Origin of the sequence: Streptomyces sichuanensis (genome assembly GCF_020328095.1) — a bacterium.
GTDB classification, from domain to species: domain Bacteria; phylum Actinomycetota; class Actinomycetes; order Streptomycetales; family Streptomycetaceae; genus Streptomyces; species Streptomyces cinnamoneus.
In genome coordinates this window covers 1-57178 of record NZ_JAIXMK010000065.1, presented here as the reverse complement: position 1 = coordinate 57178, position 57178 = coordinate 1, and the positions used below count along the sequence as shown (strand labels likewise).

The 57178-nt window shown below is 71.1% G+C and carries 51 protein-coding genes, 1 tRNA gene and 1 pseudogene (1 of these 53 cut by a window edge); 11 read left to right on the top strand and 42 right to left on the bottom strand.

Annotation, left to right across the window (positions count from 1 at the left end; genetic code table 11):
* From LE181_RS19370 to LE181_RS19355, 4 genes are all read right to left on the bottom strand, one after another.
* Positions 1-124, bottom strand: partial view of a putative DNA-mimic protein gene (locus LE181_RS19370; protein WP_225662568.1) — the beginning only. The gene continues 527 nt to the left of window position 1, outside the view; the window shows 124 of its 651 coding nt (coding positions 1-124); its start codon is at positions 122-124; the stop codon falls past the left edge of the window.
* 149 nt (positions 125-273) lie between these two features.
* Positions 274-2757, bottom strand: coding sequence for a glycosyltransferase (locus LE181_RS19365; protein WP_225662567.1), 2484 nt, complete (start codon positions 2755-2757; stop codon positions 274-276).
* A gap of 106 nt (positions 2758-2863) precedes the next feature.
* The gene (locus tag LE181_RS19360) at positions 2864-3595 is read right to left on the bottom strand and encodes a GntR family transcriptional regulator (protein ID WP_225662566.1); all 732 of its coding nucleotides are present in this window, start codon (positions 3593-3595) and stop codon (positions 2864-2866) included.
* Between the two features lie 162 nt (positions 3596-3757).
* Positions 3758-5122: an aspartate aminotransferase family protein gene (locus tag LE181_RS19355; RefSeq protein ID WP_225662565.1), complete on the bottom strand. Its 1365-nt coding sequence runs from the start codon at positions 5120-5122 to the stop codon at positions 3758-3760.
* A gap of 306 nt (positions 5123-5428) precedes the next feature.
* Here LE181_RS19355 and LE181_RS19350 point away from each other — a divergent pair, with 306 nt between their 5' ends.
* Together LE181_RS19350 and LE181_RS19345 are read left to right on the top strand one after the other, a co-directional pair.
* On the top strand, positions 5429-5632 hold the full coding sequence (locus tag LE181_RS19350) for a cold-shock protein (RefSeq protein ID WP_190108294.1): 204 nt from the start codon (positions 5429-5431) through the stop codon (positions 5630-5632).
* A gap of 144 nt (positions 5633-5776) precedes the next feature.
* Complete coding sequence (locus tag LE181_RS19345; protein WP_225662564.1) at positions 5777-7513, top strand: serine/threonine-protein kinase; 1737 nt, start codon at positions 5777-5779, stop codon at positions 7511-7513.
* Between the two features lie 31 nt (positions 7514-7544).
* Here LE181_RS19345 and LE181_RS19340 read toward each other — a convergent pair whose 3' ends face one another.
* From LE181_RS19340 to LE181_RS19285, 12 genes are all read right to left on the bottom strand, one after another.
* Complete coding sequence (locus LE181_RS19340; protein ID WP_225662563.1) at positions 7545-8342, bottom strand: M48 family metallopeptidase; 798 nt, start codon at positions 8340-8342, stop codon at positions 7545-7547.
* A 4-nt stretch (positions 8343-8346) separates the two neighbouring features.
* On the bottom strand, positions 8347-12066 hold the full coding sequence (locus LE181_RS19335) for a type I restriction endonuclease subunit R (protein ID WP_225662562.1): 3720 nt from the start codon (positions 12064-12066) through the stop codon (positions 8347-8349).
* A 109-nt stretch (positions 12067-12175) separates the two neighbouring features.
* The gene (locus LE181_RS19330; protein ID WP_225662561.1) at positions 12176-12757 is read right to left on the bottom strand and encodes a Uma2 family endonuclease; all 582 of its coding nucleotides are present in this window, start codon (positions 12755-12757) and stop codon (positions 12176-12178) included.
* 138 nt (positions 12758-12895) lie between these two features.
* Positions 12896-13207, bottom strand: coding sequence for a hypothetical protein (locus tag LE181_RS19325; protein WP_225662560.1), 312 nt, complete (start codon positions 13205-13207; stop codon positions 12896-12898).
* The gene (locus tag LE181_RS19320; protein ID WP_225662559.1) at positions 13204-13623 is read right to left on the bottom strand and encodes a hypothetical protein; all 420 of its coding nucleotides are present in this window, start codon (positions 13621-13623) and stop codon (positions 13204-13206) included. The genes LE181_RS19325 and LE181_RS19320 overlap by 4 nt, the downstream gene beginning before the upstream one ends.
* Positions 13624-13812: 189 nt before the next feature.
* Positions 13813-14142, bottom strand: a complete 330-nt coding sequence (locus LE181_RS32485; protein WP_308103159.1) for a DUF397 domain-containing protein — start codon at positions 14140-14142, stop codon at positions 13813-13815.
* The gene (locus LE181_RS19310; RefSeq protein WP_225662557.1) at positions 14030-14890 is read right to left on the bottom strand and encodes a helix-turn-helix domain-containing protein; all 861 of its coding nucleotides are present in this window, start codon (positions 14888-14890) and stop codon (positions 14030-14032) included. The genes LE181_RS32485 and LE181_RS19310 overlap by 113 nt, the downstream gene beginning before the upstream one ends.
* An 83-nt stretch (positions 14891-14973) precedes the next feature.
* Positions 14974-16164: a restriction endonuclease subunit S gene (locus LE181_RS19305; RefSeq protein WP_225662556.1), complete on the bottom strand. Its 1191-nt coding sequence runs from the start codon at positions 16162-16164 to the stop codon at positions 14974-14976.
* 10 nt (positions 16165-16174) lie between these two features.
* Entirely contained in the window at positions 16175-18916 is a 2742-nt protein-coding gene (locus LE181_RS19300; protein WP_225662555.1) for a type I restriction-modification system subunit M, read from the bottom strand.
* Between the two features lie 87 nt (positions 18917-19003).
* Entirely contained in the window at positions 19004-19681 is a 678-nt protein-coding gene (locus tag LE181_RS19295) for an RloB family protein (protein ID WP_225662554.1), read from the bottom strand.
* Positions 19682-19743: 62 nt separating this feature from the next.
* Complete coding sequence (locus LE181_RS19290; RefSeq protein WP_225662553.1) at positions 19744-21009, bottom strand: AAA family ATPase; 1266 nt, start codon at positions 21007-21009, stop codon at positions 19744-19746.
* An 87-nt stretch (positions 21010-21096) separates the two neighbouring features.
* Positions 21097-22383, bottom strand: a complete 1287-nt coding sequence (locus LE181_RS19285) for an adenylosuccinate synthase (RefSeq protein WP_225662552.1) — start codon at positions 22381-22383, stop codon at positions 21097-21099.
* A 177-nt stretch (positions 22384-22560) separates the two neighbouring features.
* Between LE181_RS19285 and LE181_RS19280 the strand changes: the two genes are divergently transcribed.
* The gene (locus LE181_RS19280; RefSeq protein ID WP_225662551.1) at positions 22561-23445 is read left to right on the top strand and encodes a diacylglycerol kinase; all 885 of its coding nucleotides are present in this window, start codon (positions 22561-22563) and stop codon (positions 23443-23445) included.
* A gap of 26 nt (positions 23446-23471) precedes the next feature.
* On the opposite strand, the gene LE181_RS19275 is transcribed toward LE181_RS19280, so the two are convergent.
* From LE181_RS19275 to LE181_RS19220, 12 genes are all read right to left on the bottom strand, one after another.
* On the bottom strand, positions 23472-24131 hold the full coding sequence (locus tag LE181_RS19275) for a response regulator (protein WP_225662550.1): 660 nt from the start codon (positions 24129-24131) through the stop codon (positions 23472-23474).
* The gene (locus LE181_RS19270) at positions 24128-25390 is read right to left on the bottom strand and encodes a sensor histidine kinase (protein WP_225662576.1); all 1263 of its coding nucleotides are present in this window, start codon (positions 25388-25390) and stop codon (positions 24128-24130) included. Before LE181_RS19270 ends, LE181_RS19275 begins: the two co-directional genes overlap by 4 nt.
* A gap of 113 nt (positions 25391-25503) precedes the next feature.
* On the bottom strand, positions 25504-26214 hold the full coding sequence (locus LE181_RS19265) for an alpha/beta hydrolase (protein WP_225662549.1): 711 nt from the start codon (positions 26212-26214) through the stop codon (positions 25504-25506).
* On the bottom strand, positions 26211-27545 hold the full coding sequence (gene kynU, locus LE181_RS19260; protein ID WP_225662548.1) for a kynureninase: 1335 nt from the start codon (positions 27543-27545) through the stop codon (positions 26211-26213). The genes LE181_RS19265 and kynU overlap by 4 nt, the downstream gene beginning before the upstream one ends.
* A complete protein-coding gene (locus tag LE181_RS19255) occupies positions 27538-28380 on the bottom strand; it encodes a tryptophan 2,3-dioxygenase family protein (protein WP_225662547.1) in 843 nt (280 codons plus the stop codon). The genes kynU and LE181_RS19255 overlap by 8 nt, the downstream gene beginning before the upstream one ends.
* Positions 28381-28502: 122 nt before the next feature.
* Entirely contained in the window at positions 28503-28916 is a 414-nt protein-coding gene (locus tag LE181_RS19250; protein WP_225662546.1) for a DUF3151 domain-containing protein, read from the bottom strand.
* A gap of 33 nt (positions 28917-28949) precedes the next feature.
* On the bottom strand, positions 28950-30437 hold the full coding sequence (locus LE181_RS19245) for a DHA2 family efflux MFS transporter permease subunit (RefSeq protein ID WP_225662545.1): 1488 nt from the start codon (positions 30435-30437) through the stop codon (positions 28950-28952).
* Positions 30438-30535: 98 nt separating this feature from the next.
* A complete protein-coding gene (gene fbaA / locus LE181_RS19240) occupies positions 30536-31558 on the bottom strand; it encodes a class II fructose-bisphosphate aldolase (RefSeq protein WP_225662544.1) in 1023 nt (340 codons plus the stop codon).
* Between the two features lie 224 nt (positions 31559-31782).
* The gene (gene pyrE / locus LE181_RS19235; protein ID WP_190108283.1) at positions 31783-32328 is read right to left on the bottom strand and encodes an orotate phosphoribosyltransferase; all 546 of its coding nucleotides are present in this window, start codon (positions 32326-32328) and stop codon (positions 31783-31785) included.
* 4 nt (positions 32329-32332) lie between these two features.
* Positions 32333-33145 carry an aldose epimerase family protein gene (locus tag LE181_RS19230; RefSeq protein ID WP_225662543.1) on the bottom strand — a complete coding sequence of 271 codons (813 nt, stop codon included), beginning with the start codon at positions 33143-33145 and terminating at the stop codon, positions 32333-32335.
* Between the two features lie 57 nt (positions 33146-33202).
* Entirely contained in the window at positions 33203-33955 is a 753-nt protein-coding gene (locus LE181_RS19225) for an SRPBCC domain-containing protein (protein WP_225662542.1), read from the bottom strand.
* 78 nt (positions 33956-34033) lie between these two features.
* The gene (locus tag LE181_RS19220) at positions 34034-34684 is read right to left on the bottom strand and encodes an NAD(P)-dependent oxidoreductase (RefSeq protein ID WP_225662541.1); all 651 of its coding nucleotides are present in this window, start codon (positions 34682-34684) and stop codon (positions 34034-34036) included.
* A 97-nt stretch (positions 34685-34781) separates the two neighbouring features.
* Between LE181_RS19220 and LE181_RS19215 the strand changes: the two genes are divergently transcribed.
* Complete coding sequence (locus tag LE181_RS19215; protein WP_225662540.1) at positions 34782-35711, top strand: helix-turn-helix domain-containing protein; 930 nt, start codon at positions 34782-34784, stop codon at positions 35709-35711.
* Here LE181_RS19215 and LE181_RS19210 read toward each other — a convergent pair.
* The 3 genes from LE181_RS19210 to LE181_RS19200 form a co-directional block, all read right to left on the bottom strand.
* Positions 35699-37213: a polyamine aminopropyltransferase gene (locus LE181_RS19210; RefSeq protein ID WP_225662539.1), complete on the bottom strand. Its 1515-nt coding sequence runs from the start codon at positions 37211-37213 to the stop codon at positions 35699-35701. The genes LE181_RS19215 and LE181_RS19210 overlap by 13 nt on opposite strands.
* A gap of 87 nt (positions 37214-37300) precedes the next feature.
* Positions 37301-37819 carry a DUF2617 family protein gene (locus tag LE181_RS19205; protein WP_225662538.1) on the bottom strand — a complete coding sequence of 173 codons (519 nt, stop codon included), beginning with the start codon at positions 37817-37819 and terminating at the stop codon, positions 37301-37303.
* A gap of 341 nt (positions 37820-38160) precedes the next feature.
* Positions 38161-39363, bottom strand: a complete 1203-nt coding sequence (locus LE181_RS19200) for an aminotransferase class I/II-fold pyridoxal phosphate-dependent enzyme (RefSeq protein ID WP_372458412.1) — start codon at positions 39361-39363, stop codon at positions 38161-38163.
* A 275-nt stretch (positions 39364-39638) separates the two neighbouring features.
* On the opposite strand from LE181_RS19200, the gene LE181_RS19195 reads away from it, so the two are divergent.
* Positions 39639-40865, top strand: coding sequence for a hypothetical protein (locus LE181_RS19195; RefSeq protein ID WP_225662537.1), 1227 nt, complete (start codon positions 39639-39641; stop codon positions 40863-40865).
* 64 nt (positions 40866-40929) lie between these two features.
* Here the strand turns inward: LE181_RS19195 and LE181_RS19190 are convergent, their stop codons facing one another.
* Positions 40930-41466: a YbjN domain-containing protein gene (locus tag LE181_RS19190; protein WP_225662536.1), complete on the bottom strand. Its 537-nt coding sequence runs from the start codon at positions 41464-41466 to the stop codon at positions 40930-40932.
* A 78-nt stretch (positions 41467-41544) separates the two neighbouring features.
* A complete protein-coding gene (gene clpB, locus LE181_RS19185; RefSeq protein WP_225662535.1) occupies positions 41545-44217 on the bottom strand; it encodes an ATP-dependent chaperone ClpB in 2673 nt (890 codons plus the stop codon).
* A gap of 191 nt (positions 44218-44408) precedes the next feature.
* Between clpB and LE181_RS19180 the strand changes: the two genes are divergently transcribed.
* The gene (locus LE181_RS19180) at positions 44409-44813 is read left to right on the top strand and encodes a pyridoxamine 5'-phosphate oxidase family protein (protein WP_225662534.1); all 405 of its coding nucleotides are present in this window, start codon (positions 44409-44411) and stop codon (positions 44811-44813) included.
* Between the two features lie 4 nt (positions 44814-44817).
* Here the strand turns inward: LE181_RS19180 and LE181_RS19175 are convergent, their stop codons facing one another.
* The 5 genes from LE181_RS19175 to dnaK form a co-directional block, all read right to left on the bottom strand.
* A complete protein-coding gene (locus LE181_RS19175) occupies positions 44818-45753 on the bottom strand; it encodes a type IV toxin-antitoxin system AbiEi family antitoxin domain-containing protein (protein WP_225662533.1) in 936 nt (311 codons plus the stop codon).
* 133 nt (positions 45754-45886) lie between these two features.
* Complete coding sequence (locus tag LE181_RS19170) at positions 45887-46351, bottom strand: heat shock protein transcriptional repressor HspR (protein WP_225662532.1); 465 nt, start codon at positions 46349-46351, stop codon at positions 45887-45889.
* A 3-nt stretch (positions 46352-46354) separates the two neighbouring features.
* Positions 46355-47533 carry a molecular chaperone DnaJ gene (gene dnaJ / locus LE181_RS19165; RefSeq protein ID WP_225662531.1) on the bottom strand — a complete coding sequence of 393 codons (1179 nt, stop codon included), beginning with the start codon at positions 47531-47533 and terminating at the stop codon, positions 46355-46357.
* A gap of 33 nt (positions 47534-47566) precedes the next feature.
* Positions 47567-48223 carry a nucleotide exchange factor GrpE gene (gene grpE, locus LE181_RS19160; protein WP_225662530.1) on the bottom strand — a complete coding sequence of 219 codons (657 nt, stop codon included), beginning with the start codon at positions 48221-48223 and terminating at the stop codon, positions 47567-47569.
* Positions 48220-50076: a molecular chaperone DnaK gene (gene dnaK, locus LE181_RS19155; protein ID WP_225662529.1), complete on the bottom strand. Its 1857-nt coding sequence runs from the start codon at positions 50074-50076 to the stop codon at positions 48220-48222. The genes grpE and dnaK overlap by 4 nt, the downstream gene beginning before the upstream one ends.
* 286 nt (positions 50077-50362) lie before the next feature.
* Between dnaK and LE181_RS19150 the strand changes: the two genes are divergently transcribed.
* From LE181_RS19150 to LE181_RS19135, 4 genes are all read left to right on the top strand, one after another.
* Entirely contained in the window at positions 50363-52627 is a 2265-nt protein-coding gene (locus LE181_RS19150) for a (Fe-S)-binding protein (protein ID WP_225662528.1), read from the top strand.
* 123 nt (positions 52628-52750) lie between these two features.
* Positions 52751-53317, top strand: coding sequence for a Uma2 family endonuclease (locus tag LE181_RS19145; protein ID WP_225662527.1), 567 nt, complete (start codon positions 52751-52753; stop codon positions 53315-53317).
* 50 nt (positions 53318-53367) lie between these two features.
* Complete coding sequence (locus tag LE181_RS19140) at positions 53368-53856, top strand: MarR family winged helix-turn-helix transcriptional regulator (RefSeq protein WP_225662526.1); 489 nt, start codon at positions 53368-53370, stop codon at positions 53854-53856.
* A gap of 158 nt (positions 53857-54014) precedes the next feature.
* A complete protein-coding gene (locus tag LE181_RS19135) occupies positions 54015-54956 on the top strand; it encodes a Yip1 family protein (RefSeq protein WP_225662574.1) in 942 nt (313 codons plus the stop codon).
* 135 nt (positions 54957-55091) lie between these two features.
* Here LE181_RS19135 and LE181_RS19130 read toward each other — a convergent pair whose 3' ends face one another.
* The 3 genes from LE181_RS19130 to LE181_RS19120 form a co-directional block, all read right to left on the bottom strand.
* Positions 55092-55589, bottom strand: coding sequence for a phosphoribosyltransferase (locus tag LE181_RS19130; RefSeq protein ID WP_087927366.1), 498 nt, complete (start codon positions 55587-55589; stop codon positions 55092-55094).
* 29 nt (positions 55590-55618) lie between these two features.
* Entirely contained in the window at positions 55619-56194 is a 576-nt protein-coding gene (dcd, locus tag LE181_RS19125) for a dCTP deaminase (RefSeq protein WP_071962992.1), read from the bottom strand.
* A 101-nt stretch (positions 56195-56295) separates the two neighbouring features.
* Positions 56296-56460, bottom strand: coding sequence for a hypothetical protein (locus LE181_RS19120; RefSeq protein WP_225662525.1), 165 nt, complete (start codon positions 56458-56460; stop codon positions 56296-56298).
* 281 nt (positions 56461-56741) lie between these two features.
* Here LE181_RS19120 and LE181_RS19115 point away from each other — a divergent pair.
* Positions 56742-56815 (top strand) — tRNA-Gly (locus LE181_RS19115).
* Positions 56816-56881: 66 nt separating this feature from the next.
* Here LE181_RS19115 and LE181_RS19110 read toward each other — a convergent pair.
* Positions 56882-57178: pseudogene (locus LE181_RS19110) on the bottom strand (hypothetical protein); the annotation flags it as partial.

Genomic DNA, 57178 nt, shown 5'->3' with positions numbered 1-57178 from the left:
GCACCGGCGGGAGCCCGGCCTCGCCGAGAACCTTGTCGTAGGCGGAGATCTCCTCGGCGAAGGGGTTGTCGGGGCTGTGGCACAGCACGTCGACGAGGGGCACCAGCCAAAGGTCACAGGCCACGTGAGCTCACTCTCGTTCCCGGATTCATGCGATGGTCGGGGCATGCGATGGTCGGGCCAGAGTAGTGCCGCTCAGCCGGTTGTCACACAGGGGCGACGGAGATGGACGCCCGGATTCCCCTTGGTGTCCGGTGGTGTCCGGCCGACGGGTCAACCCCGGTCGCGTACGTCCCACACCCACGTGTCGCCGAGTTGCCGCGGCTGCCGTCCCGACAGCTTCGTGACCGCCTCGCGCAGAGCCGGTGCGTGGTCCCGGGGGGTGAGGACGAGCGCGTCCGCGCGCCAGAAGCCGAGGTCCCAGTCGAACTGCCGTCGCTGCTGCGGGCCGATGTCGGGCACCTTGCCGCTCTCGGCGACCTTGCCCAGCAGGTCGGAGGTGAAGCGCGGCTGGGGTCCGTAGATGCCGATGCGCTCCGGCCCCCAGGGCCCGTTGAAGTAGCCGCCCGGGAAGGCGAAGCCGAGGCCGGCGTCGATCTGCCAGCCGAGGGCGGCGGTGTCGGCCGGACTGGGCACCGGCACGGGCACCAGCGAGCGGCCGGGGCGCACGTACTGCTGCCAGGTGCCGTCGGCGATGAACGCGGGTACGGGGGCGCGCTGGACGGTCGGGTAGGGCGTCGGCAGGAGCGGCAGGAGCGCCACGGTCAGGGCCGTCCAGCCGAGCATGCGGCGGGAGGTCTCGCGCTCGCTGCGCAGCCGTCGCACGGCCAGCCGGTCGCAGCCGAGGGCGAGGAGGATGCCGAGGGCGGGCGCGCAGACCATGGCCGTGCGGGACTCGATGACCGACTCGAAGAGCGGCATGTCCGCGAGCAGCCGCCACGGGCCCGGCAGCGTCTTGTCCGTGCCGAGCAGGGGGATGTTCTGGCCGAGGGAGAGGACGGCGGCGGCCAGCGCGGTGAAGCCGAGGGCGCGCACGCGCGGCTGGTCGCGCAGGTGGACGACGAGGGCGACGGCGAGGACGACGAGCGGCCAGCCGAAGAAGGCGTTCTCCTCGGTCCGGTTGAGCGAGAGGGACGCCGCGACCTTCGCGTCGCCGGCCAGCGAGCGGGTGGCGAACTCCAGGAGCGCCATGGGGTGGTTGCCGACCTGCCCGTGCAGGACGCTCTGATAGCTCTGCGGGCCCTTGAACTGCCAGGCGAGGGGTAGGGCCACCAGCGGCAGGGACACCAGCGCGGCGACGCCGAGGCCGCGCAGCAGCGGCCGGGCGACGGCCTTGGCCACGTCCGGGGCGGCGAGGGCGTAGCCGAGGGCGAAGAGCGCGAGGCCGGTCACGGCCAGCAGCAGCGCCTCCTCGCCGAGGAAGATCTGGTAGGCCAGGAACAGGCCCAGGACGATGCCGTCGCGGCGGACGCGGCGGCCCTCGCACAGCCGCAGCAGCCGTTCGACGATCAGCGGCATCATGAACAGCACGACGAAGTTGGGGTGCGCGGTGCCGTGCGAGATCATCGGCGGCGCGAAGGCGCAGAAGCCGCCGCCGAGCGCGGCCGCCCAGCGCGAGCGCACGAAGCGCTTGGCGATCAGCCAGTACCAGGAGCAGGCGGTCGCGGCCAGCCCGCCGGTGAGGACGACGGCCCAGGTGACGTGGGCGCCGAGGGCGAGCGTGAGGGGCGCCAGGGGCACGGAGAGCCCCAGCATGGCGGTGTTCGCCATGAGGTTGACGCCGAGCGGGGCGTTCTGCAGGCCGGTGAAGAGCGGGTTGCGCAGGTGGGCGACGTTGTCCGCGGTGACGGCGAAGAACCACTCCCACTGCTGCTGGTCGGAGCCGGAGTCGGTGAGATAGCTGCCGCCGAGTCCGCTCCACAGCCCGCCGTAGAGGAAGAACGCGAGGAGGAGGAAGATCGCGGGGACGGCGAGCCGCACCGGGCGCACGGCGCGCAGGCGGATGCGCAGCAGGTCGGCGAGGACGGTGGGGTAGGCGAGCGGGCGGACCTTGGAACCGGGCTGATGGGCCCAGCGGACGGGCACTTCGGCGACCTCCCAGTCCTTCTGGTGGAAGAAGCGCAGGATCTCGACGTCGAAGCTCCAGCCGTCCAGCCGGGAGCCGGCGAAGGCGGTGCGGACCTTGTCGCCGTCGAAGAGCTTGAAGCCGCACTGGGTGTCCCGTATGCCGGGCACCGCGGCGGCGCGTATGAGGCGGGCGCCCAGGCGGCCCATGACCTCGCGCAGTGCGTTCTGGCGCACCGCGATCCGGGAGCCGGGCAGGGCGCGGGAGCCCACGGCCGCGGCGGCGCCGGCGTCCATCCGCTCCGCAAGGAGGCCGAGCTCCTCGATGGGGGTGGCCAGGTCGGCGTCGGTGACCAGGACCCGGCGGCCGCGCGAGGCGAGGACGCCGGTGCGCACCGCGTGGCCCTTGCCTCTGTTGGCGGGGGTGGTCAGCAGCCGGATGCGGGGTTCCTCGGCGGCGGCGGCGGTGGTGACGGCGGCGGTGCCGTCGGTGGAGCCGTCGTCGACGACGATCAGCTCCCACCGCAGGGGCGCGAGGGTGTCGAGGTGGGCCCGGACCGCGCGCAGCGTCGGGGCGAGCCGCTGCTCCTCGTTGTAGGCGGGGACGATCACCGTCAGGTCGACGGGGCTGGCTCCGGCGGGTATGTGGGGCTCCGGCGAGGAGGACCGGTCCGACGGCTGGGTCTGTGACATCACGTGACTGGGACGTCCTCAAAAGGTCGAAGGTTGCATATCCGACATCGGCGCCTTCTTCATTTCGAATCCCGTTCCGTTGGTCGACGACAGCGCGACGTCGACCCTATGCGGTCGGCCCTTGATCGGACCCGACCGTGTCCGACGGCTCCCGACCGGATGCGGCGTCGCCGCAGAGTCCGTCGATCAGCGCCAGCGAATGCTCGTTGTAGGCCACGACGATCTGCTGCGCCCGCTCCACGTCACGGCTCGCCACCGCCTCGACCAGGTCGGCGTGCCGGTCCCACAGCAGCCCCCGCAGATCTCCCAGCGCCCGCAGCAGCGGCACGGTGAAGATCCAGCTCTGTACGCGCACCCGGTCCAGGAAGTCGGATATGTAGGGATTGCCGACCAGGCCGGCCATCTCCCGCCAGAAGCGCAGGTCGTAGCCGATGAGGATGTCCAGGTCCCCCGCGACCGCGGCCCGCGACGCCTCCTCGGCCCGCCGCCGCACCGAGGCCAGGGCCTGCGGGGTGGCCGCCTGCAGCGCCCGCATGGCCGAGCGGCGGAACATGCCCTCGACGATCAGGGTGCGGGCCTCGATCATGTCCCGGAAGTCGGCGTACGAGAACTCCCGCACCCGGTAGCTCCGGTGCAGTTCCACGTCGAGCAGCCCCTGCGAGCACAGGTCGAGCAGCGCCTCGCGGACGGGCGTGGCCGAGACCCCGTACTGTTCGGCGATCTCCTTGACGGTGAACTGCCCGCCCGCCGGAAGCCGTCCCGCGATCACCTCGTCGCGCAGCGCGTCCGCGATCTGCGAGCGCAGCGTCGTGCGCTTGACCGCGTCGCTGCCGGGCATCTGGTCTCCGTCTCCCCTTCGTGACCGCGCGCCTGGCATGCGAACGGCCCTCGCACAAGATAAGCGAGGGCCGACGCGAAGCAGTATGACCGTACGCACGGGGAGACTGAACGCTACCGGATCGCCGCGGAGGCGGAATGAGCGGCTCCGCGCGAGGGCGGGTCAGGTCGCGTGGCGGTCCGCCACCGACAGCGCCTCGTCCAGGGCGGCCAGCCCCTCCTTCGCCTCCGCCTCGGTGATCGTGCACGGCGGGACGACGTGGGTGCGGTTCATGTTCACGAACGGCCACAGACCGGCCTTCTTGCAGGCGCCCGTGAAGGCCGCCATGGGCGCGTTGTCCTCGCCCGTCGCGTTGTACGGCACCAGCGGCTCGCGGGTGGTGCGGTCCCGGACGAGCTCCACCGCCCAGAACACGCCGAGGCCCCGCACCTCGCCCACCGAGGGGTGGCGGGCGGCGAGTTCGCGCAGGCCGGGGCCGATGACCTCCTCGCCGATGCGGGCGGCGTTCTCCACGATGCCCTCCTCGGCCATCGTGGTGATCGTCGCCACGGCGGCGGCGCAGGCGAGCGGGTGCCCGGAGTAGGTGAGCCCGCCGGGATAGGGGCGCCGGTCGAACGTGGCCGCGATCTCCGCGGAGATGGCGACGCCGCCGAGCGGTACGTAGCCGGAGTTGACGCCCTTGGCGAAGGTGAGCAGGTCGGGGACGACGCCGAAGCGGTCGGCCGCGAACCAGTGGCCCGTGCGCCCGAAGCCCGCCATGACCTCGTCGAGGACGAGGACGATGCCGTACCGGTCGCACAGCTCGCGCACGCCCGGGAGGTAGCCGGGCGGCGGGACCATGATCCCGGCGGTGCCGGGCACCGTCTCCAGGACGATCGCGGCGATGGTCGCCGGCCCCTCGAAGACGAGGGTGTCCTCCAGGTGGCGCAGGGCGCGCTCGCACTCCTGCTCCTCGCTCTCCGCGTGGAAGGGCGAGCGGTAGAGGAACGGCGCCCAGAAGCGGATTACGCCCGCCGAGCCGGTGTCGGAGGGCCAGCGGCGCGGGTCACCGGTCAGGTTGATCGCGGCGGCCGTCGCCCCGTGGTACGAGCGGTAGGCGCTGAGCACCTTGGGACGGCCGGTGTGCAGCCGGGCCATCCGGACGGCGTTCTCGACGGCCTCGGCCCCGCCGTTGGTGAAGAAGATCTTGTCGAGGTCGCCCGGGGTCCGCTCCGCGATGAGCCGCGCGGCCTCGGACCGCACGTCCACGGCGAAGCCCGGCGCCATCGTGCACAGCCGCCCGGCCTGCTCCCGGATCGCGGCGACCACCTTGGGGTGCTGGTGGCCGATGTTGGTGTTGACCAGCTGCGAGGAGAAGTCGAGGTAGCGGTTGCCGTCGTGGTCCCAGAAGTACGAACCGCCGGCGCCGGCCACGGCGAGCGGGTCGATGAGGCCCTGGGCGGACCAGGAGTGGAAGACGTGCGCGCGGTCGGCGGCCTTGACGGCGGCGCCCACCGCGGGATCGGGCTGCGGGCTGGCGGTGCTCACGGGGCATGACCTCGCATCGGGGGCTCGGTGGTCCGGCCCGCCCGAGCCTAGGCAGGACGGGCCCGCCCCGGTACCGGCACTGTGTCGGCCGCTCGGCGCGCCCGCCGACACAGTGCCGGGTCACGGAGACACACGGCGCCGGGCGGCAGGAAATACCAATTCGACGCCATTTGCCTGCTACGGTCATTTCCAGTTGCAGTTTTGGTACCCATTTGTCATGTGCGCCTGAAGGTCTGTGACCTCGGGCGCACTTGCGTTTTTCCTGGAGCACGGAATTCCGTCGTGCACCCGATTGAGGAGATCAGCTTGGCTACCGGCATCGTGAAGTGGTTCAACTCGGAAAAGGGCTTCGGCTTCATCCAGCAGGACGGCGGCGGCGCGGACGTGTTCGCCCATTACTCCAACATCGCGACACAGGGGTATCGCGAACTGCAGCAGGGCCAGAAGGTGACCTTCGACATCACCCAGGGCCAGAAGGGGCCGCAGGCGGAGAACATCCTGCCCGTCTGACGACCCGTCGGCGCACCCCCGCCGGCCGCCCCCGGGCGGCCGGCACGCCAGGGGCCGGGGACCGCACTTTTCGCCGTGCGGATACCCGGCCCTTTGCCGTGCCGCTATTCTCCGCGGAGAAACATGGGGGAAGGAGTGCCCGGCATGGAAGATCTGTCGCCGGAGGACCCGCGCACACTCGGCAAGTACCGGCTGCTCGGCAGGCTCGGCGCGGGCGGCATGGGCCGGGTCTATCTCGCCCGCTCCGACCGCGGCCGGACGGTGGCGGTCAAGCTGGTGCAGCCGGAGCTCGCGGGCCAGGAGGAGTTCAGGCGCCGGTTCCGGCAGGAGGTCACGGCCGCGCGCCGGGTCGGCGGGGAGTGGACCGCTCCCGTGCTCGACGCGGACACCGAGGCCACCGTGCCCTGGGTCGCCACGGGTTACATCGCCGGGCCCTCGCTGCGCCAGGTCGTCGGGCAGGACTACGGGCCGCTGCCCGAGCGGTCCGTGCGCATCCTGGCGGCCGGGCTCGCCCGCGCCCTGCAGGCCGTCCACGCCGCCGGCATCGTCCACCGCGACCTCAAGCCGTCCAACGTCCTCATCACCCTGGACGGCCCGCGCCTGATCGACTTCGGCATCGCGCGCGCCCTGGAGACCGTCACCGACGGCGGCCTCACCCGCACCGGCGCGGCCGTCGGGTCGCCCGGCTTCATGTCGCCGGAGCAGGTGCGCGGCGGCCGCATCACGCCCGCGAGCGACATCTTCTGCCTGGGCTCGGTCCTCGCCTACGCGGCCAGCGGCCGCATGCCCTTCGGCACCGCCGACAGCGGCGTGCACGCCCTGATGTTCCGCATCGCCGAGGAGGAGGCGGACCTCACCGGCGTGCCGGCCGAGCTGCACCCGCTGATCTCCGCGTTCCTCGCCAAGGACCCCGCCGCCCGGCCCACGCCCGAGCAGGCCCTGGAGCGCTCGGGCGCGGCGGACCTGCTGGCGGACCTGGGCTCGGCCGAACCCTGGCTGCCGGGCGGCCTCGTCGCCCAGCTCGGCCGGCACGCCGTGCGGCTCCTCGACGTGGAGAACCCCGCCCAGGCGGCCGGCATACCGCCGCACTCCATATCCGGGCCGCCCACGCAGGTCGACCCGCCGCAGGACGCACGGCCCGTCGACCCGCCCACGCTGACCGCGCCCGCCGCGGCCGCGCAGCCCCTGCCCCCGCCGGCCCCGCACGCCGCGTACGGCTACCCGCCGCCGGGCCCGTACGCGGGCAGCCCGTACCACCACCCGGCCCTCCAGGTCCCGGCCCCGCCGGCGCGCCGCTCGAAGACGCCGTACATCGTGGCCGCGATCGTGACCGCCGGGCTGCTCACGGGTGGCGGCACCGTCTATCTCCTCAACCGCGACACGAGCAACGCCGCGCACAACGGCCCGGGCCCGGCGCCGGCGCCCTCCGCCTCATCCCAGGGCCCGGCCCCGTCCACCGCGCCCGCGCCCCCCACGACCGGGCCGACGACCGGCGGCAACCCCACGCCGACGCCCACACCCACGCCCGAGGCCGGGCCGCGGGCGTTCCTGGGCACCTGGCAGTCGAGCTTCGGCAGCGGCTCGCGCGTCAACACCCGGACCATCACCATCTCCGGGAGCTCGGTCACCATCGACGGAAGCGGCGTCCTGGACGACGGCACCTCCTACGTCTGCACGTGGCAGGCGACCGCAACCGGCGGCGGCACCGACGGCAGCCCGATGCGCGTCGGCCCCTCCAGCGTCACCCGGGCCATGCCCACGTCGGCCTGCCAGCCGGGCTCCTCGTCCGAGCTGGTCCTGCTCCCGGACGGCAGGATGCGGCGCGACTTCTCCGACTCCGGCACGAAGGACGCGTCGCTCACCTACCGCAAGATCTACTAGGACAGAGGTGGGCCGGGGGGCGAGGCGACCATCAGCGGACTGCCACGTCCCCCATCCACACCCGCCGCCCCAACTCGTCCAGCTCCGCCTTCAGCTGTTGGCACTCCGGGAGCGCCCGGCCCAGCAGGCGCCAGTAATCGGAGCCATGGCCTGCAATTCGGATGTGTGCCAGCTCGTGGGCGATCACATAGTCGATGAGGTGAATCGGCAGCTGAAAGACGGCCCAGTGCAGAGCCATGCGACCGCTACCGTTCGCCCCCACCCGGTAGGTGCCCCACCGGTGCACCAGGTCGCGGACGTCCACCTCCGGCTCGGGTACGTCCATCCGCGCCGCCCAGGGCTGCAGACGGCCCTGCACCCAGCGGAGCCCCCTGCTGCTGTACCAGACGGCGAAGGCCCTGCGGGCCGCTCGGGGATCTGCCGCCACGGACCGGCCCAGGCGCATGCGGCCGGCGACCAGACGTAGCGAGGCTGTGGTTTCGTCCTCGTCGTCCACCACGAGCAGCCTGTAGTCCCGGCCGAGGTAGCGGTGGATCTCACCGTTGCGCAGCGACCGCACAGGATGCAGTTGCCGTCGCTCCTCGCTCAACCGCAGCTTGCTGTCGATCCAGTGCCTGCTCGCCTGTACGAAGTCCTCGGCCCGCCGGTGACCGCACTCCTGCGGAGCACGCAGGGTCAACGAGCCGTCGCGTTCGACGGTCAGCCCCAGCCGCTTGCGGCGAGGGCTGATGCGTACGGTCAGCGGCAGTCCGTCCACGATGAGAACCTGCCCCTCGGCGAGCGGATCTCCGCCGCACTGGGACACCTCGGGGCCGGACTGTATGGACATGCCCCTATTGTCGCCGCCCCTCAGCCCGGAATCCGTCAAGGTGGTCCACGGCATGACCCGCCAGCGACCCTGCCAGCCGTTCGAGCGCCTCACGGCCTCCGGCGACGGGGCGCAGCCCTGCTCGGCGCAGACGATTCCAGATGTGCGCCTCCAGCTCGGTGACGTGCGCGTCCTCGGCGCCGAACGAGGCACGGGTCACATGGCCGACGATCTCCTCCCGCACCTCGGCGGCGAGTCGCCGCAGGAAGTCCGGCTCGGGTGTCTCGAAGCCAGGGTCTTCCGTCAGCCTCTCCTGCAGCAGCACATAGAGCCGCTGCTCCATCGGCGACAGGTCCGCCAGCCGCGGGTCCGCCTGCTCAGCCCTCCGGGCGCGCTCCACCAGCGGCCCCACGTGCGCCTTGATGTCCTCCCAGCGCCCTGCGAACTCTTCCAGGACCTTCTCCAGCTCTGCGGCGAGCTGCCGGTACACCGGCCGGTCCTCGCGTTCCTGCCGCTCCTCCAGGTGATAGCGGAGGGCCTGTACCTGTTCCGCCGCGGCTTCCCGTACGGGAAGCCGGTCCACGATCTGATCAAAGTCGGGAGCGAGGAGCGACACGGGCGCGATGGCCTGCTCTATCTCCTGGACGGCAAGGTGATCGGCGATCAGTGCCCGCACCTTCCGCCCGTAGCCCCGTATCGAGAAACCGCCGCCCGGACCGTCCCGGTAATGCCGGCGCACCCGCATCTGCAGCACGCTCCAGCGACGGACGTCGGGAATCCACTCCAGCGCCCCCTCGTGCGGCAACACCCGGTCCACCGCGCCGAGGAACTCGCCGAGCAGCCTGTCGAGCTCGGCACGCTGCCGGGAATCGCCCAGGGCGAGCATCGCGCGGGCGATGCCGGCGCGAGTACCGAGGCCCTCGCGGTCGATGCCGACGGCGGAGAGGAACGCTTCGACCTCCTCGGCCGCCTTCTTCATCCTGGGGATCTCCGCGTCCATACTGCGCAGTGACTCAAGGACGGGCGGATCGTTCCGGTAGGCGGCGAGCGTGACACCGAGGTTGTTCAGCACCCCGTAGTAGTCGACGACCAGGCCCTCCGTCTTCTCCGGAGCGGGCCGGTTGACCCGGGCGATGGCCTGGAGCAGCTCGGCGTCCCGGATCGGCCGGTCCAGGTACAGCACCTGCTCGATCGGCGCGTCGAAGCCGGTGAGCAGCATGGACTTCACGATGAGGAAGGCGATCGGCTCCGGCTCCTCCTCCGTCTCCCGGTGCGGGGCCAGGTCACTCCACGGGTTCATCCCGCCGACGCGGCCGATGGTGGGTGGCAGGTCGATCGCGGTCCACTCCTTGCCCGGTGGGTATTCGGGGAACGGATCCAGGAACCTGTCGACGTGCTCGCGCTGCTTCGACTCGTCGGTCCACTCCCGCCACACGCCGCTCTTGTGCTCCCGGCCGGCCGAGATGACCGGCACGAAGTCCATCCGGCGCAGCACCTCCCGGTGTCGCCAGGCCCAGAAGAGCAGGAGCTCGTCGTCGCTGTACGTCTCGGGCTTCCGCAGGCGCAGGGCCTCGCGGGCTCCGCTCTCGTCGAATTCCCGCACCCGCTCCAGCAGTTCCGTCCGCACGTCCCGGAACGCGTTCCGGTAGTACACGGCCGCACGCCTGCTGACCACAGCCACCTGTGCCTTGAACCCCTTGGTGAGCGGGCCGGTCACATAGTGCGCCAGCATGTCGGCGGCCTTCGCCCGGATCAGCGGCGCGGACTCGGCCACGTCGCGGCCGGTGGGCGTTCCGTAGAACTTGCGCACCCGCTGCTGTTCCGAGGCGTCCAGCGGTTCGATGAGGTCCTCGAAGCAGTCGTTGAGCTTCTGCTTCTCCCGTACTTCGGCGGTCGTTGCGCGCCCTTCGTACTTGACGGGCACGATCACCTTGTCCGCTTCGGCGTCGACCATCCGGTAGGTGTCGAGGAAAGCCGGTCTGCCGCCGGGCTCCCGGCTGGGCTCGAACCCGAAGATCCTGCCGGTGTCCTTCCGCCGGCCCTGCATCAGCGGGGTGCCGGTGAAACCGATCCGGGCCGCGTTCGGCAGCGCCGTACGAAGGCAGGCGTGCAGGACGGAGGTGTGCGAGCGGTGCGCCTCGTCCACCATCACCAGCACCTTGACCGAGTCGCTGCACTCCGGGAACACCCGGGCGGCCTTCTTCAAGGTCTCCTCGTCCGGGGCGGGATCCGCGACCTGCTCCGGGTCCTCTCCCGCCTCAACGCGGTCGCGTGCCTGGTCGAAGTCCTCGGCGAGCGCCTCGTCCTCACCGTTGGCCGTGTCCGCACCGTCGGCGCCGTCGCTGTCCTTCGGCAATCCCGGCAACTCTCCGAGGAACTTCTGGATCGTCGCGAAGATCACGGCCCTGCCGCCGGGCTGCCCCGCGCGTCGCAGCATCCCCTCCAGGTCCGCCTGTGACTTCGCCTGGTGCACGGTGCTGCCGCTCAGCTTCACGGCATTCTTCAGCTGCCGCTGCAGGTCCTTGCGGTCGGTGACCGCGACCAGCGTGACCTGGTTCAGCTCGGGATCCCTGCTCATGTGCAGCCGACGGGCCAGGAACTTCATCGTGAAGCTCTTTCCCGCGCCCTGCGTGTGCCAGACGACCCCGCCCCGCTCGTCCCGCTCGGCACCCGGATCCAGCCGGGTGCGCCCGGTGCGGAGCTTGCGGACGATCTTCTCCGTGGCGCGGTACTGCTGGTGGCGGCAGACGACCTTGGCCGTCATCGCCTGTACCACCGCCTGCTTCTCCCGGTCCCCCTTCCGGGCCTTCCTCTGACTCTTGAGAGGCATCTCGAAGACGTAGTGCCGAATGATGTTGAGCAGATTGGCCGGCTTCAGCACCATGGCGGTCAGCTGGTGCTGAAGCGTCACCGGCTCGTCAGCCCCGATGACGCCCCACGCGCGCAGTTCACGGCGGAGTTCGTCCGGGGAGGCGTAGTCCGGCTCGACGCTCCGCCACAGCGCGTAGTGCTCCTCCTCGGAGGAGATCGTCCCCAGCGCGGCGTCCCTGCCGTCGGCCGCGACCAGCAGCTGTACGGGCGCGAAGAACTCCGGGATGCCGCGCGGGGCCGTTGCGGGCTCGCGTGTGTCGTCCGCCAGCGGCCGTCCGGTGTAGGCCCGCAGGTCGCGGATGGCCTCGGTGAGCGGGTCGCGCTTGTCCGGCGACTTGCACTCGATCACCACGACGGGGATGCCGTTGACGAAGAGGACGAGATCGAGGACCTCGTCCTTCCCGCCGGCGTTGCGGACGCGGAGCTGATCCACCACGAGGAAGTCGTTCCGCGCCAGGACCTCTTCCCGGGTGCCCTCCAGCGCCTCCGTCCCCCAGTCGACGAACCACACCTTCGCGTCGCGCTCGTCGGGCCCCTTCTCCAGGGCCCCGTGCACCAGCAGCGTGGTCACCTCCTCGTTGGCCGCCGCGAGCGAGGAGGCAGCGACGTTACGCGCGGCCTGCTTCAGGCGGTCGACGGCGCGGAGTTCGTCGCCCTCGGACATCCAGCCGGAGAGAGCACCGGGCATCCGGTTGATCCGGCGCAGGGCGGTGACCAGCCGCTGCCTCAGAAGGAAGTCGGTGTACGCGCGCTTTTCCGCGTCCTGCAGGTCCCGGCCGCGGATGTGCTGCCACCCCATCGCCTTGAGGTGCCGCAGCAGCGGTTCCTCCGCCTCGTCCCGCTCGGCCGTTCCTCTGACCCCTCCGGCAACCATGCGCCCGCGCCCCTCCCCGGTACCGACGTGCTGGTGCTACACGTCGGTCCATTGTGCGACAGGGGATGTGAGTCGCCGCACGGACACTCGGCCGTCGGGGCGCGAGGTGTCAGCGGGCGTAGTTCTTCAAGGTCTCCGTATCGAGAGTGATGTTCACCGGGTCGGGAAGAGTGACCTGTTCTCCGAAGGGAGAACGGTGAATGTCGAGGTATCCGCGCTCCGGGTCGGGGTTGGTGTGTACAGCCACGACACCGGCGTCTCGGTCGACCAGAACGTGAACCGGGATGCCCGCGGCAGCGTAAGCGGCCGGCTTCTCCTGCCGGTCACGACGGTCGGTGTCTCCGTCGTACGACGTGACCTCAACGGTCATCAGCACGCCGTCGGGGTCCGCCCACTCGCCGTGCCCGGCGAAGTGATCGACGGGCACCAGCACCCCGTTCGGGCGGGCCCTGCCCTTGCGGTATTCCCCAACCTTCAAGCCCTGGGCCGTGTACAGGTCGAGCTCGGGGCGCGCCTGCATGCAGCGTCTGAGCAGCCACATGATGATCGCGTTGTGATCCCCGTCGGCCACCGGCTTCTCCTCGATCCGTCCGTTGATGAACTCCAACGTGACGGTCTCGGGCGCGGCGGCGGCGATCTGCTCGAATTCCTCCACCAGCATGTGCGACGTGCGCTCGGCCATAACCGTCATGGTGCACTCCCTTCCAGGCGAAGGCCAGCCTCGCCGACCTTCGGCAGGCGTCGGCTCCCCTTTCCTGCCGCTCCCCCGGACGGGTAACGGCATGGAGCTCGGCCCCGCTCGGAGCGCGGGGCCGAGCAGTCACATGGCCTACGGCTGGTGCGTTCCCCCGCCGCCCCGGACGTCCTTCCGGCAGTCTGACGTACGGTCGGCCGGTGTCGTCACGGGCATGCCGTCGAGGGCGCGGCAGAGCTGCGTGTGCAGGTGCTCCGCCTCTGCGGCGGAGAGCCGGAGGACAAGATCGGCGTGGAACCTGCCGTGGCGTTCCAGCCACAGGCGGACGGCCAGGCTGCCATCGGCCTCACGACGGACGGGCTCGCTGGGGACGCGCCTGATACGCAGCCCGTGGGAGGGGCGTGGCGGCAGCGGCGGAAGGGGGACGGGGTTCGGGGTGATCATCATGCGGCCACCGCCTGGGGAACGAGCGCGGCGGCGCCGATGCGGTGACCGTGGATGACCCAGGGCCCGATGTCGATGCCGTCGAGGGCGAGCGCGAGGGCGGTACGGCGCCAGCGTTGTTCGTGGGTGAGGTAGTAGGGGCGGAAGAAGGGGGTGAGGTCGGTGAGGGCGGCGCGTGAGCCCGGCGTCCCGGACAGCCAGGGGGGTGTGAGGGTGCGGATGAGGAAGCGGAGGCCGGATGTGGTGTGGGTGTGCGGTGCGGCGGGGCGGGTGGCGACGGTCGCGGCACCGGGGCCGGTGCGGTGGCCGGCTCGCGGCGGGCGCATGGCGCCCCGGCCGCGCACTCCACTGGCCGGGAGGAGGAGTGCGAGGAGGTGGGTGAGTGTTCGTTGCAGGACGAGCCCGATACGGTAGAGCATGCTGACGCTCCTATGCGGCGTTGGCCAAGCCCCGGGGTGCGGCGAACACCGCCGGGGCGCCTTGACACCTTGCTCAACTCAACGCTGAGCCACGGTGGTACGACGGTAGCCACGTCGCACCCCCGCATACAACGTGTGATGCGTCGACCATCCGAACGAGCGATTGCCACAGTCGGAGGAATTGACCGTTCAGCCAGGCGAGGCGATCTCGCCCACCAGCCCGCTGGCTCTGACGTGGGCCAGGAACGCACGCAGCTCATGGCGCGACGCCTTGAGGACCACACTCGGGTCGTCACTCTCGCGCAACAACGCGCACCGACCGTTCAGGGCCAGCTCCACACAGTCTCCGTCAGGCTGCTCCGAGAACGAGGACTTGCACCACTGGATGCCCACTGGTCTCACACCTCTACAACTGCTGCGCCACCTCGCGGATGAGGTCCCGTGAGCGGCTCGGACTGAGGGCGCGTTGCTCCATACGGTCCAGCACCGCACGGTAGTTCGCAAGGTGGGTTTCCGCATGCAGAAAGAGCGACCCCACGGGGGTGTCCGTCTGCACCGTGTCCAGATGTGCAACCGGCCCGTACGCGTAGCGCGTTGAGCTCGCCGCAGCAGGAAACCCGCCGATGTCGAACGGCAGGACGTGGACCGCCACGTTCTCCCGCTCTGACTGCTCCAGCAGGTGGTGCAGCTGTGCCCTGGCCGCCCGGCGGCCGCCGAACTGGATGCGCAGGGCCGCTTCGTGAATGATGAACGTACACCGGGGCGGTCGTGCCCCGTCGAGCACACTGCTGCGCCTGAGCCGGAAGGCGAGCTTGCGCTCGAAGTCGTCACGGGCCAGGGGCGGGACGGCTTCCTGGAACACAGCCCGCGCGTAGTCCTCGTGCTGGAGAAGGCCAGGCATGTGTGTGATCTGCGCCGAGCGGATGGCAACCGCATGATGTTCGAGCTCGGCAAGGTCCAGAAGCGCTGCCGGAACCAGGCCGCGGTATTTATCCCACCAGTCCATGCCCGTGAAACGTCGTTCTTTCGCCATCTCGGCGAGCGCATCGATGTACGCGCCGTCCCGGCACGCATAGTTGGCGGCCCACACGCGCACGCGGTCGGCGCTCACACCGAACCGCCCGGACTCGACGTTACTGATGGTGGTCCGGTCGGTACCGTGCAACGCGGCGGCCTCGGTCAGAGACAGCCCAGCGCGCTCGCGCATCTTGCTCAGTTCGGCGCCCAACCGCCGCTGCCGCTCGGTTGGGGGCCGCCGGCTCGACATGGGTAGCTCTACCTCCTTGGAGCACAGTGTGGACCATGGCCTGACACGAGGCCGCGCCAGCCGTCGCGATTGGACCGCCCTGGCTACGCGCTCGTGTCGACCCGCACCTTGCCGCTGAGCAGGTCGCCTGTCAGGCCTTGCTTAAGAACCCGCAACTTGGTGAGCTCCGCCGTCTCGTACGCAACCCGAACGTCGATCGCATCGAGCTGAGAGAGAAACTTCCGCTGCTCTGGGATTCCTACGCTGGGGAACGGGCAAGCCAGAACGTCCGTGCTATTGATGCTCGCCTGAGAAACTGCTGGCTTCGTCCGGCTCGCAAAGTACTCCTTGACAACCGAAGTAGACATCCACGCTTCCACGAAACGGGGGTCGACCTTCTCCCTGTCAAGGCTGCAGCGCATGATATTAGACTCGAACAGTGTCGGCTCCTGCAAGCGAGACACCACCGTCGACTTTCCCACAAGTGCAGGCGTGTTGACTCGGTTGATGAGCAAGTCGCCAGCGGCAACGCCATAGCGTCTCACTTCTGCTGCCGAAGCTGTCACCCTAAGAAGTCCACGCGTCAAATCCGACGGGCCGCCAGCAAAACTACTGATGCGAACGATCGGCAATCCGGTCTCCCCATACGACTCTGCCGACTTGTACAACCCATTCTGAGGGCCCCACACAATGACGGCAGATAGCTGAGTTCTCTCATGCCCCGCTAGATCCGCGAGAAATGCACCCCGCAAAGGACCAAGTTTGGCGATCGCCGCCCCAACCGCACGCTCCGACTCGGTGACAGCGTCCAGCACCTCAACGATGCGCCGCTGCCGCTCCAACGAGATCAGCGGGAATAGCAACTGCGCAAACCTGTCCCCACCTAGGTGGGCGATGCTCGTGGTTTTCTTAGCGATCCCGGCAAATACGCCTGTAGCCAGCCACCGCTTGAATACCGCCTGTGCGTATTTCGGCAGCACCATGGGGCCGGGGCGGAACCGTACAAGAGTGTTCTGAAAGCAATATTCCCCGCTCCCTCCATCGTAGATCGCACTTCGTCCGACGAGTTCCAGGCTCTGCCCCTCGTTCAGAAGAACATCACCGGGTACCAGCCCATAGGTTTTACGTTCAGCGGAGCTGAAACCCATGGTCTTCACATCTGAGTAGTCAATGTGACCGTCCAGCACGTTCGCTACACGAAGGTACGGGTACTGCTCACCGGCAGAGCGGCTGTTCGGAGACAACTGCTTCCCCATGCGGACCTCGCCGACCTCGCCGACGGGAACCCATCGCATGTCGTCAGTTTCACCCCACATAACCCAGCTCCTCCAGGAACCCGTTCAGCCGCTGCCCCGCATCCATCCGCCGCGCCTCGATGTCGCGCAACGACACCGCGTACTTGTCCTCCCAGAGGCGGTACGCCTCGATCAACTCACGGCGCCGCCGCACCACATGCCCCTCCAGCTTCCCGGCGAGGTCGTCGTGGAGGATGCCCAGCACCACATCGCGCGGCCCCTCCGGCGTCTCCTTCAGCAGGCGGAAAGCCTTGTGCAGGCCAGACTCAGGGGCCTTCTCCCCGTCGCCCCCTGCCCCGGTCTCACCCACGGCCGGCTCACCGCCCACGGTGAGGTCCAGCGCCGTCTGACCCGGCTCCGACACCTCGGCCGCCACAGCCTTCGGCTTCTTCGCCTTCCCGGCACCAGCGCCACCGCGCCGCGCGCTCTCCAGCGGCCAGAACTCGTCCTCCAGCTGCTTCACGAGCTTGCCCGCCGCCGTCCGCTCCCGCTTGAGCTTCTTCAGCTCCTCCTCGCTGAGGAGCGCCTCCGCCACCGCCGGATCAAGCGCACCCGAAGCGTCCTCCTCCTCGGAACCATCCGCCACTCCGGCCTCCGCCTCCGCCCTCGCGGCCTCGGCCTCCTCCGCCGCCTTCACCTTGGCGTCCAGATCCGCCTTGCGGCGGTCGGCTTCCGCCAGCGCGCTCAGGAAGCGGGGCGCGATCTTGGCGACCACCTTGTGGTCGTACGCCTGCCGCCGCTCCGCGCCCGACCGTTTGCGCGCACCACCCGTGCGGGGGTCACGCTCCGGCGCCAGCATGGTCTCGACCGTCTCGACCCAGCCCTCCACAACACCTTCGAAGCCGTTGGCCAGCAGCGCCTTGAAGTCGTTGCGCGCGTCCTGCCACCAGCCGGCGACCGCGCCCGCCAAGGCGTGCTCGTCGAGGAGGCCGACGCCGAGCAGCCGCTCACGGAAGGAGTCGATCAGGTCGGCCCGCAGCCTCGCCAGCTGGGCACGCTTCTCGAATTCCGTGCGGTCGTCGCCCTCGTACGGGGCGAGATTGGCGATCTGCTCCGTTTCGGAGGCCCACCAGTCCTCGAACGCCTTCCGGAGCACCTGCTCCCGGCCCGCGGCCAGTCGCGTCAGCCGCTCGGCGTCCGGACGCTTTCCCTCCGGCAGGAAGTCGACGTACGCCGGGTCGGCGACGTCGGCACCGTCCCGCACCGCGAACAGACCACGAACTCCAATCCCGTACGCGTCCAGCAGCGGCTTCTTCGCCTCGATCTCGGCGAGTGGCACACCGCCCACCAGATGGGCCCGCACATCCTGCGGCTCCGGCGGCGGGGTGTTGTCGACGTAACGGCGGATGTTGAGGTTGTAGTCGTTGCCCTTCAGTTCCTCCTGGCTCACCACACGCGAGAAGCGGTCGACCTCGGCGAAGGCGTGGAACGTGGAGACGACCTTCTCCACGTGCTCGGCAAGGAGCACGTTCTGTGCCCGCTCCGCGTGGAACTCCCGGTCCGCGTTGATGAAGAGGATCTTGCCGCGCCGCTCCGGTGCCTTCCGCCCCGGTGCCCGGAGCACCAGCACGGACGCCGGGATGCCCGTCCCGTAGAACAGGTTCGGGGCCAGGCCGATGACCGCTTCCAGCAGGTCGGCCTCGATGAGTCTCTGCCGGATCTCCTGTTCCGCACCGCCCCGGAAGAGCACACCATGCGGCATGACGGTGAAGACGGAGCCACCACGCCCCTGCACCATGTGCAGCATGTGCTGCAGGAACATCAGGTCGGCCTTGCCGCGCTCGGAGGTCACGCCATACGGCATGCGCTCCGTCAGCCCGTTCACCTCGGAGATCTTGTAGTCCATCGAGAACGGCGGATTGCTCAGCACGATGTCGAACGACTTTTCCAGGTGCTGTGGATTGCTGAGCGTGTCGCCGGTCTTCAGGCTGAAGTAGCGGGCCCCGTGGAAGAGCATGTTCATGGTGGCCATGACCCACGAGCCGCTGTTGGCGTCCTGACCGGCGAGGTTCAGGTCGTCGGAGTCGCCGCCGTGTTCTTCGATGTACTCCTTGGCGTGGATGAGCATGCCGCCCGAACCGACGCACGGGTCGTAGATGTGCTGCCCGGCCTGTGGCCGTGCCAGTTCCACCATCATCCGCACCACCGCACGCGGCGTATAGAACTCGCCGCCCTTGGCGCCCGCCGAGTCGGCGAAGTCCTTGAGCAGGTACTCGTAGGCGGCGCCGATGACGTCCGGAAATTCGAAGTCCTCACCGCGCAGCCGCAGGCTGCCGAAGTGCTCGATCAACGCGGACAGTCGCTTGTCCGCGAGCTTGCCGGCGGCCGCGCCGCTGCCGCCGCCCCCGCCGATGCGGTTGAAGTTGACGTGGTTGAAGAGGCCACGGAGTCGTTCGTTGCCCTGCTGCCCTTCGAGCCGGTCGAGCGCCGGCTGCAGATGCCGGGTGGCGACGTCGTCGACCGCGCCGGCCAGGCCTGCCCAGCGGGCCTCCTCCGGGACGTACATGACCTTGCGGATCATGTAGTTCTGCGGAGTCTCGGCTTCCTCCTCGGCTTCCTCCTGGGAGAGCCCGCCCGCGAGTGCTTCCCTGACGATCTCGTCCCGTGCGGCGTCGAATTCATCGTTGACCCGCTTGAGGAAGAGCAGGACGAGGAGAAAGTCGCGGTATTCGGCGGCGTCCATGGTGCCGCGCAGAATGTCGGCGGCCGCGAAGAGGTGGCGCTCCAACTGGGCGAGCGTGAGCTTGGCCACGTACGGCTCCTTGATTCCTTGAGTTCCTTGGTGCCCGGAGGCGGGGTGCGGGGGGTGGGTACGCTGCCGGCGGCGCACCCGGGCAGCTTAGTAGTCCTTCACCAAGAGACCCTTTTCCACGAATTCGAAGACATCGGTGTAGGGGTCCCACGTGTTCGGGTCGATCCCGTGGCCCTCGTTGATCTTCTTCGCGTAACCCTTGGCGGTGAGGTACCGGCTGCGTCCGCCACTGTCCTTGCTGAGGATCTGGTCTGCATGCACATGCTTCGACCGCTCCTCGGAGACCGTCCGCAGGTTCCTGCCGTACGTCTGGGCGAAACCGGGCTGGCCACGCAGGAGCTCGTTGGCTCTGTGGCACGCGCGGCCGAAAGTGCTGGTGTAGTTCTGGTAGTGGAGGAGGCGCCACAGCTCGAAGCACGGGTAGGAGTAGGCGATGTACACGCCGGCTTCCGCGGCCAACTTCCTGGCCCGGATGATGCCGGGATGATCGTCACGGTCGAAGAAGACCCAGACCTGCGGCCAGCGCCAGCCGTTCCGCTTGTCGTTCTTGTCGAGCCCGCTCCGCTCGGCCTCCCGCTCGGCCTCCCGCAGCTTCTTTATGGCCATTTCGACCATGGGCAGGGGCTTTCGATCATCGCCGTCCGCCTTCAGGTTCATATAGCGGACGTCGACCTTCTGGCCGGGAACAAGCGGGACGCCATGATCACGCACGATGTCGATGTACTCGCGCTCGGTGACCTCGCCCTCGGCGTATACATAGACCATGCGCTTCTGGCTGCGCCTGGCCCCCTGACGGACAAGATTGTCCTTCCCCTTGACCTTGCCCATCAGTGCTGTTCCGCCCCCATCTCCAGAGCGTCGACGGTCCGCAGCAGTGTCCGCGCCACCTTGCCCTCGCTGAGCCGGGGCACACCGCCGAAGGCACCTTCCAGGTAGGACGTCATCAGGTCCTGTTCCTGCCCCGGCTCCAGGTCCGAGACGGGAAACAGCTCTGTCGCGCCCCGCTCGTCCTTCTCGGTCAGCCAGATCTGCCCCGGCTCCAGAAACCTCTCGCCACCCGGCCCCCGCAGCAATGACGGGTCATGCGCCGTGAACACGAGCTGTGCTCCCTTGGGGTTCACCCACGGCGTCTGGAAGAGCCGGACCACCTCGGCGGCGAAGCGCGAGTGGAGGCTGGCGTCCAGCTCGTCGACGAGAAGCATCGCACCCGTGTCGAGGGCCACCAGTAGCGGTCCGATGAGGGCGAACCACGAGCGGGTGCCCCAGGACTCCGCCTCCCAGTCCAGCGGCACAGCCTCCGTGCCACCGCCGGAGTGCCACAGCTGGATCACGGGCCGCTTGCCCGGCTCATCCTCCACCTCGGCACCCGCGATCCCCAGGTCGGCGACGCGCAGCAGTTCCTCGATCCGACGGCGCATCGTCTCGCTCTTCAGCAGGAGCCGCGCTGTATAGGCCTCCCGCTGCGGGCGTTCGACCTCCGGACTGATGTCCCAGAGGTTGCGCGTGAACCATTCGTAAATAGGAGTCAGCTGAGGGTGACCGTCGTCGGCGGCGCGGGTCAGCAGCAGGGAGTTGTGGCGTGTGATGCGCGCGAGCAGGGCCCGGTCCTTGAGCCGCTCGCCCGGGAACTCGTACGCCTTCTCGCGCGAGGCGTCCCGCTCGAACCAGACCTGACGCCGCCCCTTGGGATAGGAGAACAGCCATTCGGCCTCGACCCGCTCGGAGCTCAGCTCGAAACCGTACGTCCAGCGGACCCCGTCCTCCAGGGCGAAATCCACTTCATAGAACGAGCCTTCGGTCGACGCTCCGGGATCGAGTGCGAACGCGTCGCGCGGAATCCCCTCGTACGAGGTCCATTTCGTGTACGAGCTCAGAACCGCCTCGCGCATCTTCTTCAACGCACTGATGACGTTCGACTTGCCCGACGCGTTGGCGCCGAAGATCCCCAGCACCGGGTAGAGCGGGAGCTCCTTGCCGTCCGAAAGCCGCAGCCGACGGGCGCCGCGCCCCTCCTCGCCCTCGGGTACGACGAACGAGAGCTCCTGCTCATCGCGCAGGGACCGTACGTTGGCCACCCGGAATCTCAGCAGCATCCCGTCTCCTTCACGGCGCACAGCGTAGCCGTGGGCGGCAGGCTCTGGAGCCTGCCGCCCACGGCTACGGAACCACCGGCGAACCGGTTACGACAGGAACGAGTTGATCTCGATCGTCTCGGTGCGGCCCGGGCCGACGCCGATGGCGGAGATCGGGGCGCCCGACATCTCCTCCAGGGCCTTCACGTACGCCTGCGCGTTCTTCGGCAGGTCGGAGAAGGTCTTGGCCTTGGAGATGTCCTCGGTCCAGCCCGGCAGCATCTCGTAGATCGGCTTCGCGTGGTGGAAGTCGCTCTGGCTGTAGGGCAGCTCCTCGACGCGCTTGCCGTCGATCTCGTACGCGACGCAGACCGGGATCTGCTCCCAGCCGGTGAGGACGTCGAGCTTGGTGAGGAAGAAGTCCGTCAGGCCGTTCACGCGGGTCGCGTAGCGGGCGATGACCGCGTCGAACCAGCCGCAGCGACGGTCACGGCCGGTGGTGACACCGCGCTCGTGGCCGATGGTGCGCAGCTTCTCGCCGTCCTCGTCGAAGAGCTCCGTCGGGAACGGGCCGGCGCCGACGCGCGTGGTGTACGCCTTGAGGATGCCGATCACGCGGTTGATCTTCGTCGGGCCCACGCCCGCGCCCGTGCAGGCGCCGCCCGCGGTCGGGTTCGAGGAGGTGACGAAGGGGTACGTGCCGTGGTCGACGTCCAGCAGGGTGCCCTGGCCGCCCTCGAAGAGGACGACCTTGCCCTCGTCGATGGCGTTGTTCAGGATCAGCGTGGTGTCGGCGACGAAGGGCTTGATCTGCTCGGCGTAGGCCAGCAGCTCGTCGACGATCTTCGCCGGGTCGATGGCGCGGCGGTTGTAGAGCTTCGCCAGGAGCTGGTTCTTGAGCTCCAGGGCCGCCTCGACCTTCTGGGTCAGGATCGACTCGTCGTACAGGTCCTGGACCCGGATGCCGACGCGGTTGATCTTGTCCGCGTAGGTCGGGCCGATGCCGCGGCCGGTGGTGCCGATCTTCCGCTTGCCGAGGAAGCGCTCGCCGACCTTGTCGAGGGTGACGTTGTACGGCGTGATCAGGTGCGCGTTACCGCTGAGCAGCAGCTTGGACGTGTCGACGCCGCGCTCGTTGAGTCCGCTCAGCTCGGAGAGCAGGACCGCCGGGTCGACGACCACACCGTTGCCGATGACCGGAGTGCACTCCGGCGACAGGATCCCGGAAGGGAGGAGGTGCAGCGCGTATTTCTGGTCACCGACGACGACCGTGTGGCCGGCGTTGTTGCCACCTTGGTAGCGCACCACGTAGTCCACGGAGCCACCGAGCAGGTCGGTGGCCTTTCCCTTGCCCTCGTCACCCCACTGAGCACCGAGCAGCACAAGTGCGGGCACAGGCGTACACCCCTTCCGGGCGGGGCATGTCCAACGTGCACAGGTGGCCTCCCGCCCGCTTGATACGGGCGTTCACCACCGCTAGAGCCGTCGAACCGGTGCCCCGGATAGACGAAGCCCCTGGCGCAACAGCGACAGGGGCTCTTGCACCGAGAGATTACCTGAGGAAGGACGAAGGTGTCGGCTGCAGACCCGAGCGGAGCGCAGCTGCTCGTCGTCATCGACCCGGTCGCACGCCGTGTGGACGGCGAGTCCACACGGATCGCGAGGGACGTGTTGTGCGCCGGAGCGGTGGCGAAAATCTGCCTCCCGAACGGGCCGGAGGAGGTGGCGCGGGCGCTCGCCCGGCGGGGCCGGCGCCGGACCGTCGTCATCGGTGACGACCGCGCCCTGTTGCGCGTCGTCGGCCTGCTGCACCGCCGCCGCGAGCTGGCGGACGCACCGCTGGCGTGGGTGCCGGTGGGCGCGCTGCCGGCGGTGTCGGTGGCCCGGGTGCTCGGCGTCCCGCTGGGGGCCGTGGCGGCCGCACGGGCCGTTCTGGAGGGCGCGGAGCGCCGGCTGGGGCTGCTGGCCGACGACGGCGACGGCGTCGTCCTGGGCGGCCTGTGGGTGCCCGCGGGGGGCGGCCGGGGCCGGCCGCCGGCGATGGCGCCGCTGCCGCCGCGCGCCCGGGAGGGGGCGGACGTGCCGTCCGGGGCCCACGGCTGGTGGTGGTCGCCGGCCGCGCGCACGGCGCGCACGGCCCTGACACTGCTGTCCGGGCCCTCGGCCCGGCATCCGGTCCCGGCGTGCACCCGGCTGCGGGTGGAGGCGGACGGGGTGCTGCTGGCGGATCTGGACCGGCCGGTCGGGCGCGTCGCGGTGGCGGCCGTGGACGGCGCGGCGGAGGTCGTGGTCCACGAGCACGCGGCGCCCGAGCCGGTGCGCACCCGGGCCCGTACGGTCACCGTCTCCGGCCCGGACTTCCGCTACCGCGCCGACAACCGCGTCCGGGGCCCCGTCCGCACGCGCACGTGGACGGCGGTGGCGGACGCGTGGCGGCTGACGCTGCCGCGGGCCTGACGGGCTCCCGGGGGCTCCGGGGGGCCTCAGCCGCCCGGGGTGACCAGACCCGCTTCGTAGGCGAAGACCGCCGCCTGCGTGCGGTCGCGCAGGCCCAGCTTCACCAGGATGCGGCTGACGTGCGTCTTCACGGTCGATTCGGCGACGACCAGATGGGCCGCGATCTCGGAGTTCGACCGGCCCTGGGCGACCAGCACCAGCACCTCCGTCTCCCGCTCCGTCAGGTCGGCCACCCGCTCCAGTGTGGGCACCCTCGGCGAGCCCAGGCGCGAGAACTCCTGGATGAGCCGCTTGGTGACCGTCGGCGCGAGCAGCGCCTCCCCCGCGGCCACCACGCGCACGCCGTCCGCGAGCTGGCGGGCGGAGGCGTCCTTGAGCAGGAAGCCGCTCGCCCCGGCCCGCAGCGCCTGGTAGACGTACTCGTCCAGGTCGAACGTGGTCAGCACCAGCACCTTGGCGTCCGCGTCGGCGGCCACGATCTCGCGGGTCGCCTCCAGGCCGTTCAGCCCGGGCATGCGGATGTCCATGAGGATCACGTCCGGGCGCAGCGCCGCGGCCTTCTCGACGGCCTGGCGGCCGTCCACGGCCTCGCCGACGACCTCGATGTCGGGCTGGGCGCCCAGCAGCACGGAGAAGCCCTCACGGACCATCATCTGATCGTCCACGATCATCACGCGGATGCTCATGCCGCGGCCTCGCCCGCCGCGACCGGGAGGAACGCGGCGACCTCGTAGCCGCCCTCCGCGGTGGCCTGTGCGGTCATCTCGCCGCCGAGCATCGCGACCCGCTCCTGCATGCCGAGCACGCCGTGGCCGGCGCCCGGGGAGGGCTTGGCCAGGCGGTCGGGGCGGCCGTTGACGACGCGCAGGCCGAGCCCGCCCAGCACGTGGCTGACCTCCACCCGGGCCGTGGCACCGGGGGCGTGGCGCAGGACGTTGCTGAGCGCCTCCTGGACGATGCGGTACGCGGACAGTTCCACGCCCTGCGGCAGCGGGCGCACCGAACCCGTCGTCACGTGCTCGACGGTCAGCCCGGCGGCGCGGACGTTGGCGAGCAGGCCGCCGAGGTCGGCCAGGGTGGGCTGGGGGGCCTCGGGCGCGGCGAAGGCGTCCGGGTCCTCCGACCGGACGACGCCGAGCACGCGGCGCAGCTCGGTGAGGGCCGCCACGGCGTTCTCCCGGATGGTGACGAAGGCGGCGGCCAGCTCGGGCGGGGTGTCCGCGACGCGGTAGGGCGCGGCCTCGGCCTGGATGGCCACCACGGACATGTGGTGGGCGACCACGTCGTGCAGTTCGCGGGCGATGGTGGTGCGCTCTTCCAGGACGGTGCGGCGGGACCGCTCGACCTCGGTGACTGCGACCTGGGCGGCGACCTGCTGCTGGGACTCGCGCATGCCGCGGACGGCGGCGACGGACAGGAGCAGGACGCCGGAGAGGACGGACATCTCGAAGGTGCCGTCGTCGTAGCCGTAGCCGCGCACCAGGGTCACGAAGGCCCCGAAGGCCGCGGTGATCAGCCACATCTCGGCGGCCAGGCGGGGCCGGGTGCGCAGCGTGACGATCGTCATGACGGCGAGGTGGGAGACGAACCCGCTCGCCGTCCAGGGCGTGATGCCGATGACCAGGCTGGAGAGGAAGGCGGCGCCGATCGACAGCCACCAGGCGCCGACGGGCCGCAGCAGCGTGGTGATCAGCGGTATGCCCGCGAAGGCCGCCAGCAGCACGCCGCCGGCCTCCGGCCGTTCGGACAGGGCGGCCAGCATGATCATCACGGTGAGGCCGGCGACGGCCGCGTGCGGCAGCCAGCGCGTGTACCGGCCGGTGGCCCCGGGGGCCCTGCGCACCAGCACGTGACCGTCGCCGAGCGGCGGCAGCGGGCGGAAGGCGAAGGCGTCGGTGAACAGGTCCTTGCGTACCCCCTCGGTGGCGCTCTCCAGGATGCGCATCTCGCTGCGCAGGCCGTTCGTGTCATGCGTCTTGGTCACGCCCACAACGGTAGGCACGGTGCGGTGCCCGTGGCGTCCGCGCGGGTGGGGATTGTCGGGGTCCGTCTTAAGGACTACGCGGGGGCGGGGTCCGGCCCGCGGGTGAGGGGCAGGGCCCACCGGGCGCACTCCGGCGTGCCGGGTGTGATCAGCTCGTAGTGTCCCGCTCCCGCGAGGACGGTGAGGTCCACCGCCGCCCCCGCGGCGCGGCCCGCGGCCGCGTAGGCCCGCGACAGGGCCACGGGCACGTCCTCGTCGTCCGTGCCGTGGAGGATCCCGACCGGTACCCGCGGCGGCGGCAGCCGCATGGGGTCGGCCAGGTGCTCCTGTTCCGGGGCGACGAGCCCGGCCACCGCGTCCCCGCTCAGTCCGAGCGTCCGGGCGCGGGCCAGGTCGGCCACCGGGGCGAGGGCGATGACGCGGTCGATGCCCGTGGCGGCCGCGGACGCGGCCCACAGCGCCAGGTGCCCGCCCGCCGAGTGCCCCACCACCACGTGGCGGGCGGGGGCGACGGCGCTGCGGCGGACCGTCCCGATCGCCCGGCCGACGTCGTCGAAGGTCTCCGGCCAGCCGCCGCCCCCGCCCACCCGGCGGTACTCCGCCAGGGCGACCTCCACGCCCTGCCCGGCCAGCGCCGCCGCCAGCGGTGCGAGGTGGTGGCGGTCGTACGCCTCGCGCCAGAAGCCGCCGTGCAGCAGGGTCACCCGGATGCCCCGGGCCGTGCCCGGCGCGGGTGGGTGGACGTCCACGACCTGGCTGGGGTGGGGGCCGTAGGCGACCCTCACGCCAGCACCTCCCCCAGCACCCTCGCCGCCGTTTCCGTCTCCGCGAAGCCCGTGTACAGCGGCGTGAAGCCGAAGCGCAGGACGTCCGGGCGGCGGAAGTCGCCGACGACGCCCCGGCGGACGAGCTCCGCCATGACCTCCTGCCCGCCGGCGGCGCACCGCAGCGACACCTGGCTGCCCCGCTCGTCGTGCGCGGCCGGCGTGAGGGACCGCAGCCGCCCCCTCGGTGCGTACGCCTCGACACAACGCAGGAAGAAGTCCGTCAGGGCGAGGCTCTTGGCCCGCACGGCGTCGATGCCGACGCCCTCCCACACGTCCAGGGCGGCGTCGAGGGCGAGGAGGGAGAGGATGTCGGGCGTGCCGACCCGGCCGCGGAGCGCGCCGTCGGCGGGCGCGTAGGCGGGCGCCAGGGCGAACGGGTCGGCGTGGGAGTTCCAGCCGGGCAGCGGGGAGTCGAAGCGCGGCTGCAGGTCGCGGCGGACGTAGAGGTAGGCGGGTGAACCGGGGCCGCCGTTGAGGTACTTGTACGTGCAGCCGACCGCGAGGTCCACGCCGTGCGCGTCGAGCGCGACGGGCAGCGCGCCCGCGCTGTGGCACAGGTCCCACACGACATGGGCCCCTGCGGCGTGCACGGCGGCGGTGATGCCGGGCAGGTCGTGCAGCCGCCCCGTGCGGTAGTCGACGTGGTTGACGAGGACGACGGCCGTGCGGGGCCCGGCGGCACCGGCCATGGCGCCGGCCTCGACGGGGCGGATCCGGCAGCCCGTCATCCGGGCCGCGGACTCGGCGATGTAGCCGTCGGTCGGGAAGGTCTGCGCGTCGACGAGGATCTCGTCGCGGCCGCTCGCCGCGCCGGCCAGGCGCACGCCCGCGACAACCGCCTTGAAGACGTTGACGCTTGTCGAGTCCCCGGCCACGACCTGCCCGGGCGCCGCTCCGACGAGCCGGCCGATGCGGTCGCCGACCCGCTCGGGCGCCGTCCACCAGCCGGACTCGGTCCACGAGCGGATGCCCAGGCGCCCCCACTCGCGGTCGACGACGTCGGCGAGCCGGCCGGGAACGCCCCGGGGCAGCGCTCCGAGGGAGTTGCCGTCCAGGTAGATCACGCGGGCGGCCGCGTCCCGGCCGGGCACGGCATCGTGGCCGTCAGGGGCGTCACGGGCGGTCCGGCCGTCACGGGCGTCCTGGCCGTGCCGGCCGTCCGGCCCGGCGTGTCCGTACTGGCCGCCCTGCCTGTCCTGCCCGTCCTGCAGCACGAAGTCGGCGCGCTTGGCGCGCAGTACGTCGGCGGCGTCGAGCGCCGCCGCCTCGCCGGCGAGGTCGTCAGACACGGCTGCGGGCCGTCCACAGCTCCGGGAAGACGTGCTTGGTGACGCGCTTCTCCAGCCAGGCGACGCCGGCCGATCCGCCCGTCCCCACCTTCGCGCCCATCGCCCTGCGCGTGGCGACCAGATGGTCGTTGCGCCAGCGCCACACCAGCTCGGCGACCTCGGTGAGCGCCTCGCCCAGCCGGCACTCCTCGCTGCTCTGGTCGCCCGCGTAGACGCGCTGCCAGACGTCCTCGACCGCCGGGTCGCCGGTGTACCGCTCGCTGACGTCGCGCTCGGACACGGCCGCGGGTATCGCGTGGCCGCGCCGGGCCAGGAAGCGCAGGACCTCGTCGTACAGGCTCGGCGCGTGCAGCGCCTTCTCCAGCTCCGCGTGGATGTGCGGCACGCCGCGGTAGGGGACGAGCATGGCCGGGGACTTCTCGCCGAGCAGGAACTCCAGGCGGCGGTAGGTCGCCGACTGGAAGCCCGACGCGTCGCCCAGCGCCGAGCGGAAGGCGTTGAACTGGGCCGGCGTCAGGTGCCCCAGCGGCTTCCAGGAGGCGTTGAGCGATTCGAGCTCGTACGCGGAGCGCCCCAGCGCCGCCATCGCGACGGGCAGGTCGTCCTCGCGCAGGGCACGGGCGGCGGTCTCCCACTCGTGCACGATGACCGTGAACCACAGCTCCATCACCTGGGTGGTGACGAGGAAGACCATTTCACCGGGGTCGTCGGAGAGCGGTTCCTGCAGGTGGGAGAGAGTGTCGGCGCGTACGTACTCCTCGTACGGGGTCGCGCCCGTGAAGTCCTGGACAGGACCGGGGGTGGTGGTCTGGCCGAGCCGTGGTTCGAAAGTCACGCGTCGCCTCCACTGCCGTCGCTCCCGGGATCGCCGGGGCATCGCCGGGGTACGCCGCGATCATCCGTGCCGGACGCCGCCACGGCAAGGGCCGTGACGGCGCCGGGGGCGCGGGACGCCCGTCAGCCCAGGGTGTTGGCGGCCGTCGGGGAGCTGTCGCGCAGGAACGCCGAGCAGCGCTCGTACTCCTCCTGCTCGCCGATCGACTGCGCGGCCCGCGCGAGGGCGTGCAGGGCGCGCAGGAAGCCGCGGTTCGGCTCGTGCTCGAACGGCACCGGGCCGTGGCCCTTCCAGCCGCTGCGGCGCAGCGCGTCGAGGCCGCGGTGGTAGCCGGTGCGGGCGTAGGCGTAGGACTCGACGACCCGGCCGCCCTCGAACGCCTCGTCGGCGAGCTGTGCCCACGCGAGCGAGGACGAGGGGTACTTGGCCGCGACCTCGGCGGGAGCCGCCCCGGAGGCGAGCAGCTCGCGCGGCTCGGGGTCGTCGGGGAGGTGGGTCGGGGGCGGTCCCCCGAGCAGGTTCTCGTGAATGGACATGCGCCCCAGTCTGCCCCAGCGACCGGCGGGGGCCTACGCGTCGCCCGGATCCAGCGGCGGCGCGGACACCCCGCAGTGGTACGTGCACTCGGGGTGGCAGGCCGCGGCGCGCGGTGCGGGCGCCCGGACGGTGGTCCAGGCCAGGAGCGCCCCGGTCACCAGCGCGCCCGCGCACAGGAGCATGGCCCGGTCGAAGGCGGCGGAGAAGGCGGCCGGGTCGCGGTAGACGTCGGGGTCCATGCCGGCGGCCAGGGGCAGCGCGGCCACCGCGATCAGCCCGGCCGCACGGGCGGCGGCGTTGTTGATGCCGCTGGCCAGCCCGGCCCGGGAGACGTCGACGGAGGCCAGCACCGTCGCGGTCAGCGGGGCCACGAGCACGACCATGCCCAGGCCCAGCACGGCGAGGGCGGGCAGCACGTCCCGCCAGTACGCCGCGCCCGCGCCGACGCGCGTCATCAGCAGGAGCCCGGCCGCGCACAGCAGGGGGCCGACGGTCAGCGGGAGGCGCGGCCCGGTGCGCTGGGCCATCCGGCCCGAGCGGGCGGAGAGCAGCAGCATCAGCACCGTCGTGGGCAGCAGCGCCGTGCCCGCGGCGAGGGCGGACCACCCGGCGACGACCTGCAGCTGCAGCACGGACAGGAAGAAGAAGCCGCTGAAGGCCGCGTAGACGAAGAGGGTGACGACGTTGACGGCCGAGAACTGGCGGATGGCGAAGATGCCCAGCGGCAGCATCGGATCGGGCCGCCGCCGCTCGACGTACACGAATGCAACGCCCAGCAGCACGCCGGCGGCCGCGGGCACGACGACCCCGGGCGAGGCTCCCCGGTCCGGGGCGGCGATCAGGGCGTACGTCACCCCGGCGAGGGCGAGCGCGCCGAGCACGGCACCGAGGACGTCGAAGCGGCCGTGCGCCGCGGGATCGCGGGTCTCGGGCACATGGCGCAGGGCGACCAGGACGCAGACGGCGGCGAGCGGCAGGTTGATCAGGAACACCCAGCGCCAGCCGGGGCCGTCCACCAGCCAGCCGCCGACGAACGGACCGACCGCCGAGGCGACGCCGCCCAGCCCGGACCACGCACCGACCGCGCCCGCCCGGTCGTCGGGGTGGAAGACGGCCTGGATCAGCGCGAGCGAGCCGGGGGTGAGCAGCGCCCCGCCGACGCCCTGCAGCGCCCGGGCCGCGATCAGGGTCCCGGCGTCGGGCGCCACCCCGCACAGCAGGGAGGCCAGCGCGAACCACACCACGCCGACGACGAACACCTTCCGCCGCCCGTAGCGGTCGCCCAGCGCACCGCCGAGCAGGATGAGCCCGGCGAGGGTGAGCATGTAGGCGTTGACGATCCACTGGAGGGCGCCGAGGCCGGCGTCGAGGTCGCGGCCGATGTGGGGCAGCGCGACGGTGACGACCGTGCTGTCCAGCATGGCCATGCCCGATCCGAGGACGGCCGTCAGCAGGACCCCGCGCCCGGTGGCGGTGCCCAGGCGCACCGCGGGCGTGCCGCTTCCGGGGGCGCTGCTCATGGCCCGATCATCCCCCGGACGGCGGGCGGCGGCCACGCGAAGGGGCCCGGCGCCCGCTCGGTGAGCGGAGGCCGGGCCCCTGGCGACCGTGGTGGCGCCTACTTGAGCTTGGTGCCCGTGGCGCGCAGGTCGGCGCACGCCTTGGTGACGCGCTCGGCCATGCCGGCCTCGGCCAGCTTGCCCCAGCTGCGCGGGTCGTAGGTCTTCTTGTCGCCGACCTCGCCGTCGACCTTCAGGACGCCGTCGTAGTTGCGGAACATGTGGTCCGCGACCGGGCGGGTGAAGGCGTACTGGGTGTCGGTGTCGAGGTTCATCTTCACGACGCCGTTCTCCAGCGCGGTGCGGATCTCCTGCTCGGTGGAGCCGGAGCCGCCGTGGAAGACGAAGTCGAACGGGTCGGCCTTGCCGTGCTTGGCGGCGATGCCGTCCTGCAGCTGGCGCAGCAGCTCCGGCTTGAGGACGACGTTGCCCGGCTTGTAGACGCCGTGGACGTTGCCGAAGGAGGCGGCCAGCAGGTAGCGGCCCTTCTCGCCCAGGCCGAGCGCCTCGGCGGTCCGCTCGACGTCCGCGACGGTGGTGTAGAGGTCGTCGTTGATCTCGTGGGAGACGCCGTCCTCCTCGCCACCGGTCGGGGTGATCTCGACCTCAAGGATGATCTTCGCCTTCACGGCCTCGGCGAGGAGCTCCTTCGCGATCGCAAGGTTCTCGTCGAGCTTCTCGGCGGAGCCGTCCCACATGTGGGACTGGAACAGCGGGTTCTGACCGGCGGCGACGCGCTCCTGCGAGATGGCCAGCAGCGGGCGGACGTAGCCGTCCAGCTTGTCCTTCGGGCAGTGGTCGGTGTGCAGCGCGATGTTCACCGGGTACTTCTTGGCGACCACGTGCGCGAACTCGGCGAGCGCGACGGCGCCCGAGACCATGTCCTTGCTGTACTGGCCGCCCAGGAACTCCGCACCACCGGTGGAGATCTGGATGATGCCGTCGCTCTCCGCCTCGGCGAAACCGCGCAGCGCTGCGTGCAGAGTCTGCGTCGAGGTCACATTGATGGCCGGGTAGGCGAACTTGCCTGCCTTCGCCCGGTCGAGCATCTCGTTGTAGACCTCGGGGGTTGCGATGGGCATCTGTCCGCTCCTTGTGATGTGCGGGTACGGGCGTGTACGGGCCCTGACCTAGGGGGCGACGGTCATCGTCGGACCCATCTTCCCAGACTCCCTGCGGAGCTCCACATGACGCTCACCTCATGGATGCGCGAAGGGTGCGTGGTTTCACGTGAAACCACGCACCCTTCGGCACGCCATCGGAAGAAACACCAGGTCAGGCCGGGGTCATCCACGGCCGGCCCGGGTCACGACAGGTCGAGGTCGCCCAGCGAGTAGCCCGTCACGTAGCGCAGGCCGGCGCCCTCGATGGCCGACTCGGCACCGCGGTCGACGATGGTGGCGACCGCGACGACCTCGGCGCCCGCCTCGCGGGCCGCCTCCACGGCGGTCAGCGGGGAGCCACCGGTGGTGGAGGTGTCCTCGACCACCAGGACACGACGGCCCTTGATGTCCGGGCCCTCGATGCGGCGCTGCATGCCGTGCGTCTTCTGGGCCTTGCGGACCACGAAGGCGTCCAGCTTGCGGCCGCGCGCGGCGGCCGCGTGCAGCATCGAGGTGGCGACCGGGTCGGCGCCCAGCGTGAGGCCGCCCACGGCGTCGAAGTCGAGGTCCGCCGTGGCGTCGAGCATCACCTGGCCGACCAGCGGCGCCGCCTCGGCGTCGAGGGTGATCCGGCGCAGGTCGATGTAGTAGTCGGCCTCCTTGCCGGAGGAGAGGGTCACCTTGCCGTGCACCACGGCCTTGTCCTTGATCTGCTGCAGCAGGGCGTCACGCGCATCCGTCATGGCCATGAGCTTAGGCCAAGGACCGCCAGCTCCACGTCGTGGAGATCTCCAGGGGGTCGATCGGGGTGACCAGGCGCGGGTGGCTGTTGAGCCCGTTGGGCGGGCCCGACTGCGGCTCGACGCAGACGGCCTCGGACTGCTCGTCGTAGACCACGACCCACTCGGCACGGCTGCCGACCTTCAACTCCAGGGCACCGGGCCAGGTGAGGGTGACGTCGACCCCGTCGGGCATGCCGAAGCAGTCGTCCCAGGGGCCGGGGCGCGGGTCGATGCGGCGGCCGGTGGGGAGGTGGTCCTCGCCGCGCTCCTCCTGCCAGGCGGGCCGGAAGTCGATCTCGACGTCCTTGCCGGTGCCGAGGTTGCGCAGGAACCAGGGGTGCCAGCCGGCCTGCGCCGGGAAGGAGTCGCCGTAGGTCTCGATGCCCATGGTGAGGGTGAGGGAGTCGCCCGTCAGCTCCACCAGCTGCGTGACCCGGCCGCTGTACGGCCAGGGGTCGGCGAGGTCGTAGGTGAACGCGGCGGAGGCACCGTCCTCGGACGCCGTCCGCGCGGTACGCCAGGCCGTGTCGCGGCCGGTGCCGTGGATGGCGTGGGGCGGGGAGTTGAGGGGCAGCTGGTGGACCGCGTCGCCGTTGCGGAAGCGGCCGCGATCGGTACGGCCGCACCACGGGACCATGGGGAAGGCCCCGTAGCGGGGGCCCTGCCGGAGGAGTTCCAGGCCGCCGATGCGAAGGCCGGCGATCCGGCACCCGTTGCGGGGGTCCACGACCACTTCGGCACCGCCGGCGGTCAGCGTCACGTTCTGGCTCACTTCGTCGCTCACCCTCACGACCCTAGGGCCTGTGACCGGCACGGACCCGCGGAACCCGGCCGGAGCGACTCAGCGTTTGCGCCGCAGGGCGCGCGTCACCACCACCGCCCCCGCCAGGGCGATCGCCGCCGCGGGCGCGGCCCAGCGCAGCACCGCCGTGCCGGTCGTGGTCTCCGGCGCCGGCACCGGGGCGTAGCGCCCGCGCGGGGGCGCGTGGTCGACCTCTTCCGCACTGCGGCCGATCATCGTGCGCCGGGCGTGGGCCGCCTCGGCCGGCGGCTCGTCGTCGAGGGCCTCGCCGTCGAGGGCCTCGTTGTCCGGGGACGTGGAGACCGTGAGGGGCTCGCCCTCGCCGGCGACGGGGACCTCCGGCGCCGGGGGGACGGCCGCGGCGTCCTCACGGAGCTCCTCCGCCAGGGCCGCGCCGAAGCGGTCGAGCAGCCGCCGGGCGGCGGACTCGGCGGTCTTGGCGTCGAACTCGGCCAGCCGTCCCGCGCCGCTGACGGTGCCCAGGCAGCTCAGCCGCGTGCCGCCCGGCATCTCCTCGGGCAGCGCGCTCAGCGCGAGCGTCACCGTGCCGGACCCCCGCGCCTCGGTGCCCTCGCCGGACAGCTCGTACGAACCGTCCCGCTCGGTCAGGCGCAGCGCGCCCCGGTAGGTGATCGTGGAACCGCCGATGCGCAGCCGGAGCCGCCCCGCGAGCGCCGCGCCGGACGAAGCGTCCTGCTGCAGGCCGGGGACGCAGCGTGCGACGCGGGCCGGGTCGGAGAGAACCCGCCGCACCGCACCGACGGGAAACGGAACGAACACCTCATGCTCCATAGCAAGCGAGCCTACCCACCGGGCCCCGCACCAGGCCCGCCCCGGTCGAATCCGATCGAACTTTCCGTCAGAAGACGGTCAGTATCCGACCGTGAACCGCTCACCGACGTGCTTCGGCGTCTCGATCTCGTCGATGACCGCCACCGCGTAGTCCTCGGCGGAGATCCGGCTCTTGCCCTCCGCGTCCACGACGAGGTCGTCGAGCGCGGTGCGGTAGCTTCCGGTGCGCTCACCGGGCTCGATGAGACCGGCCGGGCTGATGTTCGTCCAGCGGACGTCGGTGACCGTGCGGTAGAAGTCCAGGGCGTCCCCGTGCGCGTGCATGATCTGCAGCAGGAAGTCGGGGATCCCCTCCGCGTCCCAGACCTGCTTGCCGTCCGGGGTGCGCAGCGAGCCGGCACCGCCGACGGCGATCAGCCGCGGGGCGTCGGCGCCGAGCCGGTGCAACCCGTGGACCAGCGACTTCGCGGCCGGCGCGATGGTCGCGACGTGGCCGGGGCCGTCCCCGCCGCCGACCGCGCTGACCAGCACGTCGTGGCCTCTGGCCACGGCGGCGACCGAGGCCGCGTCGAGCACGTCACCGCTGACGACCATCAGCTCCGGGTGCTGCACGGTGAGCTTCGAGGGGTCGCGCTGGGCCGCCGTGACGTGGTGCCCGCGGTCCAGCGCCTCGCGCAGGATGCGGCTGCCGATCGTGCCGGTCGCGCCGAAGAGAGCGATCTTCGCCATGGGGATCTCCTGGGGGTGGGCGGGTGAACGGCTGTTGTCCGTGACGACCACGCTAGATCCGGCCCCTGGCTCCGGCCAGGTAGGCTCGCGTCTGCCCATGGTGAAAAAACGACATGATGACCCGGTCGGCGAGGGCTGCGGAATCCTCGGCGTCCCCGGCAGCCACGACATCGTCGAGCTCGCCTACGACGCCCCGCCCGGCACCCCGGCGGGCCTGGAGGTCCTCACCCTCGCCGAGCTGCGCGAGCGCGCGCCCGAGGGACTGCTCACCAGGCCGCAGCGGCTGGACTTCCACCAGATCATCGCCGTCGCCTCCGGTTCCGCCCCGCACGTCGTCGACTTCGCCACCCACATCCTCGACGCCGGCACGGTGCTGTGGGTACGGCCCGGCCAGGTCCAGCAGTACGACGACGCCGGCGCCCTCGACGGCACCGTCGTCCTCGTCCAGCCCGGTTTCCTGCCGCCCGGCACCGCCGTCTCACAGGCGGCCGACGATCCTTTCGGCCCCGTGCTGTGGCGCCCCGCCGACGGCGACCGGGAGGCCGTCTTCTGCGCCGTGCGCCACCTGGCCACCGACTTCCGCACCGGCAGCCACCTGCCGCCCGGCATCCACGCGGACGTCCTGCGGCACCTGCTGTCGGTGCTGGTGCTGCGCCTGACCCACGGCAGTGCCGCCGCGAGCGGCGCACCCGCGCCCGGCGAGGCGTTCGTCCGCTTCCGCACGGCCGTCGAGTGCGGTTTCACCACCCGGCGCCGGGTCACCGACTACGCCCGTGAGCTCGGCTACGCACCGCGCACCCTCGCCCGGGCCACGCTGGCCGCGGCCGGGGTGGGGGCCAAGGAGTTCATCGACCGGCGGGTGATGCTGGAGGCGAAGCGGCTGCTCGCGCACAGCGACCTGCCCGCCGCGAGGATCAGCGAGCGGCTCGGCTTCGACGACGCCGCCAACTTCTCCGCGTTCTTCCAGCACCGCGCCGGCATCACCCCGGGGGCCTTCCGCAGGTCCCTGCGCGATCACCTCGCATAGCGCGGGTGCATCAGCGTGGACGGCGGCAGTCCGGCCTCCGCCGGCGCCGGCCGGAGCGGGGACCCGGCCCCGGCCGGCAGCGGCCCCACGGGCGGGCGGGAGGCGAGCACGATGCCCCAGCCCCGGCGCTCGCTGCGCGGCGCGGGCAGCGCCGGGACGCGGTAGGGAGCGGTGTGCAGGCCCACGGAGCGGATCGTGGCGTCGACGGTCCAGAAGGTGTGCGGGCGGGCGTCGGGGTCGCCGCCGTGGACGGCCAGGCGCCCGCCGGGGCCGAGGGCGCGGGCCACCAGACCGTAGAACTCCTGGGAGTACAGCTTGGTGCTGGGCGTGAGCCCGGGGTCGGGCAGATCGGAGATCACCACGTCGTACGGGCCGCCGGCCCCGCCGCGCGCCTCCCGCAGCCAGTCGAACGCGTCGGCGGCCACCACCCGCACGCGCGGGTCGCGGTAGGCGCGGCGGTTGAGGGCGGCCAGCTCCCTGTCGGTCGCGGCCAGCCGCAGCACGGCCGGGTCGAGCTCGACGACGGTCACCGCGGCGACGTCCGCATGCCGCAGGACCTCCCGCGCGGCCAGCCCGTCCCCGCCGCCGAGGACGAGGACCCGGCGGTGCGGCCCCGCCATGGCGGGGTGGACGAGCGCCTCGTGGTAGCGCAGTTCGTCGCCGCCGACGCGCAGCCGGCCGTCGAGGAAGAGGGAGAGCGGCCGGCCGCTCCGGCCACCGCCGGTCAGCACCACCTCCTGGACCTCCGTCTGCACCGCGACCCGCACGTCCGCCCCGTAGACGGCGTGCCGGGCGGCCCGCTCGAAGGGGCCGGTGAGCGCGGAGCAGACGGCCAGCACCACCAGGACCAGGCCGTTGGCCGCCAGCAGCACCCAGCGGGCCCGGGCGGACAGGTCGCCGCGGAAGAGCCAGAGCACCAGCGCCCCGCCGGCGACGGCGTTGACCGCCCCCGTCAGCAACGCCCCCGTCAGCTGCCCCAGGACCGGCAGCAGCAGGAAGGGGAAGGCGAGCCCGCCGACGAGCGCGCCCACGTAGTCGGCCGCGAAGAGGTCGGCGACCGCGCAGCCCGCGTCCTGGTGGCGGATGCGCTGGATGAGCGTCATCAGCAGCGGGACCTCGGCCCCGATGAGCACCCCGATGACGAGCGAGAAGCCCACCAGGGCGAGCCGGGCCTGGCCGTACCAGGCGAAGCAGGCGTACAGCGCCATGGCCGAGAGGCCGCCGGTGACCGCCAGCACCGCCTCGACGGCCGCGAAGCCGAGGGCGGCGCGTCCGCGCAGCCGCTTGGCGAGCAGCGAGCCGACGCCCATGGCGAAGACCATGACCGACAGCACGACGGACGCCTGGGTGACGGAGTCGCCGATCAAGTACGAGGCCAGGGCGACCAGTTCGAGCTCGTACACCAGCCCGCAGGCGGCACAGACGAAGACCGTCATCAGGACGAGGAGGCGGCCGAGCCCGGCCGGTACGGGCAGCCGCGCTGGTACCGGGCGGTGGACCATGCGGGAACGCTACGTCACGAGCCCATAACCCCTTGTCACCCACACGGGTTTAATACTCACGCGTTGGGGTGACATCTCCGGGCCTCTTCAGAGGGAGGCGGCCGTGCGCACCCCCACCCGGGTCCGGGTGGCGACCAGGCGCCCTTCCTGCGGATACGCGTGCCAGGTGCGCCAATTTATCTGGCCCTCGCGGCGCTGGGCGAGCAGCGCGGTGAAGGCGTGCGGGTCACCGGGGAACGTCCCGGCCAGGCCCTGGGGGTGCTCCGCGACCAGCGCCAGCAGCTCCTGGGCGCGGCCCGCGAAGGAGCTTCTCGACAGGGTCTCGACGCGCGCCGCGAACTCGTACTCCCAGGCGCCCACGCGCTTGGCCACGCCGAGGGGCAGCGGGGTGCTGCTGCCGGGTATGCAGGCGACCGTCTCCGAACAGACTCCGCCCTCCTCTTCGAGTATGACCTGGTGGGAGGCGCCCAGCAGGCGAAGTTGCACCGCGGATCCGGCGAGCCGGAGGTCGAGCACCGCCAGTGCGGGAAGGGGTTCCCTTCCCAGACACCAGGCGAGATCGGCGGCGCGGGTATCGGTGTAGGTGGTTTTGAGGGTGGTGAGCATGGGTCGGCTCCGCGAGCGGCAGTGGAGGGTGGGCCGGCCCGCCCCGCGGAGGACCAGATTCCTTTCGGGTGCGCCGGCTCATGCCCACATGTGAGCTCCTTGGTTCCGGTCCGGTGGATGTGATTCCGGGTGACGGGATTCCCAGGAGTTGTCTCTCAGTGGCTCTGAAAGAGAGGGAATCACGAATGAGCGGCGCCCACAGCGGTTTTACCCATCATCTGCAACTTTCCATCCACGCGAGGGCCATGCAGTTCACATGTTCAACAGACCGGCGTCCGGCGGAAGTCGAAAACCACCGGACGCATATGCGGACCGGCATGAGCCACTTGCAAATCCTTTGATCAAACGGCGTCCACCAGCTTCTGCACGGCCTCGGCCACCGACTTCTCCCGCCGGCAGAAGGAGAAACGCACCAGATAGGACGGGGCGTCGGGGCGCAGATGGAAGGCGGACGTGGGAATGGCCACCACCCCGGCGCGCAGCGGCAGTTCGCGGCAGAATCGCACGCCGTCCGCGTGCCCCCACGCGCGGATGTCCGCCTGCACGAAATATCCGGCGTCCGCGCGATAGGGGCGCAGACCCGCGCGCGCAAGCCCCTCACTGAGCAGATCGCGGTTACGGCGCAGAATTCCGCGGAGCTCCCCGGCCCACTCCTCCACGCCCCCCAGCGCCCGCGCGAGCGCCTCCTGGTAGGGCGTGCCGGACGCATAGGTGAGGAACTGCTTCACGGACGCCACCGCCCGCACCAGGTGGGCCGGTCCGCACACCCAGCCGACCTTCCACCCGGTGACGTTGAAGGTCTTGCCGGCCGAGGAGATGGTCAGGGTCCGCTCCCGCATCCCCGGCAGGGCGGCGATCGTCCGGTGCACGGCGCCGTCGTAGACGAGGTGCTCGTACACCTCGTCCGTCACCACCGTGAGGTCGTGCTCCCGGCAGATGCCGGCGATGACGGCGAGCTCGTCCTCGTCGAACACCTTGCCGGTGGGATTGTGCGGGGTGTTGAGCAGCAGGACGCGGGTGCGCCCGGTGACGGCGGCGCGCAGCGCGTCCGCGTCGAGGACGAACCCGGCCCCCTCCCCCTGTCCCGCGGCCAGGGCGACGGGCACCAGCCGGGCGCCCGCAAAGCGCGCCACGGCCGGGTAGGCGTCGTAGCAGGGGTCGAAGGCGATGACCTCGTCGCCCGGGTCGCACAGCCCGAGCAGCACCGCCGCGATGGCCTCCGTCGCCCCCGTGGTGACCAGCACCTCGCCCTCGGGCGCGTACTCCAGCCCGTAGCGCCGGCGCTGGTGGCCCGCGACCGCCTCGCGCAGGGCCGGGAAGCCGTACGCGGGCGGGTACTGGTTGGCGCCGGCGAGCATCGCCTCGGCGGCGTCGCGCAGCAGGGGTGCGGGAGCGTCCAGCTCGGGCACGCCCTGGCCCAGGTTGACCGCTCCGGTGCGCCGCGCCAGTTCGGTCATCTCCGTGAAGACCGACGCCCCCATGCCCCGCACCCGTGCCGCCGGGCTCCAGCCCGTCCCCGTGAGGTCCTCGGCGTTCCTGGTCATGCGTCCCCGCTCTCCCCTCGGGCCGGCCGCGGCCGGCGTCAGTTCAGACGATCTCGCTCACGATAGGCGCGGCGCCGACCGGGGCACAGCACATCGCGGGGCCGGTCGGGGCGGCGACACACCGTGGTGCGGCCGAGCGGGTGGAAGGCGCACCGCTTACGGGCGTTCCCGCTCGCGCGCACGGGGCAGCGGCCGCATGGTCGGTATGCCGCCGGATGCCGTCGGCGTGCCTCCCTCCCCCCGTACTCCCGCGCACCCGCACCGGAGGTGCCCCCGTGTCCGCCGGGCCAGCCGTTCAGCACGACGCAGCACCCGTCCGCGCCCCGGAGCAGCACCGCGGCCCCCGTGCGCACCGCGGGGCCGGCCGCGGGGACCGGGTGCGGGAGGCGCTGCGCCGGGCCCTGCCCGCGCTCGGGCTGTACGCGGCCGCACGGCTGAGCGGCATGACGGTGATGGCCGCGTGGGCCTGGACGATCGGCAAGCACCCGCGGACGCTGCTCGGCCACCTGTGGGACGGCATCTGGTACACGGGCATCGCGCGCAACGGCTACGGCCTGGTGCTGCCCTCCCCCACCACGCGCGGGGTCGTCTTCAACGACCTGGCCTTCTTCCCGCTCTTCCCCGGTCTGGTGCGGGGCGTGGCGAGCGTGCTGCCGCTGACCGTCGTCACGGCGGGGCTGCTGGTCGCCTGGGCCTCGGCGGGTGCCGCGGCGTGGGGCGTCTACGCGGTCGGCGAGCGGTTGCACGGACGGCGGGTGGCGACGCTGCTGGTGCTGCTGTGGGGGCTGCTGCCGCACGCGATCGTGCAGACCATGGCGTACACCGAATCGCTGATGACGGCCCTCGCGGCGTGGGCGCTGTACGCCGCGCTGACCGGGCGGTGGCTGTGGGCCGGGGGGCTGGCGCTGCTGGCCGGGCTCTCGCGCCCCAACGCCGTCGCCGTGGCCGCGGCCGTCGGCTGCACCGCCGCGCTCGCCCTGTGGCGGGACGCGCGGACGCGCGGGGACTGGCGGGTGTGGACGGGTGCGGCCGTCGCGCCCGTGGGCTGGGCGGGCTACATCGTCTGGGCCGGCTACCGCTCCGGGGGCGGACCGCTGGGCTACTTCGAGGTGCAGCGGCTGTGGGGCTCGCGCTTCGACTTCGGAAGGGACGCCTTCCGGTTCATCCGGCACCTGATCGTGGCGCGGGACTACATGGCGTACTACATGACCCTGGCGATCCTGGTCGCGGCGCTGGTCGCGCTGGTGTACCTGGCGCTGGACCGGCCGCCCGCCGCACTGCTGGTGTACGTGCTGGTGCTGGTCGTCATCGCGGTCGGCGGCTCCAGCTACTTCGCGTCCAAGCCGCGTTTCCTGCTGCCGGCCTTCCCACTGCTGCTGCCGGCGGCGGTGGCCATGGCCAGGGCCCGGCCGCGCACGATCGCCGTGACGGCGGGCGCGCTGGCCGGGCTGTCGTTCTTCTACGGGACGTACCTGCTGGCCGTGGCCAGGGTCCCGATGTAGCCGTCACGGCCCGGGCGCCCATGGGCCCCGTGCCGGGCCCGGGCCCGCAGGCCCGGCGCCCCGCTCAGGCTTCGGCGTCCGGCGTGTCGCCGCCGTCGCCCTCGGCATCGGCCTCCAGGCCGAGCTGCTCGATGAGCCACTTGTCGAACTCGATCGAGGCCCGCACCCAGCTGACCGTGCTGGACACGAAGTGCTCCAGGGAGACACCGACGCCGATCAGCATCTGCGCCTCGCCGATGAGGCGGACGGTGCCGTCGTCGTGGGTGTGGGTGTAGAGCTTCGGCCACAGCGTGCGGCGGTTCCAGTCGTCGATGACCTCAAGGAGCTTGGACTTCTCCTCGATGCCGTGCGGACGGTCGTAGAACGTGCGCACGGAGAAGACCTGCTGCTCCTCCTCGCCACGGAACATGAAGTACGTGCGGAACTGCTCCCACGGGGCGGCGAGGTCACCCTCGTCGTCCACGACGTACTTCAGCTCCATCTGCTCAAGGAGCTGCTTGACCAGGTCCTGGTCGGGGATGACGGGGCCTGTCGGGCCCGCCTCAGGCTGCGGTTCGGGCTGGCCCCCGAAATTCGGAATCGAGGACGGGTCGATGCTCACCGTTTTCTTCCCTTCGTACGGTCTCCCGCCATCCTCCCCCATACCCGGCGGGCGCTGGTACCCCCGCCGGGCCGGATGTCACAGGGTTTTCCCGGTGTCTCCCGCGCGCACGGGTGAAACGGTGAGCCCGTCGCCCCCGTCCGCGACGCCGACGCGGACCGTGTCGCCGTCGCGCACCTCGCCGGCCAGGATCGCCCGGGCGAGCCGGTCGCCGATGGCGGTCTGCACCAGACGGCGCAGCGGCCGGGCGCCGTAGGCGAGGTCGGGCGCGGCGCCGCCCGGCTCCGCCCCCTCCGCCTCCGGGGCGTGGCCCAGCCGGGCCAGCCACTCCAGGGCGGCGTCGCCGACGTCGAGGGTGAGCCGGCGCTCGGCGAGGCGGCGCTGCAGGTGGCCGATCTGGATCTGGGCGATCCGCTGCAGCTGGCCGGTGCCGAGGGGGTGGAAGACGACGATGTCGTCGAGGCGGTTGAGGAACTCGGGCCGGAAGGAGGCACGGACCGTCTCCAGCACCTTGGTCTTCTTCTGCTCCTCGTCCAGCAGCGGGTCCACCAGATAGGTCGATCCGAGGTTGGAGGTGAGGATGAGGATGGTGTTGCGGAAGTCCACCGTCCGGCCCTGGCCGTCGGTGAGCCGGCCGTCGTCCAGCACCTGCAGCAGGATGTCGAAGACCTCGTGGTGGGCCTTCTCCACCTCGTCCAGCAGCACCACCGTGTACGGGCGGCGGCGCACGGCCTCCGTGAGCTGGCCGCCCTCCTCGTAGCCGACGTAGCCGGGCGGGGCACCGACCAGGCGGGCGACCGAGTGCTTCTCGCTGTACTCGCTCATGTCGATGCGGACCATCGCCCGCTCGTCGTCGAAGAGGAAGTCCGCGAGCGCCTTGGCCAGCTCGGTCTTGCCGACGCCGGTCGGGCCGAGGAAGAGGAACGACCCGGTCGGCCGGTCGGGGTCGGCGATGCCGGCCCGGCTGCGCCGCACGGCGTCGGAGACGGCCCGCACGGCCTCCTCCTGGCCGATCAGCCGCTTGCCCAGCTCGTCCTCCATGCGCAGCAGCTTCTGCGTCTCGCCCTCCAGCAGGCGGCCGGCCGGAATGCCCGTCCAGGAGGCGACGACGTCGGCGATGTCGTCCGGGCCGACCTCCTCCTTGACCATGAGGTCCTTGGCCGCGGCCTCCTGCTCGGCCTCGGCCTCCGCCTTCGCGGCCTCCTCCAGCTCCCGCTCCACCCCGGGGATCTCGCCGTAGAGCAGCTTGGAGGCGGTGTCGAAGTCGCCGTCGCGCTGGGCGCGCTCGGCCTGGCCGCGGAGTTCGTCGAGGCGCTCCTTGAGCTCACCGACGCGGTTGAGGGACTGCTTCTCCTTCTCCCAGCGCGCGGTCAGACCCCGCAGCTCCTCCTCCTTGTCGGCGAGGTCGCGGCGCAGCTTGGCCAGCCGCTCCTTGCTGGCCGCGTCGGACTCGTTCTTGAGGGCGAGCTCCTCCATCTTCAGCCGGTCGACGGCGCGCTGGAGCTCGTCGATCTCGACGGGCGAGGAGTCGATCTCCATGCGCAGCCGGGAGGCCGCCTCGTCGACGAGGTCGATGGCCTTGTCGGGCAGGAAGCGGGAGGTGATGTAGCGGTCGGACAGCGTCGCGGCGGCGACCAGCGCCGAGTCCGCGATCTGCACCTTGTGGTGCGCCTCGTAGCGGCCCTTGAGGCCGCGCAGGATCGCGATCGAGTCCTCGACGGACGGCTCGGCGACCAGTACCTGCTGGAAGCGCCGCTCCAGCGCCGGGTCCTTCTCGATGCGCTCGCGGTACTCGTCGAGCGTGGTCGCGCCGACCATGCGCAGCTCACCGCGGGCGAGCATGGGCTTGAGCATGTTGCCCGCGTCCATGGCGGAGTCGCCGCCGGCGCCCGCGCCCACCACGGTGTGCAGCTCGTCGATGAAGGTGATGATCCGGCCTTCGCTGGCCTTGATCTCCGCGAGGACGGTCTTCAGCCGCTCCTCGAACTCGCCGCGGTACTTCGCGCCCGCGACCATCGCGCCCAGGTCGAGCGAGACCAGCCGCTTGTTCTTCAGCGACTCCGGGACGTCGCCCTTCACTATCCGCTGGGCGAGCCCCTCGACGACGGCCGTCTTGCCGACGCCGGGCTCGCCGATGAGCACGGGGTTGTTCTTGGTGCGGCGCGAGAGCACCTGCACCACGCGCCGGATCTCGTGGTCGCGCCCGATGACGGGGTCGAGCTTGCCCTCCCGGGCGGCGGCGGTGAAGTCCGTGCCGAACTTCTCCAGCGCCTTGTACGTCCCCTCCGGGTCGGGGGTCGTCACCCGCTGACCGCCCCGCGCGTCCTCGAACGCGGCGAGCAGCTTGTCCGCCGAGGCGCCCTGCTGCGCCAGCAGCTCCCCGGTGCGCCCGCCCTTGGCGGCGAGGCCCATGAGCAGGTGCTCGGTGGAGATGTACTCGTCGCCGAGGTCGCGGGCCCGCTCGGCCGCGTCCGCGAGGGCGGCCAGCAGCTCGCGGTTGGGCTGCGGCGGTGCCACGGTCGAGCCCTGCACGCTGGGCAGGGCCGCCAGCTGCCGCTCGGCCCCCGACCGCAGCGCGGCGGCGTCGGCCTCGACGGCGGCCAGGACGTCCATCACGTTCTCGTTGTCCTGCCCGGCGAGCAGGGCCAGCAGCAGGTGCGCGGGCGTCATGTCGGCATGCCCGGCCGATACGGCCCGGTCGTTCGCGGCGCTGAGCGCCTCCCGGCTCTTGTTGGTCAGCTCGGCATCCACGACCTGCGTTCCTCCTCGTACTCGTGGTACCCACGTTCGGATCCTGCTGGAAGCAACGTGCGATAAGTTGAGTCTATTCCACTCAACCCAGCCCTTGCCAGGAACGACGACCCGGAGTTTCCCTGGATCCCCCGGCCCCGGCCGGGCCTTCGACCGCCCGCCGCGGCCCTTCCTCGCCTAACCTGACCGTCATGGCGATCGACCTCAGCGACCCCGGCCCCGCCTACCTCGACTTCTGGCGCGAGCGGCACGTCTGCACCCTCACCACCCTCCGCCCGGACGGCTCCCCGCACGTCGTTCCCGTGGGCGTCACCTTCGACCCCGAGGCCGGCATCGCCCGCGTCATCACCAACAAGAGCAGCCGCAAGGCCGCCAACGTGCAGGCGGCGGGCCCGGGCGGCGCCCGCGTCGCGGTCTGCCAGATGGAGGGCAAGCGCTGGGCGACCCTGGAGGGCCGCGCGGTCGTCCGCGCCGAGGCCGACGTCGTGGCCGACGCCGTCACCCGCTACGCCGAGCGCTACCACCGCACGCCCAGCCCCAACCCCGACCGCGTGGTCATCGAGATCACGGTCACCAAGGCGCTGGGCCGGGGCTGAGCCGTCAGGCCAGGGCGCTGCGGATGTCGCGGATCATCATCGCCGGGCGGTGACGGACGTCGGCCGAGGTGAACCGCAGGATGCGGCGCACCTCCCGGCAGGCCGCCAGGTCGTTGAACCGTATGACGTCCCGCTGGTGCTGGGCCCTGGTGCCGTGCCAGGCGTACCCCTCGGTCTCCACGGCCAGGCCCTGCGGACGGAAGAGGAAGTCGGGGTAGACCCGGCGGCCGGTCGTGGGCACCACGAGCATGGCCTGGGTCTCGGGATGGAGCCCGGCGTCGTTCATCCGCAGCCGGGCGAGCGTCTCGGCGGGTGAGCCCGAGCGGGGGTCGGCCATGGCCAGCCACCAGGCGGCGGTCGCGGCGCCGCGCAGGGCCGGGGCACAGGTCAGGGCGCGGCCGATGTCGTCGAGCGTGGTCAGCGGCCGTCCGCGCGAGCCCGGCGGCCCGGCCCCGCGTCCGTGCCGCCAGCTCAGGGCCGAGTCGACGGCTACCAGCACCTCGTCCCGCGGGCCCGCCCGCAGCAGATCCGCCAGCGTCCGGGCCACGGTGGTCGTCCTCAGCCCGGCCACGACGGTCACATCGCCCGGTGCGAGCGGCAGTCTGTGCAGCGTCGCCCCTCTGACGGCCGTGGTGCCGGGACAGATGAAGTCGGGGCGCTCGTCCGGCGGGCCGGTCTCGACGCCGTGCAGCATCGCCGCCGACCAGTGGCTGACCACCAGCCCGGGGCGTAGCAGCTGATGCGTCCACAGCAGCTCCGTCGGCCCCGCCTCCCGCCCGGGCGCCAGCAGCACGCCGCTGCGGATCCGCACCCACCCGCCCGACGCCACCAGTCGGCCGAGCCTGCCCCGCGTCCACCCCGCGGCCAGCGCCTGGGCCGTGAGCACCACCCCGCCCTGGGCGTCCGCCAGGGCCTGCAATGAAGTCTCTTCCCCCGTCATGCTCCGAGTGTTCCGCACTCAGCGTGACATCGTCAGCCCTGTGGATAACTCTGTGTAGTCGCTTGCGGGTGTGAAAAAGGGCCGGGAGAGGGCTCAGCTCTCCCGGCCCTTCCTTCAGGGCTCGTCCCGGCGCTCAGCGCTCCCGCTGTTCCCGCCGGGGCCGCCAGACGACCAGCGCGCTGGCCTGCTGGACGTCCTGGTAGGGCACGAGGTCCCGGCGGTAGGAGGCGTGCACGGCGGCCTCGGCCTGCTGCATGGCCGTGGCCGCACCCTCGACCGTCGCCTGGAGCTCGGCGACGCGCGCCTTGAGCGCGGCCACCTGGTTCTCCAGCTCGATGATGCGCTTGATGCCGGCCAGGTTGATGCCTTCGTCCTGGCTCAGCTGCTGCACCTGGCGCAGCAGCTCGATGTCACGCGCGGAGTAGCGGCGGCCGCGCCCGGCCGTGCGGTCGGGGGAGACCAGGCCGAGGCGGTCGTACTGCCGCAGCGTCTGCGGATGCAGACCCGAGAGCTGCGCGGCTACGGAGATGACGTAGACCGGCGATTCTTCGGTGAGTTCGTACGGATACGGATGACGTCGGCGGCCGGTCCCTTCCATGGGTCATGCTCCCTTCGCGGCCTGGAACAGCTCCGTTCGCGGATCCTCGTCGGCGGTGGCGTCGCGGTACGTCTCCAGCGCCTCGCGGGCCTTGTCGCCGAGGTTCGTGGGCACGGTGACCTCCACGGTGACCAGGAGGTCGCCGCGGGTGCCGTCCTTGCGGACCGCGCCCTTGCCCCGGGCGCGCATCGTACGGCCGTTGGGCGTACCCGCGGGCAGCTTCAGGGTGACCGGCGGGCCGCCGAGCGTGGGGACCTTCACCTCGCCGCCGAGCGCCGCCTCCGCGAAGGTGACGGGGACGGTGACCGTGAGGTTGTCGTCCTTGCGCCCGAACACCGGGTGGGAGCCGACGTGGACGACGACGTAGAGGTCGCCGTTGGGGCCGCCGCGCTCGCCCGGGGCGCCCTTGCCGCGCAGCCGGATCCGCTGGCCGTCGGACACGCCGGCGGGGATGCGGACCTGCATGGTGCGGGAGGACTTGGCGCGCCCGCTGCCGTGGCAGACGTCGCAGGGGTTCTCGGGGATGAGCCCGCGGCCCTTGCAGTCCGGGCAGGGGTCGGTCAGCGAGAAGCCGCCGCCCGTGCCGCGCGACACCTGGCCGGTGCCGACGCAGGTCGGACAGACCCTGGGCGTACCGTTTTTGTCGCCCGTGCCGGAGCAGCTCTTGCACGCCGCCGAGGAGGACATCCGCAGCGGGACCGTGGCCCCCTCCACCGCCTCGGTGAAGTTGAGCGTCACCTCGGACTCGATGTCCTGGCCGCGGCGCGGCTGGGTGCGCGTGCTCGGGCCGCCGCCGCGGTTGAAGAGGCCGCCGAAGACGTCGCCCAGCCCGCCGCCGAAGCCGCCGGCCCCGGCGCCGCCGCCCTGGGCGCCCCCGAAGAGGTCGCCCAGGTCGAAGTTGAACGAGCCGCCGCCGCCCGGCCCGGGACGGAAACCGCCGTTCCCGAACAGGGCGCGCGCCTCGTCGTACTCCTTGCGGCGCTTGGCGTCGGCCAGGACGTCATTGGCCTCGGAGATCTCCTTGAAGCGCTCCTCGGCCGAGGCGTCGCCCTTGTTGGCGTCCGGGTGGTACTCGCGGGCGAGCTTCCGGTACGCCTTCTTGATCTCCGCCTCGGTGGCGTCCTTGGGGACGCCGAGGACCTTGTAGAGGTCCTTCTCCAGCAAGTCCCTGCTCAGGCTCATCCCCGACGTCCCTCCTTCCGGTCACCCTTGAGGTCAGCCCTCGTCCGGGCCACCGCTCTCCTCGTCCGACGCCTCTTCGGCCTTCGGGCTCGCGCCCGGCTGCGGCTCGGCGACCGCGACCCGCGCGGGGCGGATCGTGCGCTCGCCGATGCGATACCCCGGCTGCAGGATCTGCACGCAGGTGGTCTCGGTGACGTCGGGCGCGTAGCTGTGCATCAGCGCCTCGTGCACCAGCGGGTCGAAGGGCTCGCCCTCCTTGCCGAACTGCTGCAGGCCCATCTTGGAAACGACCGTCTCCAGCGACTCGGCGACGGACTTGAAGCCGCCGACGAGCTCGCCGTGGTCACGGGCGCGACCGATGTCGTCGAGGGTGGGGAGGAGCTCGGACAGGAGGTTCGCGACGGCGATCTCTTTGACCGTGGCCCGGTCCCGCTCCACACGGCGACGGTAGTTCTGGTACTCGGCCTGGAGCCGCTGGAGGTCACCGGTGCGCTCGGTGAGCGCGGCCTGGGCCTGGTCCAGCTGTGCCTGGAGACCTACCTCGACCAGTTCTTCACCGGACGCTGCCGGGCCGGCCGGGCCCGCCTTGTCGGCGGACCCGGCGGCCTGCGCCGCGTCGTCGGGGGTCGTGGCGTCGGAGGGGCCTTCAGGCTTCTCGTTCTCGTTGAAGCCCGGGGTCTCCTCCGTCACGCCGACGCACCGCCCTTCGGCTTCTCGTCGTCCACGATCTCGGCGTCGACGACGTCGTCGTCGGCCTTGGCCTGGCCCGCACCGGCGTCACCGGCGGCACCGGCGGCGCCCTGCGCGGCCTGGGCGTCGGCGTACATGGCCTGGCCGAGCTTCTGGCTGACCGCGGCGACCTTCTCGGTCGCAGTGCGGATCTCGGCGGTGTCCTCGCCCTTGAGCTTCTCCTTCAGCTCGGACACGGCGGTCTCGACCTCGGTCTTGACCTCGCCGGGGACCTTGTCCTCGTTGTCCTTGAGGAACTTCTCGGTCTGGTAGACCAGCTGCTCGCCCTGGTTGCGGGTCTCGGCGGCCTCGCGGCGGCGGTGGTCCTCCTCCGCGTACTGCTCGGCCTCCTGGCGCATGCGGTCGACCTCGTCCTTGGCGAGCGAGGAGCCGCCGGTGACGGTCATCTTCTGCTCCTTGCCCGTGCCCAGGTCCTTCGCGGTCACGTGCATGATGCCGTTGGCGTCGATGTCGAAGGAGACCTCGATCTGCGGGACGCCGCGCGGGGCCGGCGGCAGGCCCGTCAGCTCGAACATGCCGAGCTTCTTGTTGTACGCCGCGATCTCGCGCTCGCCCTGGTAGACCTGGATCTGCACGGACGGCTGGTTGTCCTCGGCCGTCGTGAAGATCTCGGAGCGCTTGGTCGGGATCGTGGTGTTGCGCTCGATCAGCTTGGTCATGATGCCGCCCTTGGTCTCGATGCCGAGGGACAGCGGGGTGACGTCGAGGAGCAGGACGTCCTTGACCTCGCCCTTGAGGACACCGGCCTGGAGCGAGGCGCCGATGGCGACGACCTCGTCCGGGTTCACACCCTTGTTGGCCTCCTTGCCGCCGGTCAGCTCCTTGACGAGCTCGGCGACGGCGGGCATACGGGTGGAGCCACCGACCAGGACCACGTGGTCGATCTCGGACAGGCTGATGCCCGCGTCCTTGATGACGTTGTGGAACGGCGTCTTGCAGCGCTCCAGCAGGTCCGCGGTCAGCTGCTGGAACTGGGCGCGGGTGAGCTTCTCGTCCAGGTGCAGCGGGCCCTCGGCGGACGCCGTGATGTAGGGCAGGTTGATCGAGGTCTCGGTGGACGAGGACAGCTCGATCTTCGCCTTCTCCGCGGCCTCGCGCAGACGCTGCAGCGCCATCTTGTCCTTGGACAGGTCGACGCCGTGACCGTTGGCGAACTGCTTGACCAGGTAGTCGACGACGCGCTGGTCCCAGTCGTCACCACCGAGGTGGTTGTCACCGTTGGTGGCCTTCACCTCGACGACGCCGTCGCCGATCTCCAGCAGCGAGACGTCGAAGGTGCCGCCACCGAGGTCGAAGACCAGGATGGTCTGGTCGTCCTTGTCGAGGCCGTAGGCCAGGGCGGCCGCGGTGGGCTCGTTGACGATGCGCAGGACGTTCAGGCCCGCGATCTCGCCGGCCTCCTTCGTGGCCTGGCGCTCGGAGTCGTTGAAGTACGCCGGGACGGTGATGACCGCGTCGACGACCTTCTCGCCCAGGTATGCCTCGGCGTCCCGCTTGAGCTTCTGCAGGATGAAGGCGCTCATCTGCTGCGGGTTGAAGTCCTTGCCGTCGATGTTGATCTTCCAGTCAGTGCCCATGTGGCGCTTGACCGAGCGGATCGTCCGATCGACGTTGGTGACGGCCTGGCGCTTGGCGACCTCGCCGACCAGCACCTCACCGTTCTTCGCGAAGGCGACGACGGACGGCGTGGTCCTGGCGCCCTCGGCGTTGGTGATGACGGTGGGCTCACCGCCTTCGAGAACACTGACGACGGAGTTCGTCGTACCCAGGTCGATGCCGACCGCACGTGCCATGTCGATTCCTCCAGCTGACTTGAGTGGAACAGACTCAAGAGTGCAGCACGACGGCAAACCTGTCAACGGACCTGAGTCTGGGCCACTCAACTTTTATGTCAGTCTTACAGTCAGTCGCGGACGCTCACGGAGGGGCAAGGGTTGCCTGCGCGACACAGATCACCGGCACGGCAGGTTCATGCACCGCCGAATCCTGGGTAATCTCGGCTGGGACTGGATAAGTTACTGCTTAGTAATCCGCATAATCCGCTCTCGCTAGCTCTCGAAGGTTCGAGGAGCCCCCGCAATGCAACTCGCCGCGATCATCGTGTCGCTGGTCCTCAGCGCGGTCGGTGTTGCGCTGCTAGGCCGCGCCGTCGCCCAGTTCGTCCGCTACTTCCGGCTGGGAGCCTCCATCCCGGCCGGCACCCGCACCGACGAGCCCGTCCAACGCACCGTGACGGTGGCCAAGGAGTTCCTCGGCCACACCCGCATGAACAAGTGGGGCGTCGTCGGCGTCGCCCACTGGTTCGTGGCCGTCGGCTTCTTCTCGCTGCTGCTGACCATCGTCAACGCCTTCGGCCAGCTGTTCCAGTCCGACTGGGTGATCCCGGTCATCGGGGACTGGCGGCCGTGGGAGATGTTCGTCGAGTTCCTCGGCCTGATGACGACGCTCGGCATCCTGACCCTGATCGTCGTCCGCCAGCTGAGCAAGCCGGGCAGGGCGGGCCGCAAGTCCCGCTTCGCGGGCTCCAACACCGGCCAGGCGTACTTCGTCGAGGCCGTCATCCTCATCGTCGGCATCTGCATCATGACGCTGCACGCCCTGGAGGGCGTCCAGCACGGCGTCGAGGGCGTCGAGCCCGGGTTCTTCTTCTCGTACCCGCTGATCGCGGCCTTCAAGGGCCTGAGCGTCACGACGATCCAGAACCTCGTCTACGTCTTCGCGATGATCAAGATCGCGACGTCCTTCATCTGGATGATCACGGTCTCGCTGAAGACCGACATGGGTGTCGCCTGGCACCGCTTCCTCGCCTTCCCGAACATCTGGTTCAAGCGCGAGTCCAGCGGCGACGTCGCCCTCGGCGCCCTGCTGCCGATGGTCAGCGACGGCAAGCCGATCGACTTCGAGGACCCGGGCGAGGACGACCAGTTCGGCGTCTCCCAGATCGAGCACTTCTCCTGGAAGGGCCTGCTCGACTTCTCCACCTGCACCGAGTGCGGCCGCTGCCAGTCGCAGTGCCCCGCCTGGAACACCGGCAAGCCGCTGTCGCCGAAGCTGCTCATCATGTCGCTGCGCGACCACGCGCACGCCAAGGCGCCGTACCTGCTCGCGGGCGGCGGCAAGGACGCGGAGGGCAACGAGAAGGCCACCGCGGAGCAGCTGAAGGACGTTCCGGCCACCGCGCTCGCCGAGGCCGAGCGCCCGCTGATCGGCACGCTGGAGGAGAACGGCGTCATCGACCCGGACGTGCTGTGGTCCTGCACCACGTGCGGTGCGTGCGTCGAGCAGTGCCCGGTCGACATCGAGCACGTCGACCACATCGTCGACATGCGCCGCTACCAGGTGATGATCGAGAGCTCCTTCCCGTCCGAGGCGGGCACGATGCTCAAGAACCTGGAGAAGAAGGGCAACCCCTGGGGCCTGGCGAAGAAGCAGCGCCTGCAGTGGACCAAGGAGGTCGACTTCGAGGTCCCGGTCGTCGGCAAGGACATCGAGGACCTCACCGAGGTCGAGTACCTCTACTGGGTCGGCTGCGCCGGCGCCCTGGAGGACCGCGCCAAGAAGACCACGAAGGCGTTCGCCGAGCTGCTGCACATGGCGGGCGTGAAGTTCGCCATCATGGGCGGCGAGGAGAACTGCACCGGTGACTCCGCCCGCCGTCTGGGCAACGAGTTCCTCTTCCAGCAGCTCGGCCAGCAGAACGTCGAGATGCTGAACATGGCGTTCGGCGAGGATGCGGAGGAGGGCGTCAAGGTCGAGAAGGCGAAGAAGAAGATCGTCGCGACCTGCCCGCACTGCTTCAACACCATCGCCAACGAGTACCCGCAGCTGGGCGGCGAGTACGAGGTCATCCACCACACGCAGCTGCTGCAGCACCTCATCGACGAGGGCAAGCTCGTCCCCGTCACCCCGGTCGAGGGTCTGATCACCTATCACGACCCCTGCTACCTGGGCCGCCACAACAAGGTCTACACGCCGCCGCGCGAGATCATCGCCAAGGTGCCGGGCCTGCGGAACGAGGAGATGCACCGCCACAAGGAGCGCGGCTTCTGCTGTGGTGCGGGTGGTGCGCGCATGTGGATGGAGGAGCGCATCGGCAAGCGCATCAACAACGAGCGCGTGGACGAGGCCCTGGCCCTCAACCCGGACATCGTCTCCACCGCCTGCCCGTTCTGCCTCGTCATGCTGACCGACTCGGTCAACGGCAAGAAGAACGACGGCAAGGCCAAGGAGTCCATCCAGGTCGTCGACGTCGCCCAGCTGCTGCTGGAGTCGGTGAAGACGCCGGCCGCCCCGGAGAACGACGGCGAGCCGGCGGACGCGCCGGAGCCGGAGCCTGCGAAGTAGGCACGCGCAGTACGAGCACACGGCCGGGCCCCGCGACCTCTCGCGGGGCCCGGCCGTTGTCGTAGGTGCGTGGGACGATGAAGTCGTACGCGGTAGCAGCTCGCTCACAGCAGGAGCCAGGTCATGGATTACGCCCGGATGCGCGCCATCGCCGATGAGCTGATGAAGCACGCTCCCGAGACGATCAAGAGCTTCGAGATCAGTGGCGACGGGATCTTCATGATGATGTCGCCGTCGAGGTTCCACGACTTCAATGCCATGCGCCTCAACCGCCAACTGGACGGCCAGCTGGACGACGGACTCGTCTCCTTCCCGGGCGGTGACATCGAGGACCCCTCGCTCGGCAGGCTCCGCCGTCCAGACCTGATCGTCGTGCCGGACGCGGTCTTCGGCGAGGAGAACGCACCGTTCGCCCCGCACGACCTGCTCCTGGTCGCCGAGATCGTCTCGCCGTCCAACCACAGCAACGACTACATGGACAAGATGGACGAGTACCCGGCCATGGGCATCCCGCTGTACCTGCTCGTCGACCCCCGCAAGGGCACCGGGTCGGTGATGTCCGATCCCGGCCCAGGTCCCGACGGGCGGCCCTGCTACCGCACGCGTCACGACTACGTCTTCGGCGACAAGGTGGCCGTCGGCCCCTGGACCGTCGACACCTCCGAGTTCCGGCGCTACCCGGCCCCGTGACCCCCAACACACTTGATCTCAACCATGCTTGAGGTCCTACCGTCGTTCCCATGACGACGACACAGACGACGAAGCTGGAAACCCCGAACGCCGACACCGCCAACCTCGCCGGACAGCCCATCGGCTACTGGAGCTGGGCCGCCAACAAGGCCGTCATCCGGCACATCCGCTCGGCCATGGCCCGGGTCGGCATCACGCAGCCCCAGTGGTGGGTCCTCAACCGGGTCGACGCCGCCCCGGACGGCAAGAGCCGCCAGGAGCTGCGGGACCTCCTCGCCGCCAGCCTCGACGAGGGCAACGACGGCATCGACATCGCGCTGGACACCGCCGTCGCCCGCGGCTGGGTGCGGAGCACGGACGAGGGACGCTTCCTGCTGACCGACGCCGGGCGCGAGGCCAAGGAGCGCACCATGGAGGTCGTCGTGCGGGTGCGGGAGGAAATCCACGCCGGCATCCCGGACGAGGAGTACGCCACTGTGGTCCGCGTGCTGCAGCGGATGGTGGAGAACACCGGGGGCGTCGAGTCCCTCTCCCGTTAGCGACGACGCACCGTTCAAACGTCCGCCCGGCCCACCGCGACCCTGGCCTTTCCCCTAAGGGATGTCACAGGTCGGCCGCAATGCCGGGCCCCGGCGCCCGCGCCCGGCACCGGGACCTCCGCGGAGCGGGTACGTTCGAAGGCGTGGCTGGATTCAGGATGGGACGCGGGCAGGACCCGCACGGCGCCGACCGCGCGCGGCAAGGACAGCAGCAGGCCCCGTACGGAGGGCCGGGTGCCCCGGGGCACCCCGGCGCGCCCGGCGGCGGCTATGGCGGCGGGCAGCAGCAGTGGCAGCAGCCCGGCGGGTACGACGAGCCGGAGTACTTCGGCGGTGGGCAGCACCAAGGGCCCCCGCAGCCGCCCCCGCCCCCGGGCTACGGGCAGCAGCAGTACGGCGGCGGGCAGCACCCCGGCGCCCACGACCCGTACTACGGGCAGCCCGCCGGTGACCCCGGCCGGACGCAGCAGTTCAGCCTGGGCGAGGCCCCGGACGCGTACGGCCGGTACGACGACGAGGGCGCGTACCAGGGCGCTCCCGCGCCCGCCCCGCCGGCCGGGCCGCGGCTGCACTGGAAGGACCTGCTGGCCGGCATCGTCCTGCGCCCCTCCGCCACGTTCTGGCAGATGCGCGACCACCAGGTGTGGGCGCCCGCGCTGATCGTCACGTTCGCCTACGGCCTGCTCGCCGTCTTCGGCTTCGACAAGGCGCGCACGGACGTCCTCAACGCCTCGCTCTCGCAGGTCCTGCCGGCCGTGCTGATCACTGGCGTGATCATGGTGATCGCGGGGCTGATCCTCGGTGCGGTCACCCACACCCTGGCCCGGCAGCTCGGCGGTGACGGCATATGGCAGCCGACGGTCGGCCTGTCGATGCTGATCATGTCGATCTCCGACGCGCCCCGGCTGCTGTTCGCCATGTTCCTCGGCGGCGACAGCACGCTCGTCCAGATCCTGGGCTGGGCCACCTGGCTGGCGGGCGGCGCGCTGCTGACCTCGATGGTGAGCAAGTCGCACGACCTGCCGTGGCCGCGGGCGCTGGGGGCGTCGGCGATCCAGCTGATCGCGCTGCTCTCCCTGATCAAGCTGGGCACGCTGTAGCGGACGCAGCCACGGGAAAGGGCCCGCTCGACCTCGGAGGAGGTCGGGCGGGCCCTTTCCCGTATGTCTTCGCGTATGTCTTCGCGTATGTCTTCGCGATGCGGCCGTACGCGGCGGCGCCGCACCGCGCCGCGGCTACGCGTCGAGGACCTGGCCCTCACGGCGCACGACCGGCGGCTCGACCGACCACGGGAAGTTGATCCACTCGTCCGTCTTCTTCCAGACGTACTCGCACTTCACGAGCGAGTGGCTCTTCTCGTAGATCACGGCGCTGCGCACCTCGGCGACGTGCTCCAGGCAGAAGTCGTGGACGAGCTTGAGCGTCTTGCCGGTGTCCGCGACGTCGTCGGCGATCAGGACCTTCTTGTTGGAGAAGTCGATCGCGTTCGGGACGGGGGAGAGCATGACCGGCATCTCCAGCGTGGTGCCGACGCCGGTGTAGAACTCCACGTTCACCAGGTGGATGTTCTTGCAGTCCAGCGCGTAGGCGAGACCGCCCGCGACGAAGACGCCACCGCGTGCGATGGACAGGATGATGTCCGGCTCGTAGCCGTCGTCCGCGATGGTCTGGGCCAGCTCACGGATCGCCTGCCCGAAGATCGGGTAGGTCAGGTTCTCGCGGATCTCACTCACTGTTGCTCTTCGCCTTGTTCCCTGGTCGCTCAGACCTGCGTGCGGTGGAAATTCTGGAAGGACCGCGAGGGCGTCGGCCCGCGCTGGCCCTGGTAGCGGGAACCGTGCTTCGCGGACCCGTAAGGATGCTCGACGGGGGACGTCAGCCGGAACATGCACAGCTGGCCGATCTTCATCCCCGGCCACAGCTTGATCGGCAGCGTGGCCATGTTCGACAGCTCCAGCGTCACGTGCCCGGAGAAGCCCGGGTCGATGAAGCCGGCGGTGGAGTGCGTCAGCAGGCCGAGGCGGCCGAGGCTGGACTTGCCCTCCAGACGCGAGGCGACGTCGTCGGGGAGCGTGATCACCTCGTACGTGGAGGCCAGCACGAACTCACCCGGGTGCAGGATGAACGCCTCGTCGCCCTCCGGTACCACCTCGCGCGTGAGGTCCGCCTGCTCGACCGCGGGGTCGATGTGCGGGTACCGGTGGTTCTCGAACACCCGGAAGTAGCGGTCGAGCCGCACATCGATGCTCGACGGCTGCACCATCGATTCGTCGAACGGGTCGATCCGCACACGGCCGGCATCGATCTCGGCCCGGATGTCCTTGTCTGAGAGAAGCACGAGTCGAGGATACGCAAAGAAGCCGGACAACCTGACAACGCGGACCCGGGCCGGAGATCGTCTCCGGCCCGGGCCCGCGCCGGCCTCACTGCCTCACTGCCTCACTGCTTCTCGACGCCCACCGGCACGGAATGCCTCAGCCGGGCGCAGCGCGGGCAGCGCAGGAGCCGCCCGGGGCCGATCCGGCCGGGTCCGAGATTCTGCATCGGGAACGAAGCGGTGCTGAACACGTGCCCTTCGGCACAACGAACGACGGTGCGCTCCATCGAGCTCCCTTTCCCCATGGCGGTACTGAACGCGTGCCTCCGGCACAAGCGGCGGCAAAAGCCACATTAGGGGATCATTCAGGCCGACCTGAACGCGGCACCCCGATGCCCCCGGCGATTGCCGCGACCCCACGGTACGCCCCAACTCCCGCTCCCCACGCGCGCGTCCCCACCCCCGCCACACCCCCCTCACACGACGAGAAGGCCACCGGGGCAAGTGCACCGAGGGCCTTCGATGGGGTAGAGTGTGCGACGATGCGACGCCCTGTAGGGCGCCTCGCGCGGGCGTAGTTTAATGGTAGAACATGAGCTTCCCAAGCTCAGAGCGCGAGTTCGATTCTCGTCGCCCGCTCCACTTCCTCACCCCCGGGCCGTCGGCCCGGGGGTGATCTGTTTCCCGCTGCCGCTCATCGCCCTCCGTCTACGGGCCCTCGTCCTCGTACGGCGCCTCTTCGAGCAGCCGCTCGCCGATGTCGTCGGCCCACTCCTGCGCCCAGCGGCGCAGGCCGGCGCTCTCCTCGGCGTCGAGGCCGCAGGCGGCGAACTCGCGGTCGTCGATCCAGTCGGCCCCTTCGAGACGGGCCCGCAGGTCGGCGAGGTCGAAGTCGTCCCGTGCGTGGCGGCGGCCGTACTCCTCCAGGTCGGTGCGCGACCAGCGCCCGGCGGCGGCGTGCACGTCGACGAGGTCGCGGGCCAGACCACGGTCGGCCAGAGCCCG

Bases quoted from the DNA above. Each gene is read 5' to 3' on its own strand.
- LE181_RS19310 (WP_225662557.1), bottom strand. From the start codon at position 14,890: ATGTCGAGCCGGCGGCCCCCAACCGAGCGGCAGCGGCGGTTGGGCGCC.
- LE181_RS19275 (WP_225662550.1), bottom strand. From the start codon at position 24,131: ATGAGCATCCGCGTGATGATCGTGGACGATCAGATGATGGTCCGTGAG.
- LE181_RS19220 (WP_225662541.1), bottom strand. From the start codon at position 34,684: ATGGCGAAGATCGCTCTCTTCGGCGCGACCGGCACGATCGGCAGCCGC.
- LE181_RS19305 (WP_225662556.1), bottom strand. From the start codon at position 16,164: ATGCGATGGGTTCCCGTCGGCGAGGTCGGCGAGGTCCGCATGGGGAAG.
- LE181_RS19360 (WP_225662566.1), bottom strand. From the start codon at position 3,595: ATGCCCGGCAGCGACGCGGTCAAGCGCACGACGCTGCGCTCGCAGATC.
- dnaJ (WP_225662531.1), bottom strand. From the start codon at position 47,533: ATGAGCCTGAGCAGGGACTTGCTGGAGAAGGACCTCTACAAGGTCCTC.
- LE181_RS19210 (WP_225662539.1), bottom strand. From the start codon at position 37,213: ATGGTCCACCGCCCGGTACCAGCGCGGCTGCCCGTACCGGCCGGGCTC.
- LE181_RS19340 (WP_225662563.1), bottom strand. From the start codon at position 8,342: ATGTCCATACAGTCCGGCCCCGAGGTGTCCCAGTGCGGCGGAGATCCG.
- LE181_RS19320 (WP_225662559.1), bottom strand. From the start codon at position 13,623: ATGCTCTACCGTATCGGGCTCGTCCTGCAACGAACACTCACCCACCTC.
- fbaA (WP_225662544.1), bottom strand. From the start codon at position 31,558: ATGCCCATCGCAACCCCCGAGGTCTACAACGAGATGCTCGACCGGGCG.
- LE181_RS19295 (WP_225662554.1), bottom strand. From the start codon at position 19,681: ATGGTCTATGTATACGCCGAGGGCGAGGTCACCGAGCGCGAGTACATC.
- dnaK (WP_225662529.1), bottom strand. From the start codon at position 50,076: ATGGCACGTGCGGTCGGCATCGACCTGGGTACGACGAACTCCGTCGTC.
- LE181_RS19215 (WP_225662540.1), top strand. From the start codon at position 34,782: ATGGTGAAAAAACGACATGATGACCCGGTCGGCGAGGGCTGCGGAATC.
- LE181_RS19205 (WP_225662538.1), bottom strand. From the start codon at position 37,819: ATGCTCACCACCCTCAAAACCACCTACACCGATACCCGCGCCGCCGAT.
- LE181_RS19225 (WP_225662542.1), bottom strand. From the start codon at position 33,955: ATGGAGCATGAGGTGTTCGTTCCGTTTCCCGTCGGTGCGGTGCGGCGG.
- LE181_RS19345 (WP_225662564.1), top strand. From the start codon at position 5,777: ATGGAAGATCTGTCGCCGGAGGACCCGCGCACACTCGGCAAGTACCGG.
- LE181_RS19245 (WP_225662545.1), bottom strand. From the start codon at position 30,437: ATGAGCAGCGCCCCCGGAAGCGGCACGCCCGCGGTGCGCCTGGGCACC.
- LE181_RS19200 (WP_372458412.1), bottom strand. From the start codon at position 39,363: ATGACCAGGAACGCCGAGGACCTCACGGGGACGGGCTGGAGCCCGGCG.
- LE181_RS19270 (WP_225662576.1), bottom strand. From the start codon at position 25,390: ATGCGCATCCTGGAGAGCGCCACCGAGGGGGTACGCAAGGACCTGTTC.
- LE181_RS19330 (WP_225662561.1), bottom strand. From the start codon at position 12,757: ATGACGGTTATGGCCGAGCGCACGTCGCACATGCTGGTGGAGGAATTC.
- LE181_RS19120 (WP_225662525.1), bottom strand. From the start codon at position 56,460: ATGGAGCGCACCGTCGTTCGTTGTGCCGAAGGGCACGTGTTCAGCACC.
- LE181_RS19180 (WP_225662534.1), top strand. From the start codon at position 44,409: ATGGCGATCGACCTCAGCGACCCCGGCCCCGCCTACCTCGACTTCTGG.
- LE181_RS19145 (WP_225662527.1), top strand. From the start codon at position 52,751: ATGGATTACGCCCGGATGCGCGCCATCGCCGATGAGCTGATGAAGCAC.
- LE181_RS19325 (WP_225662560.1), bottom strand. From the start codon at position 13,207: ATGATGATCACCCCGAACCCCGTCCCCCTTCCGCCGCTGCCGCCACGC.
- LE181_RS19135 (WP_225662574.1), top strand. From the start codon at position 54,015: ATGGGACGCGGGCAGGACCCGCACGGCGCCGACCGCGCGCGGCAAGGA.
- LE181_RS19290 (WP_225662553.1), bottom strand. From the start codon at position 21,009: ATGCTGCTGAGATTCCGGGTGGCCAACGTACGGTCCCTGCGCGATGAG.
- LE181_RS19140 (WP_225662526.1), top strand. From the start codon at position 53,368: ATGACGACGACACAGACGACGAAGCTGGAAACCCCGAACGCCGACACC.
- LE181_RS19335 (WP_225662562.1), bottom strand. From the start codon at position 12,066: ATGGTTGCCGGAGGGGTCAGAGGAACGGCCGAGCGGGACGAGGCGGAG.
- pyrE (WP_190108283.1), bottom strand. From the start codon at position 32,328: ATGGCCATGACGGATGCGCGTGACGCCCTGCTGCAGCAGATCAAGGAC.
- LE181_RS19170 (WP_225662532.1), bottom strand. From the start codon at position 46,351: ATGGAAGGGACCGGCCGCCGACGTCATCCGTATCCGTACGAACTCACC.
- LE181_RS32485 (WP_308103159.1), bottom strand. From the start codon at position 14,142: ATGCGGAAACCCACCTTGCGAACTACCGTGCGGTGCTGGACCGTATGG.
- LE181_RS19175 (WP_225662533.1), bottom strand. From the start codon at position 45,753: ATGACGGGGGAAGAGACTTCATTGCAGGCCCTGGCGGACGCCCAGGGC.
- LE181_RS19150 (WP_225662528.1), top strand. From the start codon at position 50,363: ATGCAACTCGCCGCGATCATCGTGTCGCTGGTCCTCAGCGCGGTCGGT.
- LE181_RS19250 (WP_225662546.1), bottom strand. From the start codon at position 28,916: ATGTCCATTCACGAGAACCTGCTCGGGGGACCGCCCCCGACCCACCTC.
- LE181_RS19365 (WP_225662567.1), bottom strand. From the start codon at position 2,757: ATGTCACAGACCCAGCCGTCGGACCGGTCCTCCTCGCCGGAGCCCCAC.